Below are 57,671 nucleotides of genomic sequence, written 5' to 3'. Positions count from 1 at the left end.
TGATAGACCCTTGTCACGGGGAAGAATTCCCTGATCCTTTTGTGGGCCCTCTTCATGGACATTGCGTAGCTCTCGTAGTAAGGGCACTCGTGCTGGTTGACAAGTATGCCCTCTTCAGTCAGCGCCTTGTAACAATTGCCGTAAAATTCTTTTGTGAAGAGTCCTTCTCCCGGGCCAAACGGGTCGGTGCTGTCCACTATGATCAGGTCATACATGTTGACCTTGTCACGTACGAACTTCAACCCATCTTCATAGTATATCGTGACCCTCGGGTCAGATAGCCTGGATGATGTCTGCGGCATGTACTCAAGACATGCCTCAACGACCATCTTGTCGATTTCAACCATGTCTATCTTCTCGATCGTACTATATCTCGTCAGCTCGCGGACAGTGCCGCCGTCGCCTGCTCCTATAACAAGGACCTTCTTTATGCCGAGGTTCGACGCCATCGGAACATGGACTATCATGTCGTGGTATATAAACTCATCCTTCTCCGTAAGCATCATCAACCCGTCAAGGGTGAGGAAACGTCCGAACTCCTCGGCTTCGAAGATATCTATCCGCTGGAATGTGCTCTTCGCCGAATAAAGCTGTTTGTCGACCCTTATGGAAAATCTGACGTTTTCGCTGTGTTCTTCCGTGTACCAGTATTCCATTTTTTATTCCTCCACTGTCTCAATATTGTTCATTTCCATGTCCTTGGTGCCGGTCATGACGCATCCCTTTTCCTTGGCATACCTGATGTAGTCGATTATTTCAGATGTCAGCCGCTCCCCGGGCGCAAGTATCGGGATGCCGGGCGGATATGCCATCACAAGTTCCGCGCTTATCATCCCGAGGCTTTCCCTTATGGGGACGCTTATTTTCTTTGCATGGAAAGCCTGCTGGGGAGTCATAGCCACCTGTGGATCTATATATTCGTGGTCTAGCATGTTCATCGGGTCCCGGCTGAAGCGGCGCTGTATTTCCGAAAGGGCCCCGAGAAGCCTCTCAATTTCAAGCTCCCTGTCCCCCACTGAAATAATGGCCAGGACATTTCCGATGTCCCCAAATTCTATCTGTATGCCGAATTCATCCCTGAGGATGTCATAAACTTCTATTCCTGCAAGACCCATTGCACGGGTATGTATGCTCAGTTTGGTCCTGTCAAAATCAAAGACCGTATCTCCGTTTATTATCTCTTTTCCGAAGGCCCTGAAGCCGGGTATCCTGTTGACTTCTTTTCTGGCATATTCGCTTAGCGAACATACCCTTTCGAATATCTCTTTGCCGTGGAGGCAGAGGTTCTTCCTCGCTATGTCGAGCGACGCCATCAGAAGGTAACTGCCGCTTGTAGTCTGTGTGAGGTTTATTATTTGTCTCACAGCCTCGGCATCTACGGCCGGACCCAACAGCAGCATCGAGCTCTGGGTAAGGGATCCTCCCGTTTTGTGTATGCTGACTGCTGACATGTCGGCGCCCGCATCCATAGCCGAAAGGGGGAGATCCTCTCCAAAGTATAGGTGCGTTCCGTGGGCCTCATCGATAAGGGCGAGCATGCCCGCATCATGGGCAATTTTGACTATTTCTCTCAGGTCGCTGCAGACCCCGTAATAGGTGGGGTTGTTTACAAATATGGCTTTTGCATCCGGATGTTCCGATACTGCCCGTTTTACATCCCTGACTGACATGCCCAGACTTATCCCAAGTTCCGGCTCTATTCCGGGGTTGACATAGACCGGCGCCGCTCCGCAGATCACCATCGCGTTTATCACGCTCTTGTGAACGTTTCTGGGCATTATGATCCTGTCGTTCTGCCTGCAGCAGGAGAAGATCATGTTCTGAACAGCGGCAGTAGTACCGTTCGTTATGAAGAAGGCCTGGCTCGCCCTGAAGGCCTCAGCCGCCAGGATCTCCGCCTCTCTGATGACTCCTGTCGGATGGGTGAGGTTGTCCAGGGGCTTGCTTGAGTTGAGATCCATAGAGATGCACTTCTGTCCGAAGGCATCGACAAGGGCCTTGTGCCCCTTGCCCTGTTTGTGGCCCGGAACATCAAAGGAGACTATCCTGTTGTCAATATACTCCTGAAGAGCATCGTAGATGGGAGTTCTGTCCTGTCTACTCATAGACGTTCATTCCCGTGTAGATCTCTATCATCTCCCTGCGGAGCCTGTTGGTTATCTCTAGCCTCTCCTTCGGGGAAAATTCAAGCACATCGTTGTTGAAGAGGTAGTTCTGGAGGTGCAGTTCCTTTATCAGCATCTTTGTGTGGAAAATGTTTGACTGATAGACGTTGATGTCCTGCGCGTCATACTCCTGCAGGGTCTTCGCATCGATAAAATCCTGTATCGAGGCTATCTTGTGGTCGAGGTAGCACTTGCGTCCGTCCATCTCGCGGGTGAAGCCCCTGACGCGGTAGTCGATCGTGATAATGTCGGAATCAAAGCTTCCGATCAGGTAATCGAGGGCATTCAGAGGAGATATCTTGCCGCAGGTGGATACGTCAATGTCGACCCGGAAGGTCGATATCGCCTGGTTCGGGTGGAATTCGGGATATGTGTGGACTGTGAGATGGCTCTTGTCGAGATGTCCGCAGACAGTCTCCCTCTTTGAGAGTATCTCGAGTCCGCTGTTGCATGAGGGGTCAAGGGTCTCGGCCGGCATTGGCATCTCCGAGATAAGTATGGTAACACTTGCTCCCTGGGGGTCGTAGTTTTGCTTCGATATATTCAGGACATGGGCACCGATCATATCAGTGACATCGCAGAGGATGTTTGTGAGACGCTCTGCGTTGTACTGTTCGTCTATGTAAGCGACGTATTCGTTCTTTTCTCTCTCTGTCTTTGCATAGCATACATCGTAAATGTTGAAGCTAAGCGTTTTTGTAAGGTTGTTAAAGCCATACAGCTTGATTTTCTCGGCCATCTCAGGCTCCTTTCTGAAAATGGCCTCCGCACGAGTGTTCATACCCGCAGGGGGTGATCATACCCCCTTAAAATTAAAAAACAACCACCCGCCTTTAAGGTAAAAGGACAGGATAGTTGTACTTGATACATGATCCCTACTTTATTTGACTGATGTTATATACAAATATTGGTAGTTTATTTGAGCCTATACAGTAATAAATACTTTTACTGCTCATGTCGACCATTCACAAGTACTCAAAACTTATGAACACAATTTCGCGGAGGTCTCCGCAACAAAATTTGAGCTTAAGCTCATCAACACGATATCACAATCGCTAGTTCGGCATTTGACCCGGCTGTCCGTATGGCCTTCGTATAACTGTAATACAGTTAGGTCAGACTTGAATAATGCTTGACTTGGTTTGTGATGATAGACTTAAATATCCTACCCTCCTCATTACCGCTATCACTAGTCGCTTTTTATCATATAAATCAAAATGTTGCAAGTTATAATATGACTATTTGATACAATTACGTAAATATGAGATATTCTTCTCAGGATGGAAAGCCGGCAAAAAAATACTTTCAAAAGGAAAGGGGTCCCTCAAATGAGCCCTAAAACAGATCACGAATCTCGCTACCAACAACTCGCTTCCGATATAGCATCAAGGATAGCGGAAGGCAGCTATCAGGTCGGTGATAAGATATTTGCAAGATCCTCCCTGGCATCCCAGTATCAGGTCTCATCAGAGACTGCCAGAAAGGCAGTATGCGTACTTGCGGAGCTGGGAATAGTTGAGGCTGAAAAGGGGAGCGGGGTCACTGTGAAGTCCAGGGAAAACGCACTGCTCTTCATTTCAAGGAGACGTGACGCGAGGACCCTTTCCTTTCTCAAGAACAGCATCATAGAGAAGGCAGAAAAGCAGATACGTGAGATCGCGGAGCTGAAGGAAGAGGTCGAGATGCTTGTTGACCTGACTGAACGCTTCCGGTCGACAAACCCCTTCATTCCCTTTGAGATAACCCTGGAAGGCAAGCTTCCCTCGATCGGGAAAAAAATATCTGAACTATGCTTCTGGCAGTCGACCTCGGCGACAGTAGTGGCCATAAAGAAAAAGGGGGCCCTCGTCCTTTCACCAGGGGGTTCGACACTCCTTGAAGAGGGCGACGTTCTCTATTTTGTGGGAGACGAGGGCAGCTACTCAAGGGTAAAATATTTCCTGCAGACCCTCCTGACAAAAGACCCCTTGGATTATTAACAAAGAACAGACAAAAGCTCGCCTGTACATACTTTTATGCTCAACAAACGATATTTTAGCTTGAAAAAGCAACAACTTTATGTAAGAATAGGAGTGTTGCAATTTTTATGGACGGAGGGATCCTGATGAAGAATAAACTGAGAAATGTGCTTTTGCTTTTAGTGATGGCCCTGATCTGCACAATGCCTGCACAGGCATTCGCAAAGACAGAGATCGTAGTTACGGACAACGGGTGGGACAGTCAGAAGCTTCACAATGAGATAGCGAGGATAATAGTCGAGAACGCCTACGATGGATATGTGCTGAAAACTTCGACGGCATCCTCCACGATGAACTGGCAGGCGATAATCGCGGGAGACGTAGACCTTGACATCGAAAGCTGGACGGACAACGTTGCCACGTATCCTAAGGATGTTGCAAACGGGGATATAGTAGACGTTGGCGTGCTGGCCCCTGACAGCAATCAGGGGTTCTATGTCCCCAGATATGTCATAGAGGGGGATGCAAAACGCGGGATCAAGCCCATGGCACCCGGCCTCAAGACAGTAAAGGACCTTGCCGGATATCACAAGGTATTCCCAGATGACGAAGACAAGGATAAGGGAAGGATATACGGCTCCATCCCGGGATGGATGGCAGACGAGGTGCTCCACAAGAAATATGAACTTTATGGGCTGAATAAAAACTACAACTATGTCCGGCTCGGAAGCGAAGCCACGCTCTTCGCCTCGCTCGTAGCCGCATACAACCTTGGCGAAGCCTGGGTCGGCTACTGCTATGAACCGACCTGGGTAAGCGGAAAGCTCGACCTGGTCCTTCTTCAGGATGAACCATACGACAAAGAGCTTTTCGAAAAGGGCGCAACAGCCTTTCCGTCGCAGCAGCTGAAGATCGTAAGCAGCAAATATTTTGCGAAGAAAGCTCCCGACCTTCTTGAGTTCTTCAAGAAGTACAGGACGGGAAGCAGGCTGATAGCTGAAGCACTTGCTTATCTCGACGAAAAGAAGGTCAGCCACAGCGAGGCGGCAAAGTGGCTCCTCAAGACGCACGGCGATCTTCTGGACCAATGGCTTCCGAAGGAGAAGGCCGAGAGGGTAAGGGCCGTTCTTTAAGACTTTCCTGCGAGGTTTTAGAAATCTTAGATCAGGGAGGTCTTGATGAATGGAGTATCTGTTTAAGTTTCCCGAGAGTCTGAGGATCGGAAACGGCGAAGCGATCGACATAGCTGTAAAAGCCTTCAGCAGGAACCACAGGGAGACTTTGGGGCTGATCAAGTCAGCGATCATAGCATCGATAAACTCGATAAATACGCTGCTTGAAGCAATACCGTGGCCTCTTCTGATCCTCCTGGTGGCATACATGGGATGGAAGGTCAGCAAAAAACCTTATGTTGGTCCTATGTATGCGGCGATGCTCTTCTTTATCGGCATGTGCGGCCTGTGGGAGAACATGCTCGAGACGATCAGCATGGTGATAGTGGCTGTCTTCCTCTCTGTCATGATGGGATTCCCGCTTGGAATAATAGTGGCGATGAGCAAAAGGACATCGGCCGTAGTGAGACCTATTCTCGACCTTATGCAGACGATGCCTGCCTTCGTATATCTCGTGCCGGCGGTGATACTCTTCAGCCCCGGGAAGACACCTGCCCTGATAGCCACCACCATATATGCGGTGGTGCCGATGGTCAGGATGACAAACCTGGGCATCATCCACGTGGACAAAGAGATGGTCGAAGCCGCTTCGGCCTTTGGATCGACAAAAATGCAGCTTCTGGCCAAAGTCCAGATACCGCAGGCGATGCCTTCGATCATGGCGGGCGTGAACCAGACGATAATGATGGCGATGTCCATGGTCGTCACCTGCGCCCTGATCGGCGCAAACGGCCTTGGTATGGAGATACTGCTCGCGACCAACAGGACCGAGATGGGCAAGGCTCTCATGCCGGGCATTTCGATAGTCATCGTTGCGATAATACTTGACCGCCTTACCCAGGGGATGATAAAGAAAGAGGCTCCGACAGAATGATAAATGAAGAATATATCGCTGAAGCAAGGAACATCGTAAAAATTTACGGCAAAAACAAGGCTGAAGCCTCCAGAATGATGTCGGAGGGCTTCGAAAAGGACGAGGTCTACCGAAAGACGGGGGCTGCGGTGGCTCTTTGGAACGTCTCTTTCAAAGTAAGGAGGAAGGAGATATTCGTCATAATAGGGCTCTCCGGTTCCGGAAAGTCGACAATAATAAGATGCTTCAACCAGCTTCTGAAACCGACCTCGGGAACGATCGTCTTTGAGGGACAGGATGTCGGAGAACTCAAGGGCAGCGAACTGTTGACCCTGAGGCGTGACAAGATCTCGATGGTCTTCCAGAACTTCGGCCTGCTCACCCACAGGAGCGTTATCGACAACGTAGCCTACGGACTGGAAGTAAGAGGTGTCCCCAAAAAAGAACGCTTTGAGAAAGCTGAGGAGTTCATCAGGATGGTCGGCCTTGAGGGCTGGAGCGACAAACCCATATCAAGCCTATCGGGAGGGATGAAGCAGAGGGTCGGCATAGCAAGGGCACTGGTAAACTCCCCCGACATGCTGCTCATGGATGAACCCTTCTCTGCCCTCGATCCGCTTGTCAGAAGAGAGATGCAGTTCGAGCTCCTCTCGATCCAGAGAAAACTCGAAAAGACCATAATATTCATTACCCACGACATAAACGAGGCCTTCAAGCTCGGAGACAGGGTCGCTATCATGCACAACGGAAAGATAATACAGTCGGGAACACCGGAAGAGATGTCTACTGATCCGGCTGATGACTACGTCCGCAACTTCATCGAAGGTGCGGATATGAGCATGGTGCTCAAAGTGAGGCACGTGATGTTCCCGCCCCAGTGTATAGTCAGGGAAAACGTCTCGCCCGCAAGTGCCGTGAGGGAGATGAGGGAAAATCAGGTTTCAAGCGCATACGCAGTCGCGGACGACATGAAGTTCATGGGAGTCGTAACGCTTGATGACGCATTGAGAGCAAGGCAGGAAAAGCTCCCGCTCTTCTCGGTGCTTACGAAGGGTGTACCTGTGACCGGAGAGGAGGTCCTCATCAAGGACATAATACCTAAGGCGGCTCAGGCAAGGTTTCCGATCGCTGTGGTCGGGGAGAGGGGCAAGCTCAAAGGGATAGTAAGCAGGGCTTCAGTCCTCTCTTCACTGGCCCGATGAACTCAGCAACATATATAATGCTGAAGGCGTCAGAGATATCCTGCAGCATCTCTTTAACGCCTTGAGCCTTTTCAACCGCCGTTTTCAGAGAGGTGCCAGAGATAGAGGGACGCTATGGTGCCATAGGGAGAATACCGTTTCCTGTATTTTTCGAAAGTCCCCCTGTCAAGGTCTTTGAGTCCATAAAGAGACATTATTCCTTTCCTGATGGCGAAATCCTTGTAGCTCACGATGTCCGGCCTGCCGAGCGAGAATATGAGGAACATCTCCGCTGTCCAGTCCCCTATTCCCCTTATCGAAGTCAGCTGTGAGGTTACATCCTCGTCCGTCAGTCCGGCAAGCCCTTCAACATCCAGCCTGCCCGAAAGCACGGCCTCTGAGAGTCCCTTTATATACTGCGCCTTTTTCATCGAGATACCGACCGATTTGATCTCTTCATCGGGGAGTGATGCTATCTTTTCGGGCGTAACGATGCCGAATTTCAGGCTCATTCTCATGCTGACAGTTTCGGCTGCCCTGTTGGATATCTGCTGCGTAGCTATATAGCCTACAAGTGAGTCAAAAAGATCTTCACTCACCTTACACTCGAGAAAGCCCGTGTCCTCTATCAGCTTTCCCAGCTTTTTGTCTTTTTTGGAGAGGTATGATATCTCCTTCTCGCCATACTCAAGATTTCGCATATTTTCTTTCCAGGCCAAGGAGGAATTCTTTGATGTCAAGTCCGCCGCCAAAACCTACCAGTTTGCCGTCTGAGCCAATTATCCGGTGACAGGGTATGATTATGGAGATCGGATTCCTGTTGTTTGCCATTCCCACAGCCCTGAAGCCCCTGGGGCTCCCGACCGAACGCGCGATGTCGCCGTAGCTGCGGGTCTCCCCGTAAGGGACCTTCAGAAGTGCCTCCCAGCACCTCATCTGAAAATCCGTCCCTTTAGGCGCAAGGGGAAGATCAAATATTTTTCTCTTTCCTGAAAAGTATTCCTGAAGCTGCCCCGAAGCCTTCCTATGCAGAGGCGTCTCTTCCAGGCATATATCAGAACGGGATATTGAAGACCTCTCAAAATGGAGGTCCGTTATCTTCTCTGACTCTACCCCTATGCCCAGTCTGCCCACGCCTTCATAGATATAAAAATAATATTTTTTCAATTTTTTCCTTCCTCCTCAGCCTCTGCGTCAACATCCACACTTAAAGATAACGGCCTTATCGTTTAAAATTATAACTGTTAAATTCTGCCTGATAAAGGCTGAGGAGGGGCATTGATGAAGATTTTTGTTTCGGGAGCATCCGGCAACGTAGGAAAGACGCTTGTCAGGACCATACAGAATATTGAATGGGCCGAGCTTGTCGGCGGATGGTGCAAAGAAGCCGGCCAGGACCTAGGAGAAATTGCCGGGATCGGAAAGATAGGCATCATAGCCACTGACGATCTAAATGCGGGGTTGAAGGCGTCAAACCCTGACATTGTAATAGACTTCTCCGCAACTCCTGTCCTGCCCGGAAACCTCAAAATCTACGCAGAAAAAAATCTCAATGCGGTGATCGGCACGACGGGACTGACCGACGAGGATCTTGCGCCATTCATAAAAGAAGTCAAGGATAAGGGACTCCGCTGGTCAGTGATACCAAATTACGGTCTCGGAATAACTCTTGTAATGGATTTTATAAAAAAAGTACGCAGCTACTATCCCTACCTGAGTATAATCGACCGCCATTTCCCCGGGATGGCGAATGCGCCCAGCGGAACTGCGGCAAGCCTGGCAAAGGCGTTTGCTCAAGATTCAGGCCCCGTTGAAAGCGCTGAAGTATATCCGGGTGTGCTGGGCGCAAAAATATCCGGAGTTCCTGTCCTCTCGCAGCGCCTGCCGTGGCCCGGACCGTACTCGGAACATGAGGTGCTTATGGGCAGGCAGAACGAGATCATAAGGATATCCGTCCAGGACCACACCAGCGACATTTACATGGACGGTATTTTCCTGACAGTTAAAAAACTTCCGGGAATGGCCCCAGGGACTTTCGTCAGGGAACTTTCGGATATCATCGAAGCAAACTGAAATAAGTAAAGGACACAGTCTCATTCACCTGTGCAGAATGTATAATAATCTCCACGCTAAATGTTGAAAGGTGATCGTATGCGCCGTTTGCTGATGTTGGCACTTCTTCTTTTTTCCGTAATGATCCCCGCTCCCTCTCCGGCATCCGATACCGTTGAGTTCAGTGCCCTCTTTATAGAGAAGGACAACGGAACTGAGCAGAGAGGAAAGATATACGTTGCCGAAAACATGTCCCGCTACGAGATCCAGGGAAGCAATGAGGTCGTGGTCACAAGGCATGACAAGAAGGTCATCTGGCTTATATTCCCAAAGCTAAGAAAATACGTTGAACAGCCTTATCTCGGAGAGCCGAAGCAGAATTATTCAGGCGCCCATGAAGCCGACACCGGAGATCTATCAAGAGAGTTCATTGAGTATAAGATGGTCGACAGCTACAGGCTGAAAAAATTCCTCGTCACGGTAAAATACATCAACGGGGAGAGCATGGACAGGTATTACGAATGGTACAGGGACAACTTCCCGGTTCCGGTAAGGACGGAGTCACTGGACGGAAATACCTCTTATGAGTACGTAAACATAAAACTGGGCAGGCCGCCCGTCGAATTTTTTTCACAGCCCAAGGGCTACAAAAAGATAACGATGGAAGAGCTTGCCGAGCTCGAAGACGGCACCGCAAAAGAAAACTGACAAGCTGCTAAATTATCGGAGGGGAGCATTCGCTCCCCTCCAGTCTTTGTGTGCTCTGATAAAGACTATTCTTATGACCGGCCGTTGCTTCTGAGTCCAACGGTATCGCCGCCCCGTTTGACCGCTATGATCTCCGCAAGGATCGAGACTGCGATCTCTTCGGGCGTCTCCGCTTTTATCGGAAGGCCTATGGGTTGGTGTATCCTGTTGAGATGTTCTTCCGACACACCTCTTGCCAGAAGCATTTTTCTGACCGCAGCGATCTTTGACCGCGAGCCTATCATGCCGTAATATGCTCCCGGCTTTTTATCCGTTAACGCAACGGCCTCGGCATCGAGGGCATGACCACGGGTCACGATGACCACATAACTTCTCTCGTGGAGTGTTATCCCCTTTTCAAATATCTCCTCTATGGGGCAGGCAACAGTACGTGCGCAGGAGATGTTCTCCCTGTTCGCGTACTCCTCCCTCTCGTCCCATACCGTTACCCTGAAGCCGACGAATGCTCCCGCCTGCGCAACAGCCTTACCTACGTGTCCGGCTCCAAGGATGAGGAGCTCATCCTCCCTTCCGACCACTTCCATATAGATGGTTGCTGAGCCTCCGCAGAGCATCCCGTCCTTCTCAGTCAGATCCTTTCTCCAGACCAGGACAGTCTCGCCTGAAGCAAGAAGCTCCCCAGCTTTTTTTATCGTTTCAAATTCGATGAGCCCCCCGCCTATGGTGCCGCTGATGCTTCCGTCCCTGCGCACCCACATCGAGGCCCCTTTGCTCCTGGGCGTTGATCCTGATTCCTCGGTGACCGTGCAGAGCACTCCGCATTCACCGGCTTCGACCTCATCGTTTATAAGAGTCAAAAGTTCCCTGTTCATCTTTAAAGCTCCTTTACTTCCAAATTCAATAATAACTGTGATCAGAGATCAGAACTTGCAGCAGGCAACAACTGTCAACTTCCGGCCGCAAAAGAGCAGGATGGATACCGGCAGGTCGGACAGTGTTCGCAAAGCCCCCCTACTCCCCACCTCCGTACAAGATCACCGGGTTCTATGCCTGCGAATACAAACGGAAGGAGCTTGTCCAGCGCGGTCCTCTCGTCAAAAGCAACGCAGGCGGGAGCTCCTATGACGGCGACCTCTTCGCCGTCCACAGGAGACTTTGCGTATCCGAGCATGAGCATGGCCCCCGGAAGTGCGGGAGATCCCTGGAAGGATATTTTGCGGCAGACGGAACGTATCGCACCGGGCGTCCTGTCGTCAGCATCGACGCTCATGCCTCCCGTACAGATGATGACCTTGGCTCCCTGCTCAAGAAATTTATTGATCGCACCTGCTATATCTTCAAGCGAATCTGTGCAGAAGGTCTGGCCGATAACGCTCCCGCTCAGCCTGCCAAGCTTTTCGTCAAGCTTTGGCCTGAACGCGTCTTCGACCCTCTTGTCCACTATCTCCTTGCCGGTGGTCACAACAGCCACCTTCAGGTCCCTGAAGGGCAGGACCGCGAATGGTCTGCTCCCCCTGACAGCTGCAACGGCGCGCTCGACCCTGTAGTCCTCCATCACCAGAGGTCTTATGCGGAAGCCGGCTACAGTCTGGCCCTTCAGTACCGGGCGGTGCGGGGCAAGGGCGGAGAGGACCCAGTCGGGATCCTGATTGACCCTGTTCACCGTCTCCGCAAGATACCAAAGCAGGCCTGAGCTTGTCGCCACAAGATTGCAGCGCCCCTCCTCGGGAGGAGTTACCCTCAGGTTCTCTCCGCAGAGGACCTCTGCCAGCTGCATTGCCGCATCATCTTCATGGATCTCTCCGGGAGACATTTCCATCACGGAAAGGTTCTCCCTCCCCATGTCCTTCAATGTGGGGATGTCTTCTTCCGTAATTACCTGTCCTTTTTTGAAGCGGGCTGATTTCTTGTGGTTCACCGCATCTATCTGAGTAAGGTCATGGGCAAGTGGTTTCCCTATCGCCTGCTCGAGCGGAATGGCTGTTATCTTCATCTTTGCTTATCCTCCGTTTCGGGCCTGCATTCACTGCAGCAACCATATACTACGAACTGCTTCCCCTCAACTGTCATACCCTCGGGCACTTCCACCCTGGGAAGTCTCTGGCCTGTAAGACAGATCATTTTTCCGCAGTGGAGGCATAGGAAGTGCGGATGGTCCCCCGGGCATCCCTTCAACTCGGGGTCATGGGCGCAAAAGCGCCATACTCCGTCGAGCCCCTGGACCTGGTGCACGATGCCTGAGGCCTTCATGGTCTGCAATGTCCTGTAGAGCGTGACCTTGTCAAGCGGCTCTGTCAGCATAGATGATATTTCGCTGTGAGAAAGGGGGGAAGCCTTTTCAATCAGAAGACTGAGTACGACCTTTCTCTGGTGTGTAGCTCTCAGCTTTGCTTTGCTCAGCATTTCTTCTACTATCATAAAAACCACCTCTTAAACAGAAAAAAACGCAACCAGTTTGCATTTTAAAGTATTCCCGCTTCCACAGCAAGTCTTTCTCTGATCACATATGACCATTAATAAATACTATCCACTGTTTTTCTGACAACAAAAACATATTTTTGAATGTTTTATTCGAATTATCTATCTATATTAATGGAGATTTTTGTTTTTTTGTTTGGATCACAAATTAACTATCTAATTTAAGTTGTATTTATAAAAATTCTTTCTCTATTTATTCCTTTGATAGTAACTTTTTTAACGTGAAAATAGTTGACATTTATGGGATATGGTCGTATTATGTCGCCCATTACGTCAGGGTATGATGCCCGGCGTTCAGGCCAAAACCTCGAAAGGTGGGACGCGAAGTGCGAATAGACAGTCTGATCCGTGACATTACAAGTCTGGTTCTCGTTCTGGTACTTCTTATTAGCAGTGGGTCCCCCGAGGTGGCCGACGCTTAAACGTCGTGTTACTTTCGGACCGGGACCCTTAAGGGTCCCGGTTTTTTTTGTCTCTATCATCAGCATACAGGAGGACATGATATGAAGAACACTTTTACCATCCTATCCGAAAACAACCCTGGAGTTCTCATGAGGATAGCCGGGCTGATCTACCGAAGAGGCTACAACATAGAGAGCCTCAGTGTAGGACAGACGGATACCCCCGGAATATCAAGGTTCACTGTGGTCATTGAGGGCGAGGAGGGTGTTTACGACCAGATCAAGAAACAGCTTCTGAAACTGATAGAAGTCATAGAGGTCACCAACCTCACACAGCAGGGGCCCTTCGTCGAGCGCTGGCTGGCGCTTGTGAAGGTCCGCGCTCCTCTTGACAGGCGTCCTCACGTTCTTCAGACAGCCGAAGTGTTTCGCTGCAGAGTTGTAGACCTTGGCACCGAGGCGGTGACGCTGGAGATCACGGGTGACAAGGGAAAGATGAATGCATGCATGGAGGCTTTCAGGCCATACGGAATAATAGAGACCGCCGGATCGGGGCAGGTAGCCCTTTCACGTTCGGGCTTCATTTCGGAAGAGACGTCTGATAAGGACCTTGCAGTCAACAAGCTGATATAAGTTCGTTATGACGAGGCCTCAAAGAGACCCAGACATAAATAAACAACAAAATTTTAATTGTCCAGTGGGACAGAAGGAGTGTTTCTGTAATGGCAAAAGTATATTATGACCGCGACGCAGACCTTGGTTTTCTTGATGGAAAGACAATAACGATAATCGGCTACGGCAGCCAGGGACACGCACATGCGCAGAACCTCCGCGACAGCGGAGCGAAGGTAATAGTGGCCCTCCACGAGGGAAGCAAGTCAAGGGCCACCGCTGAGAAGGACGGCTTTGAAGTCTGTACTGTTGCGGAAGCAGCGAAAAAATCAGATGTGATGATGTTCCTCATGCCCGACCATCTGCAGGCCTCAATATACAAAAACGAAGTGCTCCCCAACCTTAAGAAAGGCGCAAAACTTGCTTTCGCACACGGATTCGCAGTCCATTTCGGACAGATCGTACCGGAGCCCGACCGCGACGTCTTTATGGTGGCACCCAAAGGGCCTGGACATATGGTCCGCCACATGTACAAAGAGGGGAAGGGTGTTCCCTGCCTTATCGCGATCTATCAGGACGCATCAGGAAAGGCGAAGGACTTCGCACTTGCATATGCTTCCGGTGTAGGCGGAGGAAGAGCAGGGATCATCGAGACGAGCTTCCGTGAAGAGACCGAAACGGACCTCTTCGGTGAACAGGCTGTCCTCTGCGGCGGAGTGAGCGAACTAATGCAGGCCGGATACCAGACTCTCGTTGACGCCGGTTATCAGCCTGAGATGGCGTACTTCGAGTGCATCAACGAACTCAAACTGATCGTCGACATGGTATTTGAAGGCGGACTCAGCTGGATGCGCTACTCGGTAAGCGACACGGCAAAATACGGGGATATGATCGCCGGACCCAGAGTTATCGGGGAAGAGTCAAAGAAGGCAATGAAGCAGCTCCTTACAGAGATCCAGGACGGCACCTTCGCCCGAGACTGGATACTTGAGAACCAGACCGGTCGCCCCCGCATGAAGAAGTGGGCAAAGGCTGCCCAGGAGGCAGACTGTGAAGCCGTAGGAAAAGAGCTTCGCAAAATGATGCCCTGGATGGAGCAGAAGGAAGTACCTAAGTTCTAAAAAATAACGGGGCGATGGGCGTCATAAAGGCCGGGCGGGATGGATCAGGAAAGCAAATGGAAGAGACATCCGCCCGCTCCTCGCTTCTCACGGCGAATCAGCCGATCCCACTACCTTAATAAAGGAGAGAACGACATGATCGATCGAGTACGAATTTTTGACACGACACTTAGAGACGGAGAACAGGCTGCCAGGATCAACCTAAACAAGGGCGAAAAGCTGCAGATAGCCCGCCAGCTTGCCCGACTTGGCGTCGACGTCATAGAGGCGGGTTTCCCTGCTTCGTCACCCGGCGACTTTGAATCCGTACAGGCTATAGCCCGTGAGATAAAAGGCCCGATAATAGCGGGACTTGCGAGGACCAGAGCTGAGGATATCAGGAGCGCCGCGGAAGCAGTAAAAGACGCAGAGCGCCCGCGTATACACACATTCATAGCGACAAGCCCCATACACATGGAGTATAAGCTTAAGCTGGACAAGGAGGGTGTGCTTGCAGAGGTCAGCAGCGGAGTCAGCCTGGCAAAGTCACTTATAGACGATGTTGAGTTCTCAGCAGAGGACGCAAGCCGCTCTGAGGTGCCCTTCCTGATCGAAGTCTTTAAGACCGCGATCGAATGTGGCGCAACAACGCTCAACATCCCCGACACTGTGGGATATGCCCAGCCAGATGAGTTTTATGCTTTTGTAAAAGAAATACTCAAGGGAGTCAATCCTCCCGAAAATATAGTCTGGTCAGTACACTGCCACAACGACCTCGGCCTTGGGGTCGCCAACTCGCTTGCCGCAGTGAGGGCGGGCGCGAGGCAGATCGAATGCACCATAAACGGTCTGGGTGAGCGTGCGGGCAATGCTTCTATGGAAGAGATCGTCATGGCGCTCAATACCAGGGCAGACCAGTATCCGGCAAAGACAGCCATTGACACGACAAAGCTTTACAGCACCAGCAAGCTTGTATCTCACCTGACCGGAGTCATGGTACAGCCCAACAAGGCGATCGTAGGCCTTAATGCTTTTTCTCATGAGGCTGGGATACACCAGCACGGGATGCTCTGCAACAGGGCGACATACGAGATCATGACACCGGAGACTGTTGGAGCTCCGGCTTCTGACCTCTTCCTCGGGAAACACTCGGGACGCCACGCGTTTAGGGACAGGGTCGAAAGTATGGGCTATCAGCTGTCGAAAGAAGACCTTGAGACTGGCTTCACTTACTTCAAGGAACTTTGCGACAAAAAAAAGGACGTAAGCGATGGTGACATAGAGGCACTGATACTTGACAGGGTCCTCTCCTTTGTTCCCGAGAGAAGGTACATACTTAAAGACTATGCCGTCCATGTTGGTACCGGAAGCAAACCAACCGCAAGCGTCACCCTGACATCAGGCAGTGACGACTACACTGAAGCCGCTGTCGGCAACGGACCCGTAGATGCATCCTACAACGCTGTGAAGAAGATCCTCGGATTCGCCCCTCAGCTGAAGGGCTTCAGGATCGGAGCCACAAGCGAACGTTCGGATGCGCAGGGGGAGACCAGGATAGTGCTCCACCACAAGGACATTCAGGCCCAGGGGCGCGGGACCAGCACCGACGTTATCGAATCATCCATCCGGGCATATGTGGATGCAATAAACAGACTGTACGCTGCGGCGGCTGTAAAGGAGATAAAGCTCAATGGCCATGACTCTCGCTGAGGCGATAATAGCAAAACACACCAAAGATCCTGTTGAGGCAGGTGCGATCTGCCGTGTCAGTGTCGATTTCGCTTTCACAAACGACATAACAGGTCCTCCCGCTATAAAGGAATTCAGGAAAATGGGGGCGAAAAAAGTTTTTGATCCCATGCGCTGCGCCATTTTGCCTGACCATTTTTCACCGGCAAAGGACATTGCTTCAGCCGAACAGATAAAAGAGTGCCGGGAGTTTGCATACGAACAAGGCATGCTGTTCTGGGAAGTGGGCAGAGTCGGTGTGGAACACACCTTCCTCCCCGAAAACGGGCTGGTCCTACCCGGCGAGATAGTGCTGGGTGCTGACAGCCACACCTGCACCCATGGCGCCATGGGTGCCCTTGCTACCGGCGTCGGCTCGACCGACCTAGCTGCGGCATGGGCACTCGGAGAGACCTGGCTGAGAGTCCCCGAGACGATGAAGGTCTCTTACGAAGGCACTCCCTCCGAGTGGCTCTGCGGGAAGGACATGATCCTGGCGCTCATAGGTAAGATAGGAGTGGAGGGAGCGCGCTACATGGCCCTCGAATTCCACGGAGAGGCCCTTGGAAAGCTTGGGCTTGACGACAGGTTCACCCTCTCTAACATGGCTATCGAGGCTGGAGGGAAGACGGGACTCATCAACCCCGATGAAAAGCTTCTGAAATATACCTGTGACCGTGCAGCCAGGCATTTTGAACCCCTCTTTGCCGATGGGGACGCGGCGTATGCAAGTTCGGTCACGATAGATGTGACCGGCATGGAGCCCCAGGTAGCCATGCCTCATCTTCCAGAAAACGTAAAGCCAGTATCAGAAGTCTCAGGGACACATGTAGACCAGGTCTTCATAGGATCCTGCACTAACGGCAGGATCAGCGACTTAAGAAGCGCCGCTAAGGTCCTTAAGGGAAAGAGAGTACACAAAAAGACAAGGCTTATGATCATACCGGCATCTTACGAGGTTTACCGTCAGGCAATGAAGGAAGGGCTTTTCGACATATTCCTCGATGCAGGCGCAGCGATCTCAACACCAAGCTGCGGTCCGTGCCTCGGCGGACATCTCGGCATACTTGCCGCAGGCGAACGCTGCATATCGACAAGCAACAGAAACTTCGTAGGCAGGATGGGATCGCCAAAAAGCGAAGTCGTGCTCTCAGGTCCCATGGTAGCGGCGGCATCGGCTGTTGCGGGCCACATCTGCCATCCGAAGGAAATAACAGGCTAGGGGGCATGGAAATGGAGACGACCTTAAAAGGAAAGGCATGGGTATACGGCGACAACGTTGACACGGATGTCATCATTCCTGCAAGGTATCTTGTTACCAGCGACGAAAGATCACTTGCCGCCCACTGCATGGAAGACATAGATGCCTCTTACGCCGGAGGAGTATTAAAGGGAGACATGATCGTAGCCGGAAACAACTTTGGCTGCGGATCGAGCAGGGAACACGCCCCAATAGCCATAAAGGGCTCAGGGGCTTCCTGTGTGATAGCTAAATCATTCGCACGCATATTTTACCGCAATGCCATAAACATCGGCCTTCCGATACTCGAATGTACGGAGACCGGGCGGATAACGAAAGACGATATCATAGAGGTGGATCTGGCAAAAGGGACGATAACAAACAGGACGAAGGGCGAGACATACAACGCAAAACCCTTTCCCGATTTTCTCCAGAACCTGATCGGCCTTGGAGGTCTCGTACCTTACGTCAGGGCAAGACTATCTGAATAAGGGGCGACAGAGAGATGAAAAAATATAAAATAGCGGTCATTCCGGGCGACGGAATAGGCCCGGAAGTCATAGGCGAAGCGATCAAAGTTCTGGACAGGTGCGGGGAAAAATTCTCATTCTCTTTCGAATGGGAGAAATTCCCTTACGGGGCAGGGCACTACCTTGCCACCGGCGAAGTGATGCCGGAAGAGGCGATGGAGCATATGTCCCGTTGCGACGCCATGCTCCTTGGAGCCATCGGCGACCCTCGGGTAAAGCCTGGCATACTTGAACAGGGCATACTCCTTGCCTTTCGTTTTTACTTTGATCAGTATGTGAATCTGCGCCCGGCCTTTTCACTGCCTAAGGTGCATACCCCTGTCGACCTGAAGGGGACGAAGATGGACTCCGTGGTGGTTCGTGAAAACACTGAGGACCTCTATATGTGCATCGGAGGAACTACTGAGACCGGGGAACTTGAGCTTCCTGTGGAAGTCAGCAGGGGCAGCTATGAACTCAAAGGCAGGATGAGCCTTAAGACTGACCCGGCATGTCCCTTCGCTGCCCAGGCCGCCATAAACAGCAGGCCCGGAGTTGAGAGGATAACCAGATATGCCTGTGAGCTCGCAAAAAAGCGCGATGAGGATACCGTAACTGTTGTATCAAAATCCAACGCAGTATCGGCCCTCTACGGATTCTTCGAGGAAAACGCGAAGAGGGTCATGGCAGATGAATATCCCGAGCTGAAATATGCCATGGTAAACGTGGATGCACTATGCTATCACCTGGTCCGCAATCCAGCGGCATATGGGGTCCTTCTCTGCCCCAACCTGTTCGGCGACATAATCAGCGACCTCCAGGCGGGCCTTGCGGGAGGGCTGGGGACAGCTGCAGGAGGAAACATCGGGGACGGTCTCTCGATGTTTGAACCTGTACACGGATCGGCTCCCGACATAGCCGGGACAGGCAGAGCCAACCCTGTAGCGGCAATACTTTCAGGAGCTCTGATGCTGGAACATCTTGGCGAGGCAGACGCTTCAAAGACCGTAAACAGCGCCGTGTCGGATTTCCTTGAAAATGCCCTGGAAAGTGAGCTGCCCTTTGAATTCGGAGGAAAAGCCTCTTTCGAAGAGGTCGGAGAAAAGATCAGGAAGTACATCAGGTAATTTTATTGTCAGCCCCGGCAAGGGGCTGAAGACGGTCGTTCTACAATAGGAGGTATATCCAATGGCAAAGATGAACGGAGCCCAAATGGTGGTCAAGTCCCTTGAAGCAGAAGGAGTGGACACGATATTCGGACTGCCCGGCGGAACTGTTATCCACCTTTATGACGCAATATATGATTCAAAGATCAACCATGTCCTGATGCGCCATGAACAGGCAGCTTCGCATGCAGCTGACGGATACGCCAGAGTAAGCGGGAAACCCGGCGTATGCATTGCAACATCAGGCCCCGGGGCGACTAACCTTGTGACCGGGATCGCTACTGCAAACCTGGACTCCGTTCCGATGGTCGCGATCACGGGACAGGTGGCCACGACCATGATAGGGACAGACGCTTTCCAGGAGGCAGATATAATGGGAGCCACTATTCCTCTCGTAAAGCACAGCATGCAGGTCCGTACGCCCGAACAGATACCGGTCGCTGTGAAAAAAGCCTTTTACATAGCATCGACAGGCAGGCCCGGTCCGGTTCTGATAGATGTCCCTGCCGACGTGCAGAAGGGTTTCGGGGAGTTCAAATATCCCCAAAGCATAAGCTTTCCCGGGTACGACCCGGAAAGGGGAGCAGACCTGAGCCAACTTGACGCGGCAGTTTCCCTCCTCGAGCATGCGGAGAGACCGGTCATCTTTGCGGGAGGCGGAGTGATCAGGTCAGGTGCGGCGGGAAAACTTACAGAGCTCGCTGAAAAACTTGAAATACCCGTAGTCACATCGCTGCTCGGAAAGGGATCGTTCCCTGAATCTCATCCTCTTGGTCTTTCTTTGGGAATGGCAGGAATGCACGGACACCCCGTAGCGAACAGGGCATTGATGACGGCTGACGTTATACTCGCGGTCGGTTCGCGTTTCAGCGACAGGAGCACGGGAAAGAGGTCGAGCTTCGCATCGGAGGCAAAGATAATACACATCGACCTGGACCCCGCTGAGATAGACAAGGCAATAGAGTCCGAGGTCTGGCTTGTCGGCGATGCGGGAAAGATAATCGACGCGATCAGAAAGTCCATCAGCAAAAAATATTTCGACAGGTCACACTGGCTTGAGGAGCTTGAACTGATCCGTCAGAAGGAACCTCTTCCCAGAAATGAATATGCGGGGGAGATAGCCCCATGGCAGGTCATAGAAACGCTGAGGGAGATAACCGGAGGAAAGTCCGTCCTGACGACTGAGGTTGGTCAGCACCAGATGTGGGCTGCACTCCACTACAAGGTGGAAGAACCTCGCCGTTTTGTCACTTCCGGAGGTCTGGGCACAATGGGTTTCGGCTTCCCGTCAGCGATAGGAGCGGCTCTCGCCTGCCCGGGTCAGCATGTATGCTGTATAGCGGGCGACGGCAGTTTTATGATGAACATACAGGAACTCGACACCTGTGCGCGTTACAATATACCCGTAAAGGTTTTTATCCTCAACAACTCCTGCCTTGGCATGGTCCGCCAGTGGCAGCAGCTCTTCTATGAGCACCGCTACTCGAATACCATCTACAACCGGAATCCCGATTTCGTAAAGATAGCAGAGGGTATGGGAGTCAGCGGCTTCTCGGCAACAAGGCCCGAGGAGATAAGGAAAACGATAGAGGCTGCCCTGAAGGTGCCCGGGCCTGCACTTGTGGACTTCAGGATACCGCAGGGCGCGCTGGTCCTTCCGATGGTACCGCCGGGCGGATCGATAGACAAGATGATACTGAACTGAGGGGAAGGATCCGGAAATGAACAGCGACAAAGCAAAAAAAGGTTATCAGAGAAGTCCGCACCGCTCCCTGCTGAAGGCTGCGGGATACACTGACTGGGAAATAGAACGCCCATGGATAGGGGTCGCGAATTCCTATAACGCAATAATCCCCGGACATGTCCATCTGAAGACCATTACAGAGGCAGTGAAGGCAGGGATATACGCAGCAGGCGGACTACCGATCGAATTTCCCGTGATCGGCGTCTGCGACGGCATTGCAATGAACCACGAGGGAATGAAGTTCTCCCTTCCCAGCCGCGAGCTGATCATGGATTCAATAGAGATAATGGCAAAGGGACACGCATTCGACGGACTTGTCCTGGTAACGAACTGCGACAAGATCGTCCCCGGCATGGCAATGGCCGCGGCAAAGCTGAACCTTCCGTCTGTTGTCATCTCCGGAGGGCCGATGATGGCCGGCACAATGAAGGGGAGGGTCCTGGACCTCAACAGCGTCTTCGAGGGCGTTGGAATGAAGGCTGCGGGCAAGATTTCGGATGAAGAGCTCAGGGACGTGGAAGACAACGCCTGCCCCGGATGCGGATCCTGCTCGGGGATGTTTACAGCAAACACCATGAACTGCATGATGGAGGCCCTGGGGCTTGGACTTACGGGAAACGGCACCATACCGGCAGTACATGCGGGCCGTGTGCGCCTTGCCAAGGACGCGGGGCGGGCCGTGATGGGTCTGATAGAGAAAAACATCAGGCCGAGGGACATCCTCACCATGAAAGCTTTTGAAAACGCACTTGCGGTGGATCTGGCGCTCGGAGGTTCCACCAACACTTCTCTTCACCTTCCTGCCATAGCATGGGCAGCCGGCCTTAAACTTCCCCTTGAACTCTTCAACGAGATCGGCGCGAGGGTTCCGCACCTATGCTCGATGAGCCCCGGAGGCCATCACCACATAGAAGACCTCTGGCAGGCCGGCGGCGTTGAGGGACTCATGGCAAGGCTGCTTGAAAAGGGACTCATCCACGGAGAACTGATCACAGTGACCGGCAGAAGCGTCAGAGAGAACCTAAGCAAGGCAAAGGTCGTGAACGACAACGTCATCCGCCCTGTCGAAGACCCCTACCATAAGGAGGGAGGACTGGCCTTCATCAAGGGCACCCTCGCTCCTCTGGGCGCCATAGTAAAGCAGTCCGCGGTACTTCCCGAGATGCTTGTACACGAAGGTCCTGCACGGGTCTTTAACTGCGAGGAAGATGCAAGCAAGGCCATCCTTAACAACGGGATAAATGACGGAGACGTCGTAGTCATCCGTTTCGAAGGACCAAAGGGAGGGCCCGGTATGCGCGAGATGCTCACGCCGACCTCGGCGATAATGGGGCAGGGTAAGGGAGGAACAGTAGCCCTTATCACAGATGGCCGATTCTCGGGAGCCACAAGGGGCGCCTCGATCGGGCATGTCTCTCCGGAAGCTGCAGTGGGCGGGCCGATCGGACTCGTTGAAGAGGGGGACATCATATCGATCGACATCCCCGCCAAAAGGCTCGACCTCAAGGTGAGTGAGGAAGTCCTTGCAAGAAGAAGGGAAAAATTCGTACCCTGGGTACAGCCGGCGGAGAGTCCCTTCCTAACAAGGTACAGGGAATTTGCAAGCTCCGGCGTAGAGGGCGCCGTACTGAGGGATAAACCACTGTAAAAGTTGCCGCTGTTTTGGCAAAGAGGATTTTAGAATTATCAGGAGGTCTCGGACTCAGAGGCTTCCTGATATTTTTACCAAGCCTTGGAGGACAGATCTGAACCAATAAAAATTTTAATGCCCAATAATCGCAACAGTGTTGCAAAAAACCCGGGACTCTCTTATACTCTTTTTGTTGATACTTAGTTGCAATAGGAGGTCTCTGATATGATCGTTCGAAATCATTTCAAGTTCACTCTATTTTCCCTGTTCTTATTGACCCTCTCTCTCTTCGCCTTTCCTCTGCATGCCAATGCGGAGACGACACTGACCGTATTTGCCGCCGCATCTATGACTGAATCCATGAATATGATCGCGGGATCGTACAAAAAGTCAGCGCCTGATGTAAAGATAGTCTACAATTTTGACTCCAGCGGCACCCTTAAGACGCAGATCGAACAGGGTGCGGAGTGCGACATTTTCATATCTGCAGGCCAGAAACAGATGGATCAGATCGACATCAAGGCAGATCCCAAGGTGAACACGAAGAAGCTTGACCTGGTTCTGGAAGGAACACGCTTCAACATAGTCTCCAACAAGGTCGTCATGGTGGTACCCAAAGGACATAACCCGAAAGGGATCAGCGATTTCAGGGACGCGGTCACTGAAAAAGTTTTTCTCATTGCACTCGGAAATTCAGATGTCCCGGTAGGCCAATACTCGGAAGAGATTTACAAAAATCTGGGCCTTTGGGACAAACTCAAAAGCATGAACAAAATAAGCTATGCCAGCAATGTCAAGGAAGTGCTCTCACAGGTAGCTGCCGGAGCAGTTGACTGCGGCATAGTTTACAGCACGGATGCCGCAACATCAAAGGGTGTCGATGTTGTCGCGGAAGCGCCTAAGGGAAGCCATAAGCCCATCACCTACCCTGCCGCTATTTTGAAAAAAGCAAAAAACCCGGAAGCCGCAGCGGCATTCGTTGATTTTCTCAAGGGCCCGGAAAGCTCAAAGATCTTTAACAAGATAGGTTTTGCAGTTCCAACCAAATAACAGGACTATGATCAGTTAGGAGCGGTCCTGCCCGGATAAGGCCTGGCCGCTCTTTTTCCTGAATGACCGGATAGGGGTAAGATATGGACTGGTTCCCGCTTTATAATTCGTTGCGTGTGGCATTGATCTCAACATTTTTTACTTTTTTTCTTGGTATTTTTGCCGCGCATTACATAGCGAAGACTCCCCGTTTTCTTAAAGGGCTGATTGATGGTGTCCTGACACTGCCTCTGGTCCTCCCTCCAACTGTCATAGGGTTTTTTTTGCTTAAAATGATCGGACCGCTTGGGCCTGTCGGCTCAACGGTCCTTGAAGTGTTCGGATTCAAACTCACCATGACCTGGTATTCCGCAATTTTTGCAACAACGATGATCTCCTTTCCTCTCATGTACCGTACTGCCCGCGGCGCCTTCGAGTCATTTGACAGCACGCTGCTTTACTCGGGACAGACCCTGGGCCTGTCAGACACCTTCCTCTTCTGGCGGGTCATCATGCCGAACTGTAAACAGGGCATACTTGCAGGTGCTGTCCTCTCATTTGCCCGCGCCCTTGGCGAATTCGGCGCCACGACCATGGTAGCAGGCTATATCCCGGGAAGGACCGCAATAATTTCCACAACGGTATACCAGCTTTGGAGAGAGGGAAATGATGCCCTTGCCTATAAGTGGGTGTTTATAAATCTTGTGATCTCGTTTATAGTGCTGACGGCTGTAAACATGCTTGAAAACCGTTATAAACAGCCTGTCGGTACAGCCAAGAACCATTTCGACCATGAGGATTAGGGGCAGAAAATGTCAGTATATGTAAAAATAAAAAAATCGTTCGGGAACTTCGTTCTCGACACAGAGTTTGAAGCTGAGAACGAAATCCTTGCCCTGCTCGGAGCCTCAGGTTCAGGCAAGAGCATGACGCTGAAATGCATTGCCGGCATAGTCAGGCCGGACATGGGACGTATTGTCGCAGACGGCGTGACGTTGTTTGATTCAGACAAAAAGATCAACCTGAGTCCCCAGGAAAGGCATGTCGGACTGCTTTTCCAGAACTACGCCCTTTTTCCAAATATGACTGTCGAGCAGAACCTGTGTGCTGTGATCAAAACCTGCGGCAAAGGAAAGTATCCAAAAGAAAAGCTGGACATCCTCCTTGAAAGCTATTATTTGACTGGTCTTGAGAAGCATTATCCTGGCCAGCTTTCGGGGGGACAGCAGCAGCGTGTGGCCCTTGCGAGGATGATGGCGAGCGACCCCAAAATCATAATGCTTGATGAACCATTATCGGCCCTTGACAGTTACCTGCGCTGGCAGGTAGAAAAAGAGCTCACGGAGATACTGGGAAAATACAAAGGCACAACTCTTTATGTCTCACATAACAGGGATGAGGTCTATAGGATCTGCCGAAAGGTCTGTGTCATAAACGAAGGACATTCAGAAAAAGTCAGCTCGGTCGACGAATTTTTTAATGCTCCCCCTACACTTGCGTCAGCCCTTTTATCGGGATGCAAAAACTATTCAAAAATAAAAAAACTGTTGAACGGCACAGTATATGCTATCGATTGGAAAACCAGTCTTAATTGTTCGGCCCATGTCCCTGATGATGCAGGATATATTGGTGTCAGGGCACATAAGATCCTTCCACTAGGCGACAAGGATAACTGCGTGAATAAAATCAGCTGCCGGGTGCTGGAGGTCAGGCATGACCTCTTTTCGGTCATTGTCACAGTGGTGCCGGAAGATGCCGACCCCAGGAAGGAGTTCTCCCAAATCCGCATGGAGCTGCCCTCCCTTGAAGATGATTCGCTCCGCCCGGGAGACAGCATGGCAATAAACATCCCCCCGGAAATGATCATGCCCCTGAGAAAAAGAATTATCTGAAAGGCTGACGCCGACCTGCTCCAGATAAAAGGGGCGAAGATCTTTTAAGCTCTTCGGCCCTTTCTCCGGTTACCGGCCGCTTTCTCCGATCATCCGAGTCAGGCGGTCACTTAAGTTTTATTTGAAACCTGTAAAAATGGCCGGACAAAGACTTTCTTCATTACTTTCTTGCATATACGGTATCAATAAGAGTTCCGTCGCGGTACTCAACGACGGCGGCTATCTTGTCGCGGTCAAACTCAGCCGGACGGGGAATGCCGGTCAGTTTCTCGACTTCCTTCTTCAGGGCATCGATATCGACTACGGGCAGACCCGCCTTGAGGGCAGAGCCAATAAGGTCTTCCCTTCGGGGATTGATGCAGATGCCCCTTTCCGTCACTATGGCATCGACCGTCTCGCCCGGAGTCGTTACCGTTGTTACCCTTTCCTTTATCGAGGGAACTCCTCCCCTGAAGGAGGGTGCGACAACTATTGAAAGTTTTGCCCCTGCAGCGGTATCCTGGTGCCCGCCCGAGGCTCCTCTGAGAACTCCGTCATGGCCCGTAAGCACGTTCACGTTGAAGCCGCAGTCGACCTCAAGGGCCGCCAGAATGACGCAGTCAAGGTTATGAACGATGCAGCCGGCATTGAAGGGGTTCGCGTACCACGAAGCGTCAATTTCAATATGGCGGGGATCTTCATGGATCGACCTGGTAACAGCCGAATCAAAGCTCTGTACGTCGAAGACCGCGTCAAAGAGCCCCTCCTCAAGCATTCCGGCAAGATATCCGCCCACCCCGCCAAGACCGAAGCTCCCCCGGATGCCCTTTTCCCTCATGTGTTCCGCAAGATATTTTGCGACAGCGAGGCTTGCTCCTCCCACACCCATCTGGAAAGAGAAGCCGGGTTCCAGTATTCCGGAAGCTTTCATCAGCCGGAAAGAATCTTTGGCGATCTTCAGGTCCACAGGGTTCCTTGTTATCCTTGCAGCCCCGGTAGCGATCTTCTTCGGATCTCCCAGGCTTTGGACACAAACTATGCTGTCTACGAGATACTGCGGTATCGATATCCTGGGATTAAGCGGGTAATCGACAAGGTTGTCAGTGACCGCAACGACATGTCTGGCATGGCGCGCATCGGTCATCGCATAGCCCATTGAACCGCACGCTGAAGGACCGGTGCTGCCTGTGATATTGCCAAGCGGATCGCAGGCAGGAGCAGCAAGGAACGCAACATCGATCGATATCGATCCTTCCTCAATGGCCCTCGCCCTGCCTCCGTGACTTCTTATTATCACCGGTATCTCCAGCTCGCCGCGGGAAAGGAGTTTCCCGAGTTCGCCCCTGACGCCGGATGTGTAGAGCCGGTTTATCAGGCCGCTTCTGATATAGTCTGCAATACAGTCATGGATGTCCGGAATCGAACTTGGGGCGAGAGTCAGACCCTTGAAGCCCATTTTCTCCAGGATATCAAGGACCATCGGCATCACTGCATCGCCGTTTCTAAGATGGTGATGGAATGAGATCGTCATCCCGTTTTGAAGTCCTGAGAGTTCGACAGCCTTTTCAATGTTCTCAACCACTTTGCTCCTTGCGGGCAGCGGGCGGCGCAGCTGCATCTGAGTTCCTCCAAAAGTACCCGCCCGGCCCAGCATGGCAAAGGGAGACATATAGGGAGCGAAAGATCCGACTCCGGGAAGCTCGAGGGGGACCTTTCTTCCAAGTGAATTCAGGGTCATCTCCATCAGGATCCGCTCCTTTCAAAACCATAGAGGTCCGCAAGCTTGAGCAAGTGACGGGCTCTTGCCACAACAGGCGCGTCGACCATTTTGCCGTCTACGGAGATCACGCCTTTGCCCTCTTTTTTCGCATTTTCGGCGGCTTCGACAACGCGTACAGCTTTTTTCAACTCTTTTTCGTCGGGCATGAAGGCCTGGTGTATCGTCTCTATCTGATCGGGATGTATGGCCGCCTTGCCGGTGAAACCAAGTCCCACGATCGATCTGCATTCCCTGAGCAGTCCCTCTTTATCGCTTATGTCTGCCCAGACTGTGTCATACACATTCACCCCTGCAGCGCGGGCTGCAACTACCACTCTGCTCCTGGCATAGAAAAGTTCCCAGCCATCTTTCGTCTTGCTGACACCCATATCTGCAGTCAGGTCCTGTCCTCCGAGGGTTATGGCCTCCACACGAGGGCATGCCGATGCAATGAGATATGCGTTCTCGACCCCGACGGCAGTTTCAATCATCGCATGTATCCGGACTTTACCAACAGGGATGGAATTTGCACTTTCTATGTCTCCAATTTTTTTGTCCGCGGCAAGAACATCTGCGGGACCGTTGCATTTCGGGATCCTAACGGCCGCCGGCAAACATGGAATTATCTCTTTCAGGTCGTAATCGAAAAATTCCGTATCGGCACCGTTTACCCTTACAGTTACAATGAGACCTTTAAAATCATAATCCTGTAAAAAGCAGGCGACCATTTTCCTTGCCGCATCCTTCTCAGTAAGGGCAACTGCATCCTCAAGGTCAAGCAGTATACTGTCAGCTCCGAATACAGGCGCATGCTGGATCATGCCGGGAGAATCACCCGGTATGTAGAGCATTGAACGGCAGGGCTTCATTCTTTGGCCACCCCTTTGCATGCACGGCTGAGAGCAGTTTCCAGGCGAGCTTTTATAGTTATCTCAAGGGCCCCCTGATCCTGGATCGATATCTCCGCTCCGACGAGGCTGTATCTTTTTGATACATTCTCAACAAGAGCCTTCGTCCTTTCAGCAAAAACTTCGCTGTTGGCACCCTTATATTCAAGTTTGAGTTTTTCAGCCGGTGAAACCGTCACCAGGCAGTCCGATGATTCCAGCGTCCCGGCGCTGGCGGTATTAAGCAAGATCAATCTGCCCATCACCTTTCATTCTTAGTTGAAGGAGGAGGAAAATTTCACCCTCCTCCTTCGATTATATTACTTTATTTCAACCTCTCAGCGACTGCACGGAGAAATTCTTCAGTAGTCACGACCTTTTTGTCATACAGGTCGGCTATGGATGAAATGTCCTTAGTCATTATTCCTGCTTCTATCGTCTCCGTTGAAGCTTTTTCAAGTTTGTCGGCAAAGGCCTGAAGTTCTTTGATCCCGTCAAGCTCTCCGCGCTTCCTGAGTGCCCCCGACCAGGCAAAGATAGTCGCCATGGGGTTTGTCGAGGTGGCCTCGCCATTGAGATACTTGTAATAGTGGCGGGTGACTGTACCATGTGCCGCTTCGTACTCAAATACACCATCCGGGGAGACAAGGACCGAGGTCATCATCGCAAGGCTCCCGAACGCCGTCGCCACCATGTCGGACATTACATCTCCGTCATAGTTCTTGCACGCCCATATAAAGCCTCCTTCCGAACGTATCACCCGGGCAACGGCATCATCGATCAGGGTGTAGAAGTATTCGATCCCGCATTTCTCAAAATCATTTCTGAATTCGGCCTCGAATATCTCCTGAAAAATATCCTTGAAGCGGTGGTCGTACTTTTTGGATATCGTGTCCTTAGTGGAGAACCACAGAGGCTGTTTCGTCCCCAGCGCATATTTGAAGCATGAGCGGGCAAAGCTCTTTACGGACCTGTCAAGGTTATGCATTCCCATTACAACGCCGCCGCCCGTAAAGTCATGGACCAGATCTCTTTGGACTTTACCGCTGTCGCCGTCTGCGGGCTCGAATGTGAGATAGACTTTGCCCGGGCTATCTATGACCATCTCAACGTCCTTGTAAATGTCGCCGTAAGCATGACGTGCGATGGTGATCGGCTTTTTCCACGTCCTCACGGTGGGGCTGATGCAGTCCAGGAATATCGGGGACCTGAAGACTGTCCCGTCAAGTATGGCCCTAATAGTCCCGTTCGGACTCTTCCACATCTGCTTCAGTCCGTATTCTTCGACTCTCTGCTGATTGGGGGTTATCGTGGCGCATTTGACCGCCACACCATATATTTTTGTCGCCTCCGCGGCCTCCACCGTTATCCTGTCGTCAGTCTCATCGCGTTTCTTAAGTCCCAGGTCATAGTATTCAGTCTTCAGGTCAATATGAGGTTCAAGCAGTATCTCCTTGATCTTGGCCCAGATAACGCGGGTCATTTCATCCCCGTCCATCTCCACCAGCGGTGTCTTCATCGTTATTTTCATATCGTTCCCACCCTTCAGGTCCTTGATCATATGTACTTGATGACCGCTTTTTTACGGTTTATCTCGCTTTGGAGGTCATTTTGCTGCGAGTAGTGGTTCATAAGGCAACCGGCAAGTATGATATCCCTGTCCTCCTTGGTGAGGTCGGGCATTTGAAGCGTTATTCCGGTCCTCGAAGCGCCGCGGATAACCACTCCCTCGATCTTTACTGAACCATCCCTGACCGCTTTCCGGATACCGGGTATGAAGAGCCAGTCACCTACAGAAAGTTTCTCTTTTTCTCCCGGGGCGATGATAAATGGGAGCATGCCCCAGTTGATAAGGTTGCTTCTGTACCGTTTGGTGGCATACTCTTCCGCGATATTCGCCTCTCCTCCCAGAACCTTCTGGGAAGATGCTGCCTGTTCACGGGCTGAACCGTCGCCGGGTTTTACAGCAAAGATAGTGCTTCCTATGCCAATATTTTTCAGGGCATTCTCGGTTCCTGTAAGTGCGAGGACTGACTTAAGCTCGAAGGGGACCTCACATGTGCCTCCCTCAGTCATCTTCCTGCGGGTATTTTCGAGAGCCTGTGCAGCCTTTGCCCTTCCCACATATCCCGGATCCTTGCGTGAGAGTGCGTATTCAGCCAGCTTCAGGGGATTAGAACGAAGGGAAGAGGTCTCTCCGGAAGGTATCAGTTCGTCCGTTGTCGTGACAGGATCTGTGATGACCGATGCCAGAGTAAGCATCAGGTTTTCTGCAAGGGGATACACCCTGGGCCACGGACAGATATTGGGGCCATATACAAGTTCTGTCTCAGGATCTGGCTTGCCGTAACCGCGATAGACCTTTTTGTCGTATATCTCCTTTCGGAACTTATAATCGACCTCGTGCAGCAATTCGCCGTATATTTCTGCGGAGGTAAGCATACCGCCGTTCGCCGCCGTTGCCGCAATAGATCTGGCATCCATCAGTGCCACTGAGGCAAGCTGTCCTGCGTTCGGTTTCGAGCCTTCCCTGTTCGGAAAATTCCGTGTCGTGTGCCTTATGCTCAGACTGTTGTTAGCCGGTGTGTCGCATGCGCCGAAACAGGGTCCGCAAAAGGCGGTCCTGATCGTTGCCCCTGCGGTCATCAGGTCCAGTAGGGTGCCGTTTTCCACAAGCTCCATCTTTATGGGCTGGCTGCCGGGGTAGACGCTCAGGGAAAATTCCCCTATCCCGGAGCTGTTGGACCTTAATATCTGGGCCGCCGCAACTATGTTGTCCGGAGTGCCGCCGGCGCATCCTGCTATCACGCCGTGATCGACATGGAGGCGCCCGTTCCGGAGTTTTTTCTTAAGGGACAAAGACAGGCTTGGATTCTCTATCTGCTGAGATGCCTCCCTCTCGACCTTTTCAAGTATATCCCGGCAGTTTTTGTTCAACTCGTCGATCGTGAAAACGTTGCTTGGGTGGAAGGGCAGAGCGATCATGGGCCTGACTTTGTCAAGATCGATGATCACTGCGCCGTCATACCAGGCTACATCAGCAGGGTCGAGCAGACTGAAATCATCGGGACGTCCGTGTATCTCATAATATTTTTTGACAGAGCCATCAGTCCTCCATATGGAAGAGAGGCAGGCTGTCTCTGTCGTCATAACATCTATGCCGTTTCGGAATTCCACAGGCAGGCTGCTGACTCCCGGGCCTACAAACTCCAGGACCTTGTTTTTGACGAAACCATCCTTGAAGACTGTTCCTATAAGGGCAAGTGCGACGTCCTGCGGGCCTACTCCCGGACGGGGCGAACCCTTCAGGTAGACTGCGACGACCTCGGCCCGCGGGAAGTCATAGGTATGGTCCAAAAGCTGCTTCACCAGCTCCGGGCCGCCTTCCCCGATGCCCATCGTTCCAAGTGCCCCATAACGGGTGTGGCTGTCAGAACCGAGAATCATTTTCCCGCATCCCGTCATCATTTCACGAACATAGGAATGTATAACAGCCATGTGCGGAGGCACGAACTCACCTCCGAACTTTTTTGCAGCGGAGAGCCCGTAGACATGGTCGTCCTCGTTTATCGTCCCGCCGACAGCACATAGGCTGTTGTGACAGTTCGTAAGGACATAGGGTATCGGGAATTTTTTCATGCCGCTGGCTATGGCTGTCTCGATTATCCCAACATAGGTGATGTCATGGGACGCAAGCGCGTCAAAATGTATTTTTAGTTTTTCGCCGCTTCTGTCTTCGTTGTGCGCCTGAAGTATCCGCCAGGCGATAGTCCCCATTGACGCCGTCATTTTGTCCGGCAGGACACTTTCCATCGGATCGAGGCCTGCGTTCGTCAAACGGTCGTTTATCTCACCCATATCCATATTCTCCGTCTCTTCGACCAAGAGCTCTTTGCGGAGCAAATATACCCCTCTTCTGACCAACTTCAGCACTTCCATCCACTCCTTCTGGTTCTTGACCTATCTTCCTGCCATTTCACAAATCCCGGCTGTTCTTTGCTTTTGAACGCGATATAAAAGATCCCTGCGGAAATGATCTTAGATCAAAGCATTTGCACCACCCCCATAATTACTTATTAAAAACCTGATATGTCATTAAATGTAAACTATGATTTTTTATGATGTTTGTCCGGTCGGTAAAAGATGGTATTTTTCTTTTCCGTCATTCGGATGAAATGAACAATAAAGAGCTTAGGAAAATGTGTCAGAAAATTTGTTTTTTTGCTATGTTATCTGAAAAAACAATAATCTTTGGTTTTGTTGGGGTACTGTTTCAAAGCTGGAATTATGAAATCAGGCCTTTGTGAACATGGAGCCGCTCGTTTCGTCTGTATCCTTCAACAAGTCCCGCTCTCTGTTTTTTACTTCGGATGAGAGACATGAGATCGAGTTTTATCTGTTCAGCAGACACTTCAGCTCTATCATCAAACCGTTCTCCGTTTTCTTCGAGATGCCTGTCAAACATATATACACTTTATGCCGATACGTCAATATAATTTTCACAATTTGGGTCATATTTTGAATAGTACGTTAATTGCAATCAATTTTAAGGTCGTTGTTCTTACAGCCACATATACTAACCACTGCTCAACTCCACAGGGATCTGATATATGCCTGCAGCAGGGTAAACAAGAGATCAGGGCCGGAGGCTAGCCTCCGGCCCTGATCTCTTGTTTACGGATCATGTCGTCCCTGTCAGTCCTGTCTTCTTTTGAGGAGGAGCTTCATTGGCTTTACCGCCGAAACAGCGACAGGGACTTTGTCAAAAAACCCTTCAGCATTCCTCTCATCTGCCTCAGGCTGAACTTTCTTGTTTTCCTCTTTTCTGTAAAGGACCTGCATTGATTTTGAACCGTCGCGGTAAATGGTGATGCCCTTGCATCCTAGCTTCCAGGCAAGTATATAGGAATCAAGGACATCCTTTACCGAGCTGTCATGCGGCAGGTTCACCGTCTTTGATACCGCAAGGTCCGTATATTTCTGGAACACTCCCTGGGTCCTTACGTGGGAAAGGGGCGCCACATCATGCGACGTTACGAAAACAGACCTGATGACATCCTCCTGCAGCCCCTCCTTAAGGGCCTCCGCGTAATACCTGTTGACCTGCTTCATGACCACTTTGGTCCCGTCGACCTGAGTACGCACCCTGGTGTGCTCAAGCGCAAAGAGGGGTTCGATCCCCGACGAGCAATCCGCAAGCAGGGCTATCGTGCCTGTCGGGGCTATGCAGGTAAGGGTGGCGTTGCGGCGTCCCAGGTGCTTCAGCACTTCAGGTATGCCCTTCTCTTTACCAAGCTCCGCCGAAGTCCTGTGTGCAGCCTCCCTTATGGCCGACATGATCCTTTCTGCCAGCTCGAGGGCTCGGTCACTGTCGTAGGGTATCCTCAGACGGAAGAGAAGGTCGGCCCATCCCATGACCCCAAGACCAATCTTGCGGGTATGCCTGACTGCTTCCGATATCTCCGGAAGGGGATAGTGGTTTACGTCTATGACGCTGTCCAGAAATCTTGTCGCAATGGCCGCGGTCCTATCCAGGAGCTCAAAGTCGAATCCATCTTTGCTTACCATTCTTGCAAGGTTTATCGAACCAAGGTTGCAGGCCTCGTTGGGATAAAGGGGGGATTCTCCGCAGGGGTTAGTACTGGTAAGAGGGCCAAGTTCCGGTGTCATGTTGCCCCTGTTGATGGCATCCAGGAATATTATCCCGGGATCGCCGGTTCTCCACGCCGTCTCGGCTATTTCGTCGAGAAGCTCTGCCTCGGGACCCGCCGGATCGGCTTCTGCCTTCTCCATAAAGCTGTCATATACGCCTACTGAGATGTTAAAATTCGCTATTGTCCCGTCTTTGTCCTTGCAGTGTATGAATTCGTGTATGTCGGGATGATCCACATTAAGGATCCCCATGTTGGCACCCCTTCTCATTCCGCCCTGTTGTACGGTCTCGGTCGCCTTGTCGAAAAGGCCCATGAACGAAATGGGGCCCGATGCCCTCCCGTTAGTGCTGTTTACCCTGGCGCCGCAGCTGCGCAGGTTGGAAAAATTGAAGCCCGTGCCCCCGCCGCTTTTGTGGATCAGCATCTGTTTTCTTATCGCCTCACAGATGCTCTCCATGGAATCTTCGATCCCGATAACAAAACAGGCCGCCATCTGTCCATGGGGCGCCGGACGTCCCGAGTTCATTATTGTGGGGCTGTTCGGCAGGAACAGGAGCTTCGCCATCACATCATAGTATTCATCAGCCCACATGTACCTGAGCGGAGCCGTCTTCTCGGCAGACGCTACGTGGTTTGCAACGCGCATAAGCATTTGCTCCGGCGTTTCGCAGGGGTTCCCGGAGTCGTCCTTCCACAGGTAACGGTCGACCAGAATCTCTCTGGCTTGTTTGTTGAATTCAGGTTTCTGCAGCATAATAAAATAAAACCTCCCTTTAGTTTTAAGGGCAAATAATTGCGGTCAAATTATCTGACGACAGTAATTATAATAACATAAAAATTTATATCTGTAAGAGGTAAAACACTATATACAAGAGAATCTTATCCACCAAACACTACATATTGTGTGGTTATCTATGTGGATATCCGGTGGATGGGACGGGAACAGCCTTGGTGGTGTAGTGGTTATCTATGCCAGGCGTCTTTTGTGAAGAGGACCAGGACTGTGTACAGCTCCAGTCTCCCGCAAAGCATGCAGAAAACATAGATCCATTTCGCGGTCGTGGTCTGTGTGTGAAAGGTGGTAGCCGGACCCACGTCTCCGAGCCCGGGACCGATATTGCCGAGTGTTACCGCAACGGCGGTTATGGAAGTGACTACGTCTTCTCCCGTAGCAGAGATCATCACGGCGGCAACGGCAAATATTATAAAATAGAGCGCTATGAAGGTAGAAGCCGAGAAGGCCAGCTTATCGGTTATAGTCTTATCTCCCAGAAGTATCGGCACAGAGGCCTGAGGGTGGATGAATCTTTTGATCTCTGCAGTTATCTGCTTTATAACTATCTGTATCCTTACGCATTTTATTGCGCCGGCTGTAGATCCGGCACAGCCGCCTATAAACATCAGGACAACGATCGTCATCTGCGTGATCGTAGGCCACAGTGAGAAGTCTGCTGTAACGAACCCTGTCGTGGTCATCATGCTTACGACCTGAAAGGCAGAATACCGCAGGCACTCGATGATCGTCGGATAGTGGCTGTTCCTGAAAAGGGAAAGCGCGATGACCAATGTCGACAGGAGTGCTACACCAGTATAAAATTTAAACTCCGGATCCCTGTACGGTTTCAGTGTTCTGTTTTTTATGGCCAGAAGATGAAGACCGAAGTTCGCCCCCGAAACAAACATGACGGCAGTAAGCGACCAGTCGATAAAAGCAGAGTCGTACCAGCCTATACTTTGGTTCCGGGTCGAGAAGCCGCCTGTTGATACTGCGGCGAATACATGGCATACTGAGTCGTACAGATCCATCCCGCCTGCAAGCATCAATAATATTCCAGCGGCAGTTATCCCTAAGTAGACTTTCCACAGCATCAGCGCAGAATCCTGTATCCTCGGGCTGATCTTCTCCAGAACAGGGCCCGGCACCTCTGCCTTGAAGAGCTGGGTGACTCCCATTCCAAGCATCGGAAGGAGAGCCAGGGTAAGGACCACTATTCCCATCCCGCCGAGCCAGTGTGTTACTGCACGCCAGAAGATGATCCCTCTCGGCAGCGTTTCGATATCACGAAAGATCGTCGCCCCTGTCGTAGTGAATCCGGACATCGCTTCAAAGTAAGCTTCTGTGAAATCGGACACATAACCTCCTAGATAATAGGGGAGGCATCCCTGAAAAGATGCAAAGATCCAGGCCAGAGCGACAGCGGCAAAGGCCTCTCTCGTTCCCATGTCCCTGGCCTGAGCTTTGTAGCTGAACAAAAGAAGTGTGATCGAAAATAACGAGCCCAACGCGATCGAATAGGCAAAGGCCCTTATTTCGTTTCCTCCCTCCCTGACGGCCCATGCCAAAGGCATGATCATGCACGCGGAAATGAGGAAGACTATTACGGCAAGGAATCTTGCCACTATTTTCAGTTTCACTTCAATGATTCTCCGATTGTTTCCATTGCATGGGGCATGATATCGGCAGATGCAAAGACTACTATTTTGTCTCCCTCCATTAGTTCGGTCTTTCCCGTAGGTATCAGAAGCTCATTTCCCCGCTCGATCAGGCCTATGACAGAGCCGGCCGGCATGTGCAGATCCATAAGGGGCCTCCCCAAACACGGTGACCCGGCAGAAAGGGTAAGCTCCAACGCCTCTGAACTTATCTCTTCAAAAACCATAAGGACTCTGGATGATCCGGGGTAGCGAACGTACCGTATGATGACCTGCGCAAGGGTCTGGTTCCTGTTCACTATCGAATCTACGGGTAAATGCTCTGTCATTCCCAGATAATTCGACCTTTTCACCACCGCAATGCTCTTTGAAGCTCCAAGCGTCTTTCCGAGGACTGCAAGCATGAGGTTGGTCTCATCCTGTTCAGTTGCCGCGACGAAACCATCCGCCTTGTCTATGCCTTCCGAAAGAAGGAGGTCAGAGTCTGCGCCGTCCCCGCATATTACAAGCACTTCAGGCAGTTCTCCCGCTATGCGTTCGCTCTTTGCCTTGTCCTCTTCAACTATTCGGATATCTATTCCGGGAGTCCTGGCGATGAGACGCTTTGCCGTCTGGAAACCGATCTTCCCGGCACCGATTATAAAGACTCTGCGGAGTTTTTTCGAAAGGGAGGGCTGAAAAAGCGACTCCAGCTGGTGGACCTGGTCGCGGTAGCACATGGAGTAGCATATGTCGCCGGGCAGCAGGACATCGTTAGCTTTGGGGACAAAGCTTACCCCGTCTCTCTGTATGGAAACTATAAGGGTGATGAGGTTCGGATTTTTTCTCCTGACCTCACATAACGGCATCTCCTTGATCAATGAGTCATCCGCGATCCTGAAAACATAGATCCCGGCCTTGCCTCCGGCGATCTCAACAGCATGAAGTGCTCCCCTGACTTCAAGGAGCTCTTCCATCTCCCTCGCTACTGACCTTTCAGGGGAGATGAGCATATCTATTCCCAGATCCCTCGCCCAGCCTTCGTTGTCCGTGAACTCCAGGCCCACAGCCCTTGCAATGACATGCGGAATGCCCATTTTTTTTGCTATCCAACATGCCATTATGTTGACTTCGTCCTTGTTGGTACATGCGATGAGGAGGGAAATGTCTTCGCAGCCCTCTTTCACGCCTGCCCTTTCAAGCACGCTGGGCCTTGCTCCGTTCCCCCTTACAACGATCACGTCAAGGTCGTTTTCTACACGCTGCGCCCTCTCTTCATTCTCTTCGACCACGATGATGTCGTGCCCGTCCGCAGAAAGGTCTTTGGCTACGTAATAACCCACTTCCCCTGCTCCAACCAGAATGATCTTCAACCTTATTCCGCCTTTCGCTGTTGACCTGATAGAGAACATTCAGCAGAGACTATCTTATAGCACTATATTCAAAAAAAGCAAGATACGCAACAGATCAGCCCCAACAGGCAACGGAGACGGCATAGCGCGCCGTCTCCGTTGGGTCAAATATAAATCAGGCTTATTGAGCCCCTGCCCTAACCTCTTTTTTTCTTTTCAGAGCTGAGGGCCTTTCTGATGGCCCATGCGAAAGAACCCATGGTAATACCTATGAATAGCGCCATATTCAGCTGCCACATACTGATTTCCTCCCTTTTCTTTCAAACCGAAGCTAATCCAGCACGTTGGCGTGGATAAGCCTCTTGGCCATGGCGCCGTTCAGCGCGATGAGGATAACAGCGAGGATAACCCATTCAACTACCATAGATCCGGGAGTATATGCGTATTTCTGAAGCGGCCAGAATTTGAACCACTCACCCGGGTACCAGGTCATCGCCTGATAGAACCACCAGCCCCACACTAAAGTGAAGAGGACGGGGAAGAATCTGATGCCCTTCCACAGCCATTCTACGCGAAGGTCGGAGCAGGGTTCGATGTCATCCTTCCAGAGCTTGTCCACACCGTATTTCATCGCCGCGACGGCGTAGAGAAGCCCGACCATGAGGAGCGCCACGCCCCAGACCATGTCCTGGTTCTCGAATATACCGTTGTCAAGTGCGGACCAGCTCCCGACCAGGAGGAAAAATCCAGTCACATATGCAGTAGCCTTAATGCGGCTGAATCCCATGTCCATCAGGTTGCGGCATCCAAGCTCGATCATCGCTATGACAGAGCTCAAAGCCGCCGAGAATAGCGCCAGGAAGAAGAGTATCCCCAGAATGAATCCCCCGGTCGTATGCGCGAAAAGGTTCGTCAAGTTGACAAACGTGAGCCCGTTGGCGCCTGACTTCATAACAGCCATCGGATCGGGAGCCAGGGCAAAGACAGCAGGGATAACGACCATACCGGCGAGTGTTGCAGCCGTCGTATCTCCGAATGCCACCGTGAATGAATTGAGCATGATGTCCTCGTCCTTGGCAGAATAGACGTAAAATACGTGGAACATTCCCCAGCCGGCTCCGGTCGACCATGCTACCTGAGTATAAGCGCGAAGCCAGATATCTGGATTTGTGAAACCCGCCGGGTCGATGGTGAACATAAATTCCAGACCCTTCGAGGCACCCGGAAGCGTCACCACACGTAAAATCAATATCGCCAGAATTACATAGACCGACGGGATCAGGACCTTGTTTGCCTTCTCAATTCCTCCCTGTACTCCCCGTGCAATAATAACGGCAGAAATAAGGACGGCTCCGACGAACCACATCCAGGCTTCTACACTTGGCGGAGTAAGGGCAAAATCTTTCCAGACCTGGCTGGTCAGATCCGTCCCGCCCGTTTGGACAGTGGTGAGGAATCCGGTGGCTATGAGAGAAAGATATTTCATTACCCACCCAAGGACGACGACATAATAGGCACCGAGCATGACGCAGACCATCCCAGCCCAGGCACCCATCCATGTCCATTTGTCTCCCAGGAGGACCTTAAAGGCTCCTGCGTTCGCCATACGGGTCTTTTTACCGAAAACGGATTCGGCGCAGATAAGGGGTACAGCCCAAGTAAACAACGCAATTACATAAATGACGAGGAACGCGCCCCCGCCGCATGCCGCCAATTCGCGCGGGAAGCGCCAAATGTTCCCTGTGCCGACGGCCATTCCAAGAATTGTAGCAATAAGCCCCCAGCGGCTTGAAAACTGTTCTCCGCCCTGTTTGATTTCAGCCATACGTCAGACCTCGCTTTCTTATTGAAAAATTCATTTTTGGAATAGAGTAATAAAAAGCAAAACTTCAAACGTGTTCATGATAGGGCCTGAAAACGAGCAGAAATAACTTCGAAACCCTCCTTTCGCAGTCTCATTCAATAAATTTCGAATATATATACAAAATAGATATTCAGACCCCGACACTTGTACAGCTTATCATATATAAACTCTATTATCAATATTATAATAATTAAGAACATTGGTCATTTTTAGGGAAATCTTTTCGTGAAATATCTGAACAATTCAAAGTGTCTTGTTTTACATACAGCACCGAAGCGCCTAGATTTCAAACATAAGTTAATTTTACCCTTTTGATTTTCAAAAATTGCCGTTCAAAAATATATTCAGAAATATCAAGAAATATCATTATTAATATATTTTTTTGACAAAATTGTACACATGTATTACAAAATTCAGAAATTTAAAATTATTTATTCTTCGTTTTTTTTTGCTTACTGTTTACGGGTCTCAAAACAAGCTGTCATTCGGGCTTTTATAAACCTACGTTTTTTAATAAAAAAGATGAATATAACAAGATTATTGATCTTGTCGTTGCTCTAATATAAAAAAAGGAGCCTTATCGTAATTTTGACTTACGAATCGACTCCGCAAAATATAAATTATTTAATTTTTCGATATATATAATTCAATTCTTTGATTTTAAGTCAGATTTTTCCTTCAATTTTTTTTCCAGCTTCAGCAGTTCATTTCTGGTATCCGAGTCCATGTTTTTTAATATTTCATTGCGGTAGAGCATTCCTATTTCATTCCTTGACAGCCCAGGGTGGGTCTCAAGTTCGGTGTACGCTCCGACTTTTTTGTCATTGAAGAATACATCGAAATCGGCAAAGCGCTGTCCCATCTCGTTGTATTCAAGCCCCATCGCGATCCTTTTGATCTCCTGTACCTGCATGGGGGTGAAGATCTTTACCATGTACGCGGGAACGCTCATCAGAGCCATTGCCTGGTCCCTGCCCCACCTCTCGGCCAGAACTATGCCTATCTGCAGCCCCTGGGTCGCCATCCAGAGCCTCTGCCTGTGGATGTCAAAATGTCCATTGGCATCGTATATTTTGATCTCGACGTCGTTCCAGTCGGGTGTTCCCAGTGCATCCCCGAGATATTCTATGCCCCTGATGCTGAGGTACTGTATTATTGCACCTTTTGACCTGTCGTGGACAAGAATGGCCTTCTCGTACATGTCCCGGACCGGGACAGCCCTGTTGATCGCCTTTTGGGTAAAATATATGACGGAAGAGGTCCCCGGTATGTAGTTGCGGAACATCGGATCCCTGTCGATTATCTCTCCTCCCAGGTCTTCGTGTATCGATTTGATGCCGTCCTCAATATTGCCCATCAGACGCATCGTTATATACCCGGGCATCATCTTGACCTCTTCTACGCCGCTTATCAGTCTGTTGTTGATGAGATTGCAGAGGAGGAATTCAATGGAGTTCTCGGATACAAATGTCTCCCCTTCCTCTTCCTCGGTGAGCAGATCCGAGGATGAGATGAAAAAAACGAGCCTCCTGTTGTTGCCGTAAATGCTCAATGCCTGCTCGGGATCCAGAGAAACGCGAGACCCCCACTCCTTCAGACATTTTTTTATCTCAGCCACCTTGTCTGTGGCATGGAGTACAAGGCTTTCCGGACCGCTTCTTACAAGAGAGAGCATTAAAAAACCTCCTTTTTAATATCACAGCGAGATTCGTTTGCGTTCCAGTCTGGCGTCGTTTGTCCCCGGGGGATATTTGAAGGGGATAACGTCTCCCGTCTCCATGTGTATAAGGTGCATTTTCTCCAGTCCGTTGAGAAAGAACCTGCCGCACGCATCTATCGCGGTAGGATGTTCAAGGCTGTGTCCGAAGAGGTTGTACTCTCCGGCGTCGTTCATTACATCCTCATAGGTATGACCGGCCCTGAAGCGGAAGCTTCCGATATAAAACCGGCCGGGCCTGCTCCAAACCTGGACGGTGGAGTTCTCAGTCATTTTCAGCAAGGTCGGAAGATGGTCATGGTTTCCTGTAATAAGGATGGCCCCGCATGTCTCCTCCGACAGCAAGTCCAAAAGGATCCGGAGTTTTTTCCTGTAAAGATCCAGCATCCCCGGCCTGATCTCAAGCTTGACGTCGTCCACCAGGTCGCCTGTATGTACTATCCATGCGGGACGAAGGCGCTTTATCGCCCTGCGCAGATAGGGGAACATCGTCGACGGGGTGTCGGAGATATGCAGTATCATGTCCCTGCCGTCTACCGGAGGAGGATTGAGTCCCGCGCGCACATAGATATCGTCTATCCTGCTTCTTACAGGACAGTTTCTTATCTCCTCAAGCGTCGGCTTGGGCAGGTTAGCTGGCAGATGCAGCGTAGTCATTTTCCTCACCCCACATATAAAGGAAAGAGTGGTCGATTCTATCTTGTGACCTTAATAATAATATTCTGAACAATATTATAACAGAGCATGTATAAAAACTATTTTAAATTATGTAATCACTTATGAACAAAATACTTGTCTTTTTTTTGATCACCATGTAGGATAGCGAAAGTAATCGATTGTTCTCCGAGCCTGTCCGCCTAAAGATCATATCTATGGGGGGCGGGCCGATAGGGTTTCGCTGGAAACGGCGGGGCCTCCCTTTGGAAAGGAGAGCGGCTGCCTGAATTTAAATCGGCCGTCTTCTCCACAGGGGACGGTCGATTTCATTTCTTACGGGATATACACAAAATCCCAACTCTCCCTTGCGAGACCGCCCCCAACGGTCTCGCATCTTTTATATTTAAGTGCAATTGGGTTGCATTTATAAATAAATTTTCTTTTTTTACGTTAAATTCACGACAAAAACAATTAAATAGTGTAGAATAACGTCTATGCCATATATTTCACTTTTTTGGCATTTTATGTCTCGCTGATCTGGTCAGCGAGGCGACTCTGAATCTGTTTCTCCTTCGGCGCCTGCCATGGAGTACAGACGTTAGGGCGGAACGGGAAACTGTTCCGTCTCCCATTGCGGAAAGGGGGCACAAAGATCGCCGTGCGCGATATCAAAAGTTATTGCCCTCCTATCCTTCAAGGCATCAAAAAGTTTTTGGCACCAATATATCTTTAAGGAGGGGTATCCCCATGAAAAGCAACAAGCGCGCATTACTTTTCATCACGATCCTTGCTGTATGCATGTTAGCACTGAGTCCTTTCGCATATGCGAAACCGCCCGTTCTCAGAATGGCAACGACCACAAGCACCGACAACACCGGACTGCTTGACTATATGGCTCCGATACTGCTGAAAGACACCGGGATCGAGATCCAGTGGGTATCAGTAGGTACGGGAAAGGCCCTTGAGTACGGACGCAACGGGGATGTCGACATCGTCCTTACACACGACCCGGCGGCTGAGGACAAATTTATGGCTGACGGAGCCGGAGTAAACCGCCGCAAGGTCATGTACAACGACTTTGTCCTTATCGGTCCCGCAAACGACCCTGCGGGCATAAAGGGGAAACCTATTGGCCAGGCCATGGCGACGATCGCAGCAAAGGGACAGCCGCTCGTAAGCCGCGCGGACAAATCGGGAACGCATGCGGCGGAGCTGAAACTTCTCAAAGAGGCCGGGGTCAAGGATTTTGACAAGGCATCATGGTATGTCCAGACCGGGCAGGGAATGCTCAACACGATCAACATCGCCGACGAGCGCAAAGGCTATGCCCTTGCGGACAGAGGAACATTCATCAAATATGACGCAAACCTCAAAGGCAAGCCGGGACTGGTGATAGTTGTCGAGGGAGACCAGCAGCTTCTGAACATGTACACGGTCATGGCAGTGAACCCGATCAAGCACCCCCATGCAAAGTATGACCTTGCCATCAAATACATCGACTGGATCACCTCTTCAAAGGTCCAGAAGGATATCGCCAACTTCAAGCTCGAAGGCAAGCAGCTCTTCTTCCCCAACGCGGAGATCAGAGCCGGACACTAATAAATAAGCAAACATTTTTAAGGGCCGGGTCTCGGCAAAGGACCCGGCCCTGTCTTAAGGAGGGTGCAGGGTGGATTTTATTGTCCAGGGATTTTTTCAGTCCATAAGGCTTATCGCATCAATGGACGAGGAAACACTGAATATCGTGCTGACGACACTGAGGCTGACAGGGCTTTCAATGCTCTTCATACTTGGGATCGGACTTCCGCTGGGATTTGCCCTCGGATACTTCGATTTTCCGGGAAAGCACTTCTTCAGGACCGTGGCAGATACCCTTCTTGCCCTTCCTACCGTAGTAGTGGGCCTGCTGGTCTACGCCTTCATCTCCAGAAGAGGCCCGCTGGGCGATTTTGAGCTTCTCTTCACTATCAGGGGCATGGCGATAGGCCAGGTGATACTGGGCCTGCCCATTGTCATCTCCTATACGGCTACAGCTATCGAAGGACTTGACAACAGGCTGCGCCTTACGCTTCAGACTCTGGGCGCATCAGGCGCAAAACTGGCTGTTACCAGCCTCTGGGAAGGCCGCTTCCAGATCCTGGTCGCCGCATTGACCTCCTATGGAAGGATCATAGGAGAGGTCGGATCCGCTATGATGCTGGGCGGCAACATAAAATGGCACACGAGGACGATAACCACCGCTATCACGCTTGAGACCGGGAAGGGCGACTTCGCGCTCGGCATAGCCCTCGGGATCGTTTTGCTTGCAATATCTTTCGCCTTGAACATTTCACTCTCCTTCATCCGAAGAAGAGTGGGAAACAGCTGAGAAACGCACATTACATAATAACGGAGGTCATCACTCTCATGAGAAAGATCAGATCAGCACTTGCATTGACCCTTATATTGCTCTTTTCCGTCCCCGCATTTGCAGGAACGATCAAACTTTCAAGCACCATCGGTCCCGTAGACGCCGGGATCGTCCCCCTTCTTGCTGAGACATACAAAGCGAAGACCGGAACCGACTTTGTAATTGAAAAGGCAGGCACCGGCGCGACGCTGAACAAGGCAAAGACCGGAAACTTCGACATGGTCGTCGTACATGCAAGAGCCCTTGAAGACCAGTTCATAAAGGAAGGCTTCGGGCAGAACCGTCAGGACATAATGTACAATGATTTCGTTATACTCGGCCCCAAGGAAGACCCTGCAGGTATCAAAGGGATGAAGTCAGCCGCCGAAGCCTTCAAGACGATAGCGGCCAAGGGAGCTCCTTTCATCAGCCGCGGAGACATGTCAGGGACGCACGTTTCTGAGATGAATGTCTGGAAGGCAGCCGGCATTAAGCCCGACGGGGATAAGGACGAATGGTATACGGTCTTTTCACTCGGCAATCTTGGCAACGGTGCTACAACTGATTTCACGGATAAGCGCAACGCATACACGATCATGGACAGGGCTACATACCTTACAAAGAAAAAGGGACTGAGGATCGTTCCGCTCGTAGAGGGCGATCCGATCCTTCTGAACCTGATCGCTGCAATAGAGGTAAGCCCGAAGCGGTTCTCCAACGTCAACAACACCGATGTCGTCAAATTCGTTAACTGGCTCTGCGACGACGAAGCTCAGATGATCATAAAGGATTTCAAGGTCAAGGAGTTCGGAGAACCTCTCTTCTTCCCCAACTCGGATCAGTGGAACAAGAAGCATCCAAAATAATATAAAAGACCGGGCATGATGACAAAATCAGACCCGACGGCAGAGTCCTTCCCGGATCCGGCAAAGGATCCGGGAAGGACCGGTACAATGACCGGAGGAGACACAATGGGACCAAGGATCATTTATGAGATAAGAGATCTCACCCACAGCTATGGAAAAGGGCCCCAGACCCTTGATATCGACTATCTGAGGATCTGCGAAGGCAGCGTTACCGGCATAGTCGGCCCCAACGGAAGCGGCAAATCCACTCTTCTGAGGATCCTTGCCTTTCTGGAACCATACACTGGCGGCTCTCTCTCTTTCGAAAGCGCTGATACCTCCGGCAATGTGGTGGATATCAGAAAAAACGTGACATACCTCCTCCAAAATTCCTATCTCCTGAAGCGCTCCGTCTTTGAGAACATCGCTTACGGGCTGAGACTGAGAAATGAGACAGAGGGCCTCCATGAAAGGGTGCATGATTCCCTTGAACGGGTGGGCCTATCCCCGAAAAAATTTGCACAGAGGCCCTGGTACAGGCTCTCTGGGGGTGAAGTACAGCGTGTGGCTCTGGCCGCAAGGCTGGCGCTCCACCCCAAGGTGCTCATCCTTGACGAACCTACCGCCAACGTCGATGAATCGAGCGCCCTGCTTGTCAAGGATGCCGCGGTCTCAGCCTGGAAAGAGTGGGGCACTACGGTAATAGTTGCTACCCACGACCTCGCGTGGCTGACCGAGGTCTCTACGGACATTATAAGCCTCTACCGCGGCAGGATAGTAGGGCACGGGACAGAAAATCTCGTTCACGGACCGTGGATAAGGGAGAATGGAAGCGTTGTACGAAAACTTTCGGACGGACAGAAGATCCATGCCCTCGCATCAGGTAGAGAGGAACACAGCGCCGTAGTCATAAATCCTTCGAATATTTCACTCCTTCCAACGCTGTCAGAACCGATCCGGGGTATGAATATGCTAAGGGGAACGGTAACGAGCATGACGCTTGAGAGAGCGACCGGATCTGCGCTTATTTCAGTCCAGACCGGTGATATCGTCTTGAAATCACGGATGCTTGTCGAAAAAATGAAAGAAGATAAGATTTCCCCGGCTTCGGAGGTCATCCTCACCTTTTCACCGGAAAACGTCCGCTGGATATAGGTACTTCTGCTTACCAATCAGTTCCCTCTTTAAGTGAAAATAATGTAGAATGGTATGGTGTTGCAGCAGACGGGAACTTCCCTCTGCTGCTGATGATCAGTGTGAGAGGATGATATTAGCATGTGCGGCATCATGGGCTATATTGGAGAGAGAGACACTACAAAGATTATCCTGGAAGGGCTCGCTAAGCACGAATACAGGGGTTATGACTCCGCGGGAATAGCAGTAATAAAAGAAGGCACGATACATGAGCTCCGTACGACCGGAAGGGTCCAGCATCTGGCAGAGAAGGTCTCGGCAGAAAATTTCAACGGCGATTTCGGGATAGGCCACACAAGGTGGGCTACCCACGGAGGGGTCACCGAAAACAATGCCCACCCGCACCTCAGCAGCGACAAGAGGGTCGTCCTGGTCCATAACGGCATAATTGAGAACGCCAGGGAGATACGTGCCGATCTGGAGGCGCAAGGTATAAAATTCCATACTGAAACTGATACCGAATCGGCAGTACAGTATCTAGCGAGTGTCTACTGCGGCGATCCCAGGGAAGCGATAGTAAAACTTACAAAGAGGATAAGAGGCGCCTTTGCCCTTGTTATAATGTTCCATGATAAACCGAACGAGATATGGGTCGCAAGAAAAGGTTCTCCTCTGGTCGTAGGACACGCGGGTGAAGAGGGTTTCTGTGCCTCTGACCCTACCGCCCTGCTGGAATTCACCAGGGACGTATGGTTTATGGACGATGACGAGATAGCCAGGATCTCAAAGGAAGGCTGCCACTTCTATGATTTCGACGGGAACCCGCACAAAAAGGAATCGATGCATCTGGACTGGGATGCGGCGATGACGAGCAGGGGCAGCTATCCTCACTTCATGCTCAAGGAGATACACGAGCAGCCCGAAGTTGTAGCTCATACCCTTCTCGGAAGGGTCGCCTCCAACAACGTGGATCTCAGCCAGGAACTGAGCTGGACAGCCGAAGAGATAGCAGGCTGGAAGAAGATACATTTCGTTGCATGCGGCACTTCCCACTACGCCACGCTGGTGGCTGCGCGCATCATGGAAGAACTCGGAAACTTCGAGATAAGGACAGAGGTGGCATCGGAATACCGTTACCGGAACATCCCGATAGGCCCCGACACCCTTGCCGTATTCGTATCTCAGTCCGGGGAGACAGCCGACACGCTTCACGCCGCGAGGCTTGCCAAAGCTAAGGGAGCCAGATGCATAGTGGTCACCAATGTGCGCGGATCCACTATCCACCGCGAAGTAGGCGAGGGACTGATAACACCTGCGGGTCCGGAGATCGGAGTCGCGGCCACAAAGACTTTCATGGCGCAGATAACGGTGCTCACGCTTCTGGGGCTCCACCTCTCAAAAATGAAAAATGAACTCGGACCGGAGACCGAGCACAGGCTCGTATCAGCGCTCATGGACATACCCGCAAAGCTGGCTTCCATACTGGGAAGAGAAAAGGAGATCGAAGCGATCGCAAGGAATTTTGCGGACGCCAGAGGATTCTTCTTCATAGGCAGGGGTCTGGCCTATCCGCCCGCACTGGAGGGCGCGCTCAAGCTCAAGGAGATCTCTTACCTGCATGCGGAGGCTTACCCGGCAGGTGAGATGAAACACGGACCCATAGCGCTGCTTGATAAGGAGCTTCCGGTCGTCGCACTGGTACCCAAAAACGACCTCTGGGAGAAGACTGTTTCGAACATCGAGGAATCTATGGCGAGGAACTCGCCCATAATAGCTATCGCCACGGAGGGAGACACAGAGATCGGACACTATTCGAAGAATGTGATGTTTACTCCCGATACCGAACCGGAACTCTTCCCCTTTATCGCAGTTGTTCCCCTGCAGCTTTTCGCATACTACATCGCAAGGCAGCGCGGCTGTGATATCGATATGCCGAGAAACCTCGCCAAATCTGTGACAGTGGAATAAGGACCCGTACAAAGAGATACCGGGGGAGGCTCTTTGCAGGCGGGCAAAATACCGCCGGAGAGGGCCTCTTTGTTTTTCTGAAAAGACTGCCGGGACCCATAAGAGGAGAGAGAACTTGAAAAAGAATAAGATCATCGCCCTGTTAATGATATCGCTCATCTGCCTGGCCTCCATACTGCCCTCCTTTGCCTTCGCGGCGGAAGACGAGGACAATGGCCTTGAGACTTTTCTGTCGGTACTCAAAGCATGGGGGACATTCCTCGCAAGGATAACGGGCTCCTATGACTCTTTGGAAAACATCTCTGTCTTCTCGAACATCACACGAATGTGGCACGATCTTGTAACTTCAGATGGATTCAGTCCGGAGAGGCTGTTTGAAGCCTTGTTGAAATGGCTGGGCATTTCGATCATGATGGAGCAAAGGGAAGGGCCTCAGGAGAGCTATTCAATATGACGGCCTGGGTCTACATCCTAAGGTGCTCGGACGGCACCCTCTACACCGGATGGACTAATGACATCGGGAAGCGGCTCGCTGCCCACAACAAAGGGACAGCATCCAAGTACACCAGAGGCAGGAGGCCCGTTGAGCTTGTATGGAAAGAGGGCTTCGGGACCAGGGAAGAGGCAATGTCAAGGGAGGTATCTATTAAGTCCCTGACAAAGGCACAAAAGATGATGATACTTAAAAATGGATAACAAATAAGATTCTTATTGATAAACGTACGCTATATAGGGTACAATATATTGTAACTAAAATTTAATGTAAGGGTATTCTGAGGGGATCCGAATATCCGTGAAGAGGGGTAATGTATGAAGGGCCGTACAGATGTGATAGTCGGTGTTCAGTGGGGAGACGAGGGCAAGGGGCGCGTTGTTGACGCTCTTGCGGGAAGATCAGGCGTGGTCGTCCGCTATCAGGGCGGCGCGAACGCGGGACATACAGTCGTCGTCGGAGACGAAAAGTTTGTCTTCCACTTACTCCCTTCAGGGATCCTCTATCCCGGCAAGCTCTGTGTCATCGGAAACGGGGTGGTGATAGACCCTGAAACCCTTTTCAAAGAGCTCGACGACCTTAAAAAGAGGGGCAAGCCACTCGCCAGGCTGGTCATAAGCCACGGCGCACATGTTGTTATGCCCTACCATAAACTGCTTGACAGGCTGGCCGAGGGCGCAAGGTCCGAAGGCAGCAGGATAGGGACGACCGGACGGGGGATCGGTCCGTGCTATTCCGATAAGTTCGGGAGGGTCGGGATAAGGGCGGAAGACCTCGTAAACCCGGGGATACTCAAAGAGAAACTGATGATGAACATAGAGCAGAAAAATGAGATACTGACCAAGATCTACGGAGCAGGACCTCTGGAGTCCGATACGGTATACCAGGCTGCGCTTGAATGGGGCAGAAGGATGGAGCCGATGCTCGGCGATGCCTTCCTCGAGATCCATAACGCGCTTGAAACAGGGATCAATGTCCTTTTCGAAGGGGCACAGGGAACTCTTCTTGATGTGGACCACGGTACATATCCATTTGTAACGAGCTCCAGCCCCTGTTCAGGGGGAGCCTGCACGGGAGCCGGAATCGGTCCCGGAAGGATAGACCGGGTAATAGGGGTCACTAAGGCCTACTGTACCAGGGTCGGGGAAGGACCCTTCCCAACCGAGGACAAGGGATCGCTCGGAGAGCTGCTCAGGACGAAGGGCGGAGAGTTCGGAGCAACAACCGGGCGACCGAGACGCTGCGGATGGAATGATCTTGTTGCCGTTGATTATGCGGTAAAGGTAAACGGGATAGACGGACTTGCACTGACAAAGCTCGACGTCCTCTCAGGATTTGAAAAAATTTCTGTATGCACTGCCTACGAGATCGACGGAAAGGTAAGAAAGATCTTCCCCAGCAGCTGTGCCGAGCTGGCAAAAGCCAAGCCCGTCTTTGAAGAACTTCCGGGGTGGAAAGAGGACATCGGAGGCTGCAGGAGATTCGAGGATCTTCCTTTAGCAGCTCAGGACTACATCAGGTTCATAGAGGAGAGGGTATCCGCTCCCGTGATACTTATCGGTGTCGGTCAGGGAAGGGAAGATACGATCCTCAGAGGCATCTGATAAAACGAAGTACCCGAGTATGGGATATCGCCCCAAAAATTCCATGGTCGGCCCGGAGAAGTCGAAAAGCACGGATCAAATGGGCATATTATGTAAGAGAGGGGAGACAGTATTTTGCCTCCCCTCTCTTACCTTAAGTCAGACCATTTGCAGACAAGCGGCAAGGTGATCAAAGCGATCAGCGACAAGGAACCGATGTTCGCCCACTTCGCGGAGGGAGCCTTTACTTATCCTCTTTTCTCAGCGCGGTGGCAGGAAGCTCGATTATCTCGCCTTCCTCTTCCTCGTCTATATCAGTTGGTTCATTTTCTGAGAATACCGGATCGTCACGAATATCATCATCTGTCGTGTCAATAACTTCGAAGCCCTTCTTCCTGTAAGCCTCTCCGGCAAATGGGTCGCGCGACCCGGACGTATAGACCCTGACCCCGCCACCGCGCAGCAGTCCTGCGATTATAAGGGCAAAGAGGATTATTCCGGCCACACCCGCGATGAGGATCACGGCAGGGAAGGCAAACCCGAATATCAGTGTCCCGATAAGCAAAAATACAAGGAGTTTCATATGGCCTCTCCTCCTCAGGACCTCTTCTGCCTTTTATCCTTCGAGGCAGTTTTCGGCACTCTTTTTCTCTTTTCGGGAACCGGTTTTACCTTTCCGTCAGACCTTGAAGCCGCCGTTCTTTTAGTCGATCTTTTTGCTCCTTCGATTCTCTTTTCTCCCAAACTTCCGGTACCGCCGTCCATAGTATCACTTGCAGCAGCCCTGTATACGGGCCTCTCTTCTTTCATTTTTCCGCTTCTGTACCTATCCTTGGCAGGAGCATCCGCTTTTCTTCTTTTGTCTGCGGCAGGTTTTCCGGTCCGGCGCTCCTCCACAAAGCCGCCGGAAGTTTTTGTTCCGGCCCTTTCCTTTTTTTGCGGGACTTCGCCGGAGGTCCTCCCTGATCGGGCAGGTGCTGTGGCTTTCCGGGGAGCTGCTGCATCCCTTTTCGGAGGATGTTGTGCTTTCTTTTTGCCTTCATCCCTCACAGGTGCTTTTGGCGCAGGATCAAGGAGGCAGGGTTCTCCGGCCTTGGTCTTTCTTCTCAGCTGTCCGCATGCGGCATCTATGTCGGTTCCGAGTTCTTCTCTTATTTCAGCTTCAAAACCCGCCGTTTCAAGCACCGAACGGAACTTCAGCATGTTTTCTGCGGAGGGTCTCTGGTAGCGTCCATCGACACTGTTGTAGGGGATGAGGTTGATGAAAACATGGATGCCCTTCAGATACCGGATCAGCAGCCTGGCATGTTCAACACTGTCGTTTATTCCCCCGAACAGGGCATATTCGATAGTTATCCTGTTTCCGGTGATCCTTTGGTAGTCCTGCATGGCCTTCCTCAGTTCATCAAGCGGGAAGGTCTCGTTGACAGGCATCAGAGTGCTTCTCAGTTCATCATCAGCAGCGTGGAGCGATACGGCAAGGCGCACTCCCAGGCCCGAAGCAGCAAGCTCAAGTATGCCCGGTACTACTCCGGAAGTAGATATTGCAATGTGCCTTATCCCAAGATTTCTCATTCCCGGGTCATTGAGCATCCGCACTGATTTCAGGACCGCCTCGGTGTTCAGGAATGGTTCTCCCATACCCATGTATACCACATTGCCAATGTCCCGTTCTGCTGCCTTCTCCATGGCCAGAAACTGGCCCGCGATCTCGCCTGCAGAGAGGTTCCTTACATAACCGGAAAGTCCCGTCGCACAGAATGTACACCCGAGAGGACATCCCACCTGGGTCGAGATGCAGGCGGTAAGTCTCTCGCCCTGTTTCATGAGTACGGATTCGACGCTCTGTCCGTCGCTGAGCTGCCAAAGGTATTTTCTGGTCCCGTCTGTCTGCGAGCGCTGCTCCTTTATCAGAAGAGGGCCTCCGAATTCTATCTTTTCTGCAAGATCGTCCCTGAGGGATTTTGAAAGGTTGGTCATATCCGCAGCATCGAATACCCGCTTCTGCCAGATCCACTGACAGATCTGATCCGCACGGAATTTAGGCTGGCCGAACTCTTTCTCAAGGAGCTGCGACCATTCGCCCTTATCGAGATCCAAAGCATAAATTTTGTCTGCCATTAATTTGCCCAGGGCTCCGCAAGGTCGGGGTAGAGGGGGAATTCTTCGGTAAGTGCGGCCATGCGTCCCCTTACTTCTTTCTTGATCTCTTCGCTCTCCGGAGCAGAAAGGACCCTTTCTATGGCATCAGCGATCGCTTCCATTTCAGTCTCTTTCATGCCCCTTGTCGTCACGGCTGCCGTTCCGAGCCTTACCCCGCTGGTCACCATCGGCTTGGCGGGATCGAAGGGGATCATGTTCTTGTTGGATGTTATACCCACCTCTCCGAGAAGGACTTCCGCCTCTTTGCCTGTGACGTTCCTTGAACGTACGTCGAGCAGGATGAGATGGTTGTCCGTACCTCCCGAAACAAGGCGGAAACCTCTCTCGGTAAGTGCTTTTGCGAGGGCCGAAGCGTTACTTACGACCTGTGCAGCATATTTTTTGAATTCATCAGTGCCGGCAAGCATGAAAGTAACTGCCTTTCCTGCTATCGCATGGACCAGCGGGCCTCCCTGTATTCCCGGGAAGACTGTCCTGTCAAGGGTCTGGGCATACTCTTTTTTGCAGAGGACGAAGGCTCCCCTTGTGCCTCTGAGCGTTTTGTGAGATGTTGAACTAACGTAATCGGAATAGGGTGTAGGGTTCGGGTGTACACCGCCTGCTATAAGGCCCGCTATGTGGGCCATGTCCACAAGCAGTACCGCGCCGACCTCATCTGCGATTGCCCTGAAGCGGGCAAAATCTATGAATCGGGGATAGGCGCTTGCACCTGCGACTATCAGCTTAGGCCTGGTTTCCTTCGCAAGCCTCTCGACCTCGTCATAGTCTATCGTCTCGGTCTCCCTGCTGACCCCGTAGCCAACTATGTTATAGAAACGGCCCGAGAAGTTTACCGGGTGTCCGTGGGAAAGGTGTCCGCCGTGGTCAAGCTTCATCGAAAGGACGGTATCTCCGGGATCGACTGTCGCGAAGAAGACTGCCTGGTTGGCGCTCGCACCGGCATGGGGCTGGACATTTGCATGGTCGGAACCGAAGAGTTCACATGCCCTTTGGACCGCAATCTCCTCTATCTGTTCAACGAATTCACAGCCTCCGTAGTACTTTTTGTAGGGGTATCCTTCTGCGTATTTATTCGTGAGGATGGAGCCCTGTATTTCGAGCAGGGAACGGGGGACGAAATTCTCCGATGCGATCAGCTCTATATGGACCCTCTGTCTTTCAAGCTCGCTCTTCGCAAGTCCGTATATCTGCGGATCCAGGCTTTTAAGTGTCTCTGTCATTATTTTATTCATCAATTGCACTCCTTTTCTCTTATTCTTTATCCCATCCCTGCATTATACCAGTTCAAGGACAGAATGAAGGAGAACATTGCAGCCGTTCTCCAGGTCTTTGGCTTCGGTCCATTCTTCGGGACAGTGGCTCCGTCCCCCCCTCGAGGGCACGAATATCATTACGGTGGGACAGAATGGGGATAAGAATTGTGCGTCATGCGATGCCCCGCTTACCATCCTCTTTGATACAAGTCCAAGCTTAGCGGCCGTTCTCTCTGCAAGCCGTATCATCTCGCAGTCGAAAACCACGGGAGGGGCTTCTGCTGCCTTTCTGAAGTTGTATTTCAGCCCCCGTTTTTCCGCACAGGCTGCTATAAGTTTTTCGACTTCCCTCTTGCCTTCCTCGAAGAGCCCGCGTTCAAACTGTCTGAAATCAAGGGTAAAGGAACATTTTCCGGGGACGATGTTGATGATGTCAGGCTTCGGGGAAATTTTCCCCATCGTTGCAACGCTCCCATTTCCGATGCGCAGGGCAAGTTTTTCCGCTTCGGTCGCCAGCTCCGCGACTCCAAGGAGTGCATCCTTCCTCATATCCATAGGAGTCGAACCGGCATGGTTGGATTCCCCGCAATACTCTCCCGTCCACCAGGCAAGTCCCTGTATGCCCTCGACCACTCCGATAGGCAGGTCCTCAGCATGCAGCCTCGGCCCCTGTTCGATGTGCAGTTCGATGTAGTGACCTGCGCGAACGGTTTCGCTGCCTTTGTAGCCTATGCGGTCGAGCTCATCCCCAACTGTCAGGCCGCTTTCGTCCTTTGCTGATAAAAGTTCCTCAAGACCAACTGTACCAGTATAGTAGAGGCTTCCCATCATATCGGGCTGGAAACGCGCCCCCTCCTCATTCGTAAAGGCCGCTAAAGCCAGGGGCCTTCTTGTTCCGATCTTATTCTCATTCAGTGTCCTTATCACTTCCAAGCCTCCGAGGACTCCATAGACACCGTCGAACATCCCGGCATCCCTTACAGTGTCTATGTGGGAACCCACCATCAGAGGAAGTTTCGAAGAGTCGGTCCCCTCCCTGACTCCGAAAATGTTGCCTATCGGATCGATCTTTACATCAAGACCTTCCTCGTGCATCCGCCTGCACAGAAGATCACGGCCTTTCTTGTCCGCATCGGTCAGGGCGAGCCTTGTACGTCCGCCGGTTTCGGGATCGAAGCCCACAGCTCCCATCTCCCTTATAGAACTGATAAGCCTTTCTCCGTTGATCCTCAGATCCGGCATACCTTTATCATTCATTTTTCATCCTCCCTGAACTTCATTTATGTATAATTATGACTGACAGGTACAAAATTGCAAATATCCATATGCTTATATTTGAGGAGGGCTTAGCCTGGATATCATTGACGCTCATGTGCACATTTACCCGCCGGAAATTGAAAGGGACCGGGATAAGATCTCTGATAGGGAACCTTGGTTCAAAGGCATGGCAAATTCAAAAGTGCACAGATGGGGTACTGCGGAATCACTCATAAGCCACATGGACCGGCATGGGATCAGGTCATCCTTTGTAACGGGCTTCGCTTTCCGAGATCAGGGCCTCTGCAGGATAATGAACGACTATGTGTTCGATGCGGCGTCAAGATACAGCGGCAGGATCATACCTCTCACGGTCGTCTCTCCCTGTGCAAAAGGCGCTTCCGAGGAGATACTGCGATGTGCGGAACTTGGGGCGGCAGGAGTCGGGGAACTCTTCCCTGACGGGCAGGAACTGGACATATCTGATGCGGGGCAGACGTGGAAGATGGTCGGGGCCTGTATGGAAGCAAAGATGTTCATAATGTTCCACACGGCGGAACAGGTCGGGCATCAGTATATAGGAAAGGGGCGGACCGGAGCGTCGGAGGCCGCAGCTTTCTGCATGAACCATCCTCAGGTAAGGGTCGTCTTTGCCCATTTCGGCGGGGGGCTGTGGGCTTACGAATCTATGCCGGAGATGAAGCTTGCCCTCTCGAACGCCTATTATGACACCGCGGCATGGCCCTGGCTTTACGATCACCGGGTCATCGAAGGGATATTCGCTTCGGGTGCAGGGGATAAGATAATTTTCGGCACAGACTGGCCGATACTTGAATATCCGAGGTATGAGACGACCCTTGCCCGGACATCCCTTACAGAAGAGCAAAGATCTTTGCTGCTCAGCAAAAACGCGCAGGACCTTCTCTCAAAAACAAAGAGAAGAGCGGGGGACCTGTAGATCAGTCCCCCGCGATATTTTTACGTAAGTTTTACGATCCGCCTAGGCAGAGAGGGAGAGCAGGGAGCGGTAGTTCGGATATGCCATGTTCTCCGCGGACATGTAGACTTCGACCGAGTCGGCGATCCTTCTTATCTCTGCCATAAGCGGTACCGCCTCATCGACCAGGGCATCAGCGTGTTTTCTCAGGTTCAGCTTCGACATTCTCTCCTTCATCTCCACGAGCTCTTTTGTCTTTTCCATCAGGTCTATCTTTGCTTTAGCGAGCCTGGCTATGTGCCTTTTCCATTCATCGGTTCCCTCCAGCCCGCAGTCGCCGACGGAGGAGAGCGATCCGCTCTCAAGGATCATCTGTTTTGATATCGCAGGCAGTATGCCTTCCCAGATCATGTCACGGAGGACGGACATTTCGATCTCAATATTCTTGACGAAGGACTCCATCCTTATTACATAGAAGGACTCCATTTCTTTTTTCCTGAAAATGCCCAGTTCCTCAAGCATCGTTAGGGTCTCAGGTTCCATGAAAAGGTCGATGCCTTCCGGGATGGTCCTGGCTTTCACTATCCCCCTGCGCTTTGCCTCCGCATGCCATTCGGCTGAGTATGCATCCCCTTCGAACCGGATCTTCCTGTTCATAACGGATACCTCTCGGATGGTACAGAGTGCCGCTTCTATGGCATCTTCGCCCTTGTTGATGCGCTCCTCAAATATATTGATGAATTTTTCCAGACCCGCGGCCCATACTGAGAGTACCGCAGTCACCGGAACTGCCATTGCCTGCGAGGCGCCGGGCGCGCGGAACTCAAACTTGTTTCCTGTGAAGGCGACCGGGCTGGTCCTGTTCCTGTCGCTGTCAAAAGCGATTATCTCCGGGAGTTTTGAGAGTCCTATGTCGACAGTGTTTTTTGCCGGCATGTCGCCGCCGCAGCTGCCCTCTTCTATCTCCCTTATTATTCTGTCTATCGCCTCTCCCAGATATACGCTGATGATGCTCGGCGGAGCCTCATGGCCCCCGAGCCTGTACATATTGCCCGGCGTCGATACAGAAGCATGGAGCAGGCCTGAGTATTCTGCCACGCCAAGAACGAAGGAAGAGAGGAAAGAGAGGAATATAACGTTCTTCCTCTGGTTTGAAGAAGGCTTGAGCAGGTTCCTCCCCTCACTGTCCTGAAGTGAGAAGTTTATGTGCTTGCCGCTCCCGTTCATATCCATGAAGGGCTTTTCATGGAAGAGGAGACGAAGTTCATGCTGACGGGCCATCTTCCTCATCGTCTCCATGATAAGCTGGTTCTGGTCACAGGAGAGGTTCGCCTCGGTAAAATTGGGGGCGAATTCAAACTGGCACCTTGCCACCTCGTTGTGTCTGGTCGCTAGGTCTACCCCAAGCCTCGCAAGGTCTCTCTGTACATCTTCCATGTAGGCGAGGACCCTTGTCGGGATCGAGCCGAAGTAATGGTCCTCCATCTTCTGGTCCCTTGGGGGAGGCGATCCCAGAAGGGTCCTGCCGCAGAAGCGTATGTCGGTCCTCTTCTGCGCACGGGGTCTGTCAAGCAGGAAAAATTCCTGTTCTCCTCCCACTGTTGCCCTCACATACCTGACGCCCCTGTTGCCGAATAACTTGAGCATCTTGAGTGCACGGCTTTCGACCGCTTCCATCGAACGAAGGAGGTAGGTCTTGAGGTCGAGCGGTGTTCCGTCGTATGCCAGGAAGACCGAGGGTATGCAGAGG

51 protein-coding genes and 2 riboswitches (2 of these 53 only partly in view) are annotated in these 57,671 nt (G+C 51.4%); of the genes, 26 read left to right on the top strand and 25 right to left on the bottom strand.

Features of this window, described 5'->3' with window-relative positions; genetic code table 11:
- The 3 genes in view from speE to speD are tightly spaced (at most 3 nt apart) and all read right to left on the bottom strand, a layout consistent with a single transcriptional unit that may run on beyond the window.
- Window positions 1–656, bottom strand: the 5' portion of a protein-coding gene (gene speE / locus OLM33_01095; GenBank protein ID MCW1712271.1) for a polyamine aminopropyltransferase. Its footprint begins 202 nt before the window's first position; the window shows 656 of its 858 coding nt (coding positions 1–656); its start codon is at window positions 654–656; its stop codon lies beyond the left edge, outside the window.
- Window positions 657–659: 3 nt separating this feature from the next.
- Entirely contained in the window at window positions 660–2,105 is a 1,446-nt protein-coding gene (locus OLM33_01090; protein MCW1712270.1) for an aminotransferase class I/II-fold pyridoxal phosphate-dependent enzyme, read from the bottom strand.
- Complete coding sequence (gene speD / locus OLM33_01085) at window positions 2,098–2,946, bottom strand: adenosylmethionine decarboxylase (GenBank protein ID MCW1712269.1); 849 nt, start codon at window positions 2,944–2,946, stop codon at window positions 2,098–2,100. The genes OLM33_01090 and speD overlap by 8 nt, the downstream gene beginning before the upstream one ends.
- A gap of 547 nt (window positions 2,947–3,493) precedes the next feature.
- Between speD and OLM33_01080 the strand changes: the two genes are divergently transcribed.
- The 4 genes from OLM33_01080 to OLM33_01065 all read left to right on the top strand — a co-directional run bounded on the left by OLM33_01080 (window position 3,494) and on the right by OLM33_01065 (window position 7,350).
- A complete protein-coding gene (locus OLM33_01080) occupies window positions 3,494–4,144 on the top strand; it encodes a GntR family transcriptional regulator (GenBank protein MCW1712268.1) in 651 nt (216 codons plus the stop codon).
- Window positions 4,145–4,269: 125 nt separating this feature from the next.
- Entirely contained in the window at window positions 4,270–5,256 is a 987-nt protein-coding gene (locus OLM33_01075) for an ABC transporter substrate-binding protein (protein MCW1712267.1), read from the top strand.
- 49 nt (window positions 5,257–5,305) lie between these two features.
- Entirely contained in the window at window positions 5,306–6,169 is an 864-nt protein-coding gene (locus OLM33_01070; GenBank protein MCW1712266.1) for an ABC transporter permease subunit, read from the top strand.
- Window positions 6,166–7,350 (top strand): glycine betaine/L-proline ABC transporter ATP-binding protein, encoded by a 1,185-nt coding sequence (locus OLM33_01065; protein ID MCW1712265.1) that lies wholly within the window; start codon window positions 6,166–6,168, stop codon window positions 7,348–7,350. Before OLM33_01070 ends, OLM33_01065 begins: the two co-directional genes overlap by 4 nt.
- Window positions 7,351–7,421: 71 nt before the next feature.
- On the opposite strand, the gene OLM33_01060 is transcribed toward OLM33_01065, so the two are convergent.
- Entirely contained in the window at window positions 7,422–8,048 is a 627-nt protein-coding gene (locus OLM33_01060; GenBank protein ID MCW1712264.1) for a DNA-3-methyladenine glycosylase, read from the bottom strand.
- Window positions 8,017–8,496 (bottom strand): methylated-DNA--[protein]-cysteine S-methyltransferase, encoded by a 480-nt coding sequence (locus tag OLM33_01055; protein MCW1712263.1) that lies wholly within the window; start codon window positions 8,494–8,496, stop codon window positions 8,017–8,019. Before OLM33_01055 ends, OLM33_01060 begins: the two co-directional genes overlap by 32 nt.
- A gap of 114 nt (window positions 8,497–8,610) precedes the next feature.
- Here OLM33_01055 and OLM33_01050 point away from each other — a divergent pair, with 114 nt between their 5' ends.
- Both OLM33_01050 and OLM33_01045 read left to right on the top strand, forming a co-directional pair.
- Entirely contained in the window at window positions 8,611–9,402 is a 792-nt protein-coding gene (locus OLM33_01050; GenBank protein ID MCW1712262.1) for a 4-hydroxy-tetrahydrodipicolinate reductase, read from the top strand.
- Between the two features lie 93 nt (window positions 9,403–9,495).
- Window positions 9,496–10,089, top strand: coding sequence for a hypothetical protein (locus tag OLM33_01045; protein MCW1712261.1), 594 nt, complete (start codon window positions 9,496–9,498; stop codon window positions 10,087–10,089).
- A gap of 71 nt (window positions 10,090–10,160) precedes the next feature.
- Here OLM33_01045 and OLM33_01040 read toward each other — a convergent pair whose 3' ends face one another.
- The 3 genes from OLM33_01040 to OLM33_01030 all read right to left on the bottom strand — a co-directional run bounded on the left by OLM33_01040 (window position 10,161) and on the right by OLM33_01030 (window position 12,507).
- Window positions 10,161–10,961, bottom strand: coding sequence for an XdhC/CoxI family protein (locus OLM33_01040; protein ID MCW1712260.1), 801 nt, complete (start codon window positions 10,959–10,961; stop codon window positions 10,161–10,163).
- 74 nt (window positions 10,962–11,035) lie between these two features.
- On the bottom strand, window positions 11,036–12,082 hold the full coding sequence (locus OLM33_01035) for a molybdopterin-binding protein (protein MCW1712259.1): 1,047 nt from the start codon (window positions 12,080–12,082) through the stop codon (window positions 11,036–11,038).
- Window positions 12,079–12,507 (bottom strand): transcriptional repressor, encoded by a 429-nt coding sequence (locus OLM33_01030; GenBank protein ID MCW1712258.1) that lies wholly within the window; start codon window positions 12,505–12,507, stop codon window positions 12,079–12,081. The genes OLM33_01035 and OLM33_01030 overlap by 4 nt, the downstream gene beginning before the upstream one ends.
- Window positions 12,508–13,070: 563 nt before the next feature.
- Here OLM33_01030 and ilvN point away from each other — a divergent pair.
- From ilvN to OLM33_00975, 11 genes are all read left to right on the top strand, one after another.
- Window positions 13,071–13,601, top strand: coding sequence for an acetolactate synthase small subunit (ilvN, locus tag OLM33_01025; protein MCW1712257.1), 531 nt, complete (start codon window positions 13,071–13,073; stop codon window positions 13,599–13,601).
- A gap of 89 nt (window positions 13,602–13,690) precedes the next feature.
- Window positions 13,691–14,701 (top strand): ketol-acid reductoisomerase, encoded by a 1,011-nt coding sequence (gene ilvC, locus OLM33_01020; protein ID MCW1712256.1) that lies wholly within the window; start codon window positions 13,691–13,693, stop codon window positions 14,699–14,701.
- Between the two features lie 135 nt (window positions 14,702–14,836).
- On the top strand, window positions 14,837–16,390 hold the full coding sequence (locus OLM33_01015) for a 2-isopropylmalate synthase (GenBank protein ID MCW1712255.1): 1,554 nt from the start codon (window positions 14,837–14,839) through the stop codon (window positions 16,388–16,390).
- Complete coding sequence (locus OLM33_01010) at window positions 16,371–17,630, top strand: 3-isopropylmalate dehydratase large subunit (protein ID MCW1712254.1); 1,260 nt, start codon at window positions 16,371–16,373, stop codon at window positions 17,628–17,630. The genes OLM33_01015 and OLM33_01010 overlap by 20 nt, the downstream gene beginning before the upstream one ends.
- Before the next feature lie 11 nt (window positions 17,631–17,641).
- Window positions 17,642–18,139 (top strand): 3-isopropylmalate dehydratase small subunit, encoded by a 498-nt coding sequence (locus tag OLM33_01005; GenBank protein MCW1712253.1) that lies wholly within the window; start codon window positions 17,642–17,644, stop codon window positions 18,137–18,139.
- Between the two features lie 14 nt (window positions 18,140–18,153).
- Window positions 18,154–19,284 carry an isocitrate/isopropylmalate family dehydrogenase gene (locus OLM33_01000; GenBank protein ID MCW1712252.1) on the top strand — a complete coding sequence of 377 codons (1,131 nt, stop codon included), beginning with the start codon at window positions 18,154–18,156 and terminating at the stop codon, window positions 19,282–19,284.
- Between the two features lie 61 nt (window positions 19,285–19,345).
- Window positions 19,346–21,028 carry a biosynthetic-type acetolactate synthase large subunit gene (gene ilvB / locus OLM33_00995; protein MCW1712251.1) on the top strand — a complete coding sequence of 561 codons (1,683 nt, stop codon included), beginning with the start codon at window positions 19,346–19,348 and terminating at the stop codon, window positions 21,026–21,028.
- A gap of 16 nt (window positions 21,029–21,044) precedes the next feature.
- On the top strand, window positions 21,045–22,715 hold the full coding sequence (gene ilvD, locus OLM33_00990) for a dihydroxy-acid dehydratase (protein ID MCW1712250.1): 1,671 nt from the start codon (window positions 21,045–21,047) through the stop codon (window positions 22,713–22,715).
- 207 nt (window positions 22,716–22,922) lie between these two features.
- Window positions 22,923–23,747, top strand: coding sequence for a molybdate ABC transporter substrate-binding protein (gene modA, locus OLM33_00985; protein MCW1712249.1), 825 nt, complete (start codon window positions 22,923–22,925; stop codon window positions 23,745–23,747).
- Window positions 23,748–23,830: 83 nt separating this feature from the next.
- Window positions 23,831–24,529: a molybdate ABC transporter permease subunit gene (gene modB / locus OLM33_00980; protein MCW1712248.1), complete on the top strand. Its 699-nt coding sequence runs from the start codon at window positions 23,831–23,833 to the stop codon at window positions 24,527–24,529.
- A gap of 9 nt (window positions 24,530–24,538) precedes the next feature.
- On the top strand, window positions 24,539–25,618 hold the full coding sequence (locus OLM33_00975) for an ATP-binding cassette domain-containing protein (GenBank protein MCW1712247.1): 1,080 nt from the start codon (window positions 24,539–24,541) through the stop codon (window positions 25,616–25,618).
- A gap of 160 nt (window positions 25,619–25,778) precedes the next feature.
- Here the strand turns inward: OLM33_00975 and citF are convergent, their stop codons facing one another.
- From citF to OLM33_00915, 12 genes are all read right to left on the bottom strand, one after another.
- The gene (gene citF / locus OLM33_00970) at window positions 25,779–27,341 is read right to left on the bottom strand and encodes a citrate lyase subunit alpha (GenBank protein MCW1712246.1); all 1,563 of its coding nucleotides are present in this window, start codon (window positions 27,339–27,341) and stop codon (window positions 25,779–25,781) included.
- On the bottom strand, window positions 27,341–28,225 hold the full coding sequence (locus OLM33_00965) for a CoA ester lyase (GenBank protein MCW1712245.1): 885 nt from the start codon (window positions 28,223–28,225) through the stop codon (window positions 27,341–27,343). The genes citF and OLM33_00965 overlap by 1 nt, the downstream gene beginning before the upstream one ends.
- A complete protein-coding gene (locus OLM33_00960; GenBank protein ID MCW1712244.1) occupies window positions 28,222–28,506 on the bottom strand; it encodes a citrate lyase acyl carrier protein in 285 nt (94 codons plus the stop codon). The genes OLM33_00965 and OLM33_00960 overlap by 4 nt, the downstream gene beginning before the upstream one ends.
- A gap of 62 nt (window positions 28,507–28,568) precedes the next feature.
- Window positions 28,569–29,774 (bottom strand): NADP-dependent isocitrate dehydrogenase, encoded by a 1,206-nt coding sequence (locus OLM33_00955; GenBank protein ID MCW1712243.1) that lies wholly within the window; start codon window positions 29,772–29,774, stop codon window positions 28,569–28,571.
- Window positions 29,775–29,800: 26 nt separating this feature from the next.
- A complete protein-coding gene (locus tag OLM33_00950) occupies window positions 29,801–32,176 on the bottom strand; it encodes a hydratase (protein ID MCW1712242.1) in 2,376 nt (791 codons plus the stop codon).
- Window positions 32,177–32,528: 352 nt separating this feature from the next.
- A complete protein-coding gene (locus OLM33_00945) occupies window positions 32,529–32,708 on the bottom strand; it encodes a hypothetical protein (protein MCW1712241.1) in 180 nt (59 codons plus the stop codon).
- A gap of 230 nt (window positions 32,709–32,938) precedes the next feature.
- Complete coding sequence (locus tag OLM33_00940; protein ID MCW1712240.1) at window positions 32,939–34,651, bottom strand: adenosylcobalamin-dependent ribonucleoside-diphosphate reductase; 1,713 nt, start codon at window positions 34,649–34,651, stop codon at window positions 32,939–32,941.
- A gap of 209 nt (window positions 34,652–34,860) precedes the next feature.
- Window positions 34,861–36,312: a TrkH family potassium uptake protein gene (locus OLM33_00935; GenBank protein ID MCW1712239.1), complete on the bottom strand. Its 1,452-nt coding sequence runs from the start codon at window positions 36,310–36,312 to the stop codon at window positions 34,861–34,863.
- Complete coding sequence (gene trkA, locus OLM33_00930; GenBank protein ID MCW1712238.1) at window positions 36,309–37,721, bottom strand: Trk system potassium transporter TrkA; 1,413 nt, start codon at window positions 37,719–37,721, stop codon at window positions 36,309–36,311. The genes OLM33_00935 and trkA overlap by 4 nt, the downstream gene beginning before the upstream one ends.
- A gap of 271 nt (window positions 37,722–37,992) precedes the next feature.
- Window positions 37,993–39,486, bottom strand: coding sequence for a sodium-dependent transporter (locus tag OLM33_00925; protein ID MCW1712237.1), 1,494 nt, complete (start codon window positions 39,484–39,486; stop codon window positions 37,993–37,995).
- A gap of 685 nt (window positions 39,487–40,171) precedes the next feature.
- Window positions 40,172–41,200 (bottom strand): hypothetical protein, encoded by a 1,029-nt coding sequence (locus tag OLM33_00920; GenBank protein MCW1712236.1) that lies wholly within the window; start codon window positions 41,198–41,200, stop codon window positions 40,172–40,174.
- A 21-nt stretch (window positions 41,201–41,221) separates the two neighbouring features.
- Window positions 41,222–41,899: a metallophosphoesterase gene (locus OLM33_00915; GenBank protein ID MCW1712235.1), complete on the bottom strand. Its 678-nt coding sequence runs from the start codon at window positions 41,897–41,899 to the stop codon at window positions 41,222–41,224.
- 172 nt (window positions 41,900–42,071) lie between these two features.
- Window positions 42,072–42,189: riboswitch (molybdenum cofactor riboswitch) on the top strand.
- Window positions 42,190–42,440: 251 nt separating this feature from the next.
- Window positions 42,441–42,559: riboswitch (molybdenum cofactor riboswitch) on the top strand.
- An 87-nt stretch (window positions 42,560–42,646) separates the two neighbouring features.
- Here OLM33_00915 and OLM33_00910 point away from each other — a divergent pair.
- From OLM33_00910 to OLM33_00875, 8 genes are all read left to right on the top strand, one after another.
- Entirely contained in the window at window positions 42,647–43,498 is an 852-nt protein-coding gene (locus tag OLM33_00910; protein ID MCW1712234.1) for a substrate-binding domain-containing protein, read from the top strand.
- 70 nt (window positions 43,499–43,568) lie between these two features.
- Window positions 43,569–44,267, top strand: coding sequence for an ABC transporter permease (locus tag OLM33_00905; GenBank protein MCW1712233.1), 699 nt, complete (start codon window positions 43,569–43,571; stop codon window positions 44,265–44,267).
- 38 nt (window positions 44,268–44,305) lie between these two features.
- Window positions 44,306–45,154 carry a substrate-binding domain-containing protein gene (locus OLM33_00900; GenBank protein MCW1712232.1) on the top strand — a complete coding sequence of 283 codons (849 nt, stop codon included), beginning with the start codon at window positions 44,306–44,308 and terminating at the stop codon, window positions 45,152–45,154.
- A gap of 18 nt (window positions 45,155–45,172) precedes the next feature.
- On the top strand, window positions 45,173–46,288 hold the full coding sequence (locus OLM33_00895; GenBank protein MCW1712231.1) for an energy-coupling factor ABC transporter ATP-binding protein: 1,116 nt from the start codon (window positions 45,173–45,175) through the stop codon (window positions 46,286–46,288).
- A gap of 120 nt (window positions 46,289–46,408) precedes the next feature.
- On the top strand, window positions 46,409–48,235 hold the full coding sequence (gene glmS, locus OLM33_00890) for a glutamine--fructose-6-phosphate transaminase (isomerizing) (GenBank protein MCW1712230.1): 1,827 nt from the start codon (window positions 46,409–46,411) through the stop codon (window positions 48,233–48,235).
- A gap of 115 nt (window positions 48,236–48,350) precedes the next feature.
- Window positions 48,351–48,689, top strand: coding sequence for a hypothetical protein (locus OLM33_00885; GenBank protein ID MCW1712229.1), 339 nt, complete (start codon window positions 48,351–48,353; stop codon window positions 48,687–48,689).
- Window positions 48,686–48,931 (top strand): GIY-YIG nuclease family protein, encoded by a 246-nt coding sequence (locus OLM33_00880; GenBank protein MCW1712228.1) that lies wholly within the window; start codon window positions 48,686–48,688, stop codon window positions 48,929–48,931. The genes OLM33_00885 and OLM33_00880 overlap by 4 nt, the downstream gene beginning before the upstream one ends.
- Window positions 48,932–49,045: 114 nt before the next feature.
- Window positions 49,046–50,332, top strand: coding sequence for an adenylosuccinate synthase (locus tag OLM33_00875; protein ID MCW1712227.1), 1,287 nt, complete (start codon window positions 49,046–49,048; stop codon window positions 50,330–50,332).
- 223 nt (window positions 50,333–50,555) lie between these two features.
- Here the strand turns inward: OLM33_00875 and OLM33_00870 are convergent, their stop codons facing one another.
- The 4 genes from OLM33_00870 to OLM33_00855 are packed head-to-tail and all read right to left on the bottom strand — an operon-like array spanning window position 50,556 to window position 54,984.
- Window positions 50,556–50,894 (bottom strand): hypothetical protein, encoded by a 339-nt coding sequence (locus OLM33_00870; protein ID MCW1712226.1) that lies wholly within the window; start codon window positions 50,892–50,894, stop codon window positions 50,556–50,558.
- Between the two features lie 14 nt (window positions 50,895–50,908).
- Window positions 50,909–52,411, bottom strand: a complete 1,503-nt coding sequence (gene rlmN / locus OLM33_00865; protein MCW1712225.1) for a 23S rRNA (adenine(2503)-C(2))-methyltransferase RlmN — start codon at window positions 52,409–52,411, stop codon at window positions 50,909–50,911.
- A gap of 20 nt (window positions 52,412–52,431) precedes the next feature.
- Window positions 52,432–53,694 (bottom strand): serine hydroxymethyltransferase, encoded by a 1,263-nt coding sequence (locus tag OLM33_00860; protein MCW1712224.1) that lies wholly within the window; start codon window positions 53,692–53,694, stop codon window positions 52,432–52,434.
- Between the two features lie 54 nt (window positions 53,695–53,748).
- Entirely contained in the window at window positions 53,749–54,984 is a 1,236-nt protein-coding gene (locus OLM33_00855) for a Zn-dependent hydrolase (protein MCW1712223.1), read from the bottom strand.
- A gap of 115 nt (window positions 54,985–55,099) precedes the next feature.
- Here OLM33_00855 and OLM33_00850 point away from each other — a divergent pair, with 115 nt between their 5' ends.
- The gene (locus OLM33_00850; GenBank protein ID MCW1712222.1) at window positions 55,100–55,942 is read left to right on the top strand and encodes an amidohydrolase; all 843 of its coding nucleotides are present in this window, start codon (window positions 55,100–55,102) and stop codon (window positions 55,940–55,942) included.
- 42 nt (window positions 55,943–55,984) lie between these two features.
- Here the strand turns inward: OLM33_00850 and OLM33_00845 are convergent, their stop codons facing one another.
- Window positions 55,985–57,671, bottom strand: partial view of a glutamine synthetase III gene (locus OLM33_00845; GenBank protein MCW1712221.1) — the 3' portion only. The gene runs 446 nt beyond the window's last position; 1,687 of the gene's 2,133 nt are visible here — the last part of the coding sequence; its start codon lies off the right edge, out of view — the gene reads right to left on this strand; its stop codon occupies window positions 55,985–55,987.

The sequence above is a fragment of the Synergistaceae bacterium DZ-S4 genome, from assembly GCA_025943965.1.
GTDB lineage: Bacteria > Synergistota > Synergistia > Synergistales > Synergistaceae > Caenicola > Caenicola nitritireducens.
The sequence above is the reverse complement of the archived record's forward strand: the minus strand, read 5'-3'. Positions and strand labels throughout refer to the sequence as shown.

Bases quoted from the DNA above. Each gene is read 5' to 3' on its own strand.
- OLM33_01090 (MCW1712270.1), bottom strand. From the start codon at position 2,105: ATGAGTAGACAGGACAGAACTCCCATCTACGATGCTCTTCAGGAGTAT.
- speD (MCW1712269.1), bottom strand. From the start codon at position 2,946: ATGAACACTCGTGCGGAGGCCATTTTCAGAAAGGAGCCTGAGATGGCC.
- OLM33_01080 (MCW1712268.1), top strand. From the start codon at position 3,494: ATGAGCCCTAAAACAGATCACGAATCTCGCTACCAACAACTCGCTTCC.
- OLM33_01075 (MCW1712267.1), top strand. From the start codon at position 4,270: ATGAAGAATAAACTGAGAAATGTGCTTTTGCTTTTAGTGATGGCCCTG.
- OLM33_01070 (MCW1712266.1), top strand. From the start codon at position 5,306: ATGGAGTATCTGTTTAAGTTTCCCGAGAGTCTGAGGATCGGAAACGGC.
- OLM33_01065 (MCW1712265.1), top strand. From the start codon at position 6,166: ATGATAAATGAAGAATATATCGCTGAAGCAAGGAACATCGTAAAAATT.
- OLM33_01050 (MCW1712262.1), top strand. From the start codon at position 8,611: ATGAAGATTTTTGTTTCGGGAGCATCCGGCAACGTAGGAAAGACGCTT.
- OLM33_01045 (MCW1712261.1), top strand. From the start codon at position 9,496: ATGTTGGCACTTCTTCTTTTTTCCGTAATGATCCCCGCTCCCTCTCCG.
- OLM33_01040 (MCW1712260.1), bottom strand. From the start codon at position 10,961: ATGAACAGGGAACTTTTGACTCTTATAAACGATGAGGTCGAAGCCGGT.
- OLM33_01035 (MCW1712259.1), bottom strand. From the start codon at position 12,082: ATGAAGATAACAGCCATTCCGCTCGAGCAGGCGATAGGGAAACCACTT.
- OLM33_01030 (MCW1712258.1), bottom strand. From the start codon at position 12,507: ATGATAGTAGAAGAAATGCTGAGCAAAGCAAAGCTGAGAGCTACACAC.
- ilvN (MCW1712257.1), top strand. From the start codon at position 13,071: ATGAAGAACACTTTTACCATCCTATCCGAAAACAACCCTGGAGTTCTC.
- ilvC (MCW1712256.1), top strand. From the start codon at position 13,691: ATGGCAAAAGTATATTATGACCGCGACGCAGACCTTGGTTTTCTTGAT.
- OLM33_01015 (MCW1712255.1), top strand. From the start codon at position 14,837: ATGATCGATCGAGTACGAATTTTTGACACGACACTTAGAGACGGAGAA.
- OLM33_01010 (MCW1712254.1), top strand. From the start codon at position 16,371: ATGGCCATGACTCTCGCTGAGGCGATAATAGCAAAACACACCAAAGAT.
- OLM33_01005 (MCW1712253.1), top strand. From the start codon at position 17,642: ATGGAGACGACCTTAAAAGGAAAGGCATGGGTATACGGCGACAACGTT.
- OLM33_01000 (MCW1712252.1), top strand. From the start codon at position 18,154: ATGAAAAAATATAAAATAGCGGTCATTCCGGGCGACGGAATAGGCCCG.
- ilvB (MCW1712251.1), top strand. From the start codon at position 19,346: ATGGCAAAGATGAACGGAGCCCAAATGGTGGTCAAGTCCCTTGAAGCA.
- ilvD (MCW1712250.1), top strand. From the start codon at position 21,045: ATGAACAGCGACAAAGCAAAAAAAGGTTATCAGAGAAGTCCGCACCGC.
- modA (MCW1712249.1), top strand. From the start codon at position 22,923: ATGATCGTTCGAAATCATTTCAAGTTCACTCTATTTTCCCTGTTCTTA.
- modB (MCW1712248.1), top strand. From the start codon at position 23,831: ATGGACTGGTTCCCGCTTTATAATTCGTTGCGTGTGGCATTGATCTCA.
- OLM33_00975 (MCW1712247.1), top strand. From the start codon at position 24,539: ATGTCAGTATATGTAAAAATAAAAAAATCGTTCGGGAACTTCGTTCTC.
- citF (MCW1712246.1), bottom strand. From the start codon at position 27,341: ATGGAGATGACCCTGAATTCACTTGGAAGAAAGGTCCCCCTCGAGCTT.
- OLM33_00965 (MCW1712245.1), bottom strand. From the start codon at position 28,225: ATGAAGCCCTGCCGTTCAATGCTCTACATACCGGGTGATTCTCCCGGC.
- OLM33_00960 (MCW1712244.1), bottom strand. From the start codon at position 28,506: ATGGGCAGATTGATCTTGCTTAATACCGCCAGCGCCGGGACGCTGGAA.
- OLM33_00955 (MCW1712243.1), bottom strand. From the start codon at position 29,774: ATGAAAATAACGATGAAGACACCGCTGGTGGAGATGGACGGGGATGAA.
- OLM33_00945 (MCW1712241.1), bottom strand. From the start codon at position 32,708: ATGTTTGACAGGCATCTCGAAGAAAACGGAGAACGGTTTGATGATAGA.
- OLM33_00940 (MCW1712240.1), bottom strand. From the start codon at position 34,651: ATGCTGCAGAAACCTGAATTCAACAAACAAGCCAGAGAGATTCTGGTC.
- trkA (MCW1712238.1), bottom strand. From the start codon at position 37,721: ATGTTCTCTATCAGGTCAACAGCGAAAGGCGGAATAAGGTTGAAGATC.
- OLM33_00925 (MCW1712237.1), bottom strand. From the start codon at position 39,486: ATGGCTGAAATCAAACAGGGCGGAGAACAGTTTTCAAGCCGCTGGGGG.
- OLM33_00920 (MCW1712236.1), bottom strand. From the start codon at position 41,200: ATGCTCTCTCTTGTAAGAAGCGGTCCGGAAAGCCTTGTACTCCATGCC.
- OLM33_00915 (MCW1712235.1), bottom strand. From the start codon at position 41,899: ATGACTACGCTGCATCTGCCAGCTAACCTGCCCAAGCCGACGCTTGAG.
- OLM33_00910 (MCW1712234.1), top strand. From the start codon at position 42,647: ATGAAAAGCAACAAGCGCGCATTACTTTTCATCACGATCCTTGCTGTA.
- OLM33_00900 (MCW1712232.1), top strand. From the start codon at position 44,306: ATGAGAAAGATCAGATCAGCACTTGCATTGACCCTTATATTGCTCTTT.
- OLM33_00895 (MCW1712231.1), top strand. From the start codon at position 45,173: ATGACAAAATCAGACCCGACGGCAGAGTCCTTCCCGGATCCGGCAAAG.
- glmS (MCW1712230.1), top strand. From the start codon at position 46,409: ATGTGCGGCATCATGGGCTATATTGGAGAGAGAGACACTACAAAGATT.
- OLM33_00880 (MCW1712228.1), top strand. From the start codon at position 48,686: ATGACGGCCTGGGTCTACATCCTAAGGTGCTCGGACGGCACCCTCTAC.
- OLM33_00875 (MCW1712227.1), top strand. From the start codon at position 49,046: ATGAAGGGCCGTACAGATGTGATAGTCGGTGTTCAGTGGGGAGACGAG.
- OLM33_00870 (MCW1712226.1), bottom strand. From the start codon at position 50,894: ATGAAACTCCTTGTATTTTTGCTTATCGGGACACTGATATTCGGGTTT.
- OLM33_00860 (MCW1712224.1), bottom strand. From the start codon at position 53,694: ATGACAGAGACACTTAAAAGCCTGGATCCGCAGATATACGGACTTGCG.
- OLM33_00855 (MCW1712223.1), bottom strand. From the start codon at position 54,984: ATGAATGATAAAGGTATGCCGGATCTGAGGATCAACGGAGAAAGGCTT.